This window comes from Candidatus Eisenbacteria bacterium (assembly GCA_005893275.1).
Taxonomy (GTDB): domain Bacteria; phylum Eisenbacteria; class RBG-16-71-46; order SZUA-252; family SZUA-252; genus WS-7.
Genome location: VBOW01000027.1, coordinates 1 through 57671, shown reverse-complemented (window position 1 = coordinate 57671; position 57671 = coordinate 1). Strand labels below are relative to the sequence as shown.

General features: G+C 66.8%; 49 protein-coding genes and 1 tRNA gene (1 of these 50 running past the window's edge). 2 read left to right on the top strand and 48 right to left on the bottom strand.

What is annotated here, in order from left to right; translation table 11 throughout:
* From gatB to E6K76_06285, 30 genes are all read right to left on the bottom strand, one after another.
* Positions 1-356 carry the start of an Asp-tRNA(Asn)/Glu-tRNA(Gln) amidotransferase subunit GatB gene (gatB, locus tag E6K76_06430; protein TMQ58983.1) on the bottom strand. The gene continues 1141 nt to the left of window position 1, outside the view, so only the first 356 of its 1497 coding nucleotides appear in the window; it begins with the start codon at positions 354-356; its stop codon lies beyond the left edge, outside the window.
* A 31-nt stretch (positions 357-387) separates the two neighbouring features.
* Positions 388-1869, bottom strand: coding sequence for an Asp-tRNA(Asn)/Glu-tRNA(Gln) amidotransferase subunit GatA (gene gatA / locus E6K76_06425; protein ID TMQ58982.1), 1482 nt, complete (start codon positions 1867-1869; stop codon positions 388-390).
* The gene (gene gatC, locus E6K76_06420) at positions 1866-2153 is read right to left on the bottom strand and encodes an Asp-tRNA(Asn)/Glu-tRNA(Gln) amidotransferase subunit GatC (GenBank protein ID TMQ58981.1); all 288 of its coding nucleotides are present in this window, start codon (positions 2151-2153) and stop codon (positions 1866-1868) included. The genes gatA and gatC overlap by 4 nt, the downstream gene beginning before the upstream one ends.
* Positions 2143-4293, bottom strand: coding sequence for an ATP-dependent DNA helicase PcrA (locus tag E6K76_06415; GenBank protein TMQ58980.1), 2151 nt, complete (start codon positions 4291-4293; stop codon positions 2143-2145). The genes gatC and E6K76_06415 overlap by 11 nt, the downstream gene beginning before the upstream one ends.
* Before the next feature lie 7 nt (positions 4294-4300).
* A complete protein-coding gene (locus E6K76_06410) occupies positions 4301-8041 on the bottom strand; it encodes a hypothetical protein (GenBank protein TMQ58979.1) in 3741 nt (1246 codons plus the stop codon).
* A gap of 242 nt (positions 8042-8283) precedes the next feature.
* Positions 8284-10266, bottom strand: a complete 1983-nt coding sequence (locus E6K76_06405; GenBank protein ID TMQ58978.1) for a hypothetical protein — start codon at positions 10264-10266, stop codon at positions 8284-8286.
* A gap of 31 nt (positions 10267-10297) precedes the next feature.
* A complete protein-coding gene (gene rseP, locus E6K76_06400) occupies positions 10298-11677 on the bottom strand; it encodes an RIP metalloprotease RseP (GenBank protein ID TMQ58977.1) in 1380 nt (459 codons plus the stop codon).
* 68 nt (positions 11678-11745) lie between these two features.
* The gene (locus E6K76_06395; protein TMQ58976.1) at positions 11746-12855 is read right to left on the bottom strand and encodes a glycosyltransferase; all 1110 of its coding nucleotides are present in this window, start codon (positions 12853-12855) and stop codon (positions 11746-11748) included.
* A complete protein-coding gene (locus tag E6K76_06390) occupies positions 12852-14498 on the bottom strand; it encodes a glycosyltransferase family 4 protein (GenBank protein TMQ58975.1) in 1647 nt (548 codons plus the stop codon). The genes E6K76_06395 and E6K76_06390 overlap by 4 nt, the downstream gene beginning before the upstream one ends.
* Positions 13961-14743: a glycosyltransferase family 2 protein gene (locus E6K76_06385; protein TMQ58974.1), complete on the bottom strand. Its 783-nt coding sequence runs from the start codon at positions 14741-14743 to the stop codon at positions 13961-13963. Before E6K76_06385 ends, E6K76_06390 begins: the two co-directional genes overlap by 538 nt.
* Positions 14740-15969, bottom strand: a complete 1230-nt coding sequence (locus E6K76_06380) for a glycosyltransferase family 9 protein (protein ID TMQ58973.1) — start codon at positions 15967-15969, stop codon at positions 14740-14742. The genes E6K76_06385 and E6K76_06380 overlap by 4 nt, the downstream gene beginning before the upstream one ends.
* Positions 15812-16882, bottom strand: a complete 1071-nt coding sequence (locus E6K76_06375; GenBank protein TMQ58972.1) for a glycosyltransferase family 9 protein — start codon at positions 16880-16882, stop codon at positions 15812-15814. Before E6K76_06375 ends, E6K76_06380 begins: the two co-directional genes overlap by 158 nt.
* A complete protein-coding gene (locus E6K76_06370) occupies positions 16875-17390 on the bottom strand; it encodes a D-glycero-beta-D-manno-heptose 1-phosphate adenylyltransferase (GenBank protein ID TMQ58971.1) in 516 nt (171 codons plus the stop codon). The genes E6K76_06375 and E6K76_06370 overlap by 8 nt, the downstream gene beginning before the upstream one ends.
* On the bottom strand, positions 17387-18457 hold the full coding sequence (locus E6K76_06365) for a hypothetical protein (GenBank protein ID TMQ58970.1): 1071 nt from the start codon (positions 18455-18457) through the stop codon (positions 17387-17389). The genes E6K76_06370 and E6K76_06365 overlap by 4 nt, the downstream gene beginning before the upstream one ends.
* The gene (locus E6K76_06360) at positions 18454-19611 is read right to left on the bottom strand and encodes a 1-deoxy-D-xylulose-5-phosphate reductoisomerase (protein ID TMQ58969.1); all 1158 of its coding nucleotides are present in this window, start codon (positions 19609-19611) and stop codon (positions 18454-18456) included. Before E6K76_06360 ends, E6K76_06365 begins: the two co-directional genes overlap by 4 nt.
* Entirely contained in the window at positions 19608-20537 is a 930-nt protein-coding gene (locus E6K76_06355) for a phosphatidate cytidylyltransferase (GenBank protein ID TMQ58968.1), read from the bottom strand. Before E6K76_06355 ends, E6K76_06360 begins: the two co-directional genes overlap by 4 nt.
* Complete coding sequence (locus tag E6K76_06350; protein ID TMQ58967.1) at positions 20494-21240, bottom strand: isoprenyl transferase; 747 nt, start codon at positions 21238-21240, stop codon at positions 20494-20496. The genes E6K76_06355 and E6K76_06350 overlap by 44 nt, the downstream gene beginning before the upstream one ends.
* Positions 21241-21365: 125 nt before the next feature.
* Positions 21366-21923, bottom strand: a complete 558-nt coding sequence (locus E6K76_06345; protein TMQ58966.1) for a ribosome recycling factor — start codon at positions 21921-21923, stop codon at positions 21366-21368.
* Between the two features lies 1 nt (position 21924).
* Entirely contained in the window at positions 21925-22644 is a 720-nt protein-coding gene (locus E6K76_06340; GenBank protein ID TMQ58965.1) for a UMP kinase, read from the bottom strand.
* Between the two features lie 4 nt (positions 22645-22648).
* Complete coding sequence (gene tsf, locus E6K76_06335; protein TMQ58964.1) at positions 22649-23245, bottom strand: translation elongation factor Ts; 597 nt, start codon at positions 23243-23245, stop codon at positions 22649-22651.
* 54 nt (positions 23246-23299) lie between these two features.
* Complete coding sequence (rpsB, locus tag E6K76_06330) at positions 23300-24061, bottom strand: 30S ribosomal protein S2 (GenBank protein TMQ58963.1); 762 nt, start codon at positions 24059-24061, stop codon at positions 23300-23302.
* 135 nt (positions 24062-24196) lie between these two features.
* Complete coding sequence (gene rpsI / locus E6K76_06325) at positions 24197-24583, bottom strand: 30S ribosomal protein S9 (protein TMQ58962.1); 387 nt, start codon at positions 24581-24583, stop codon at positions 24197-24199.
* Positions 24576-25046: a 50S ribosomal protein L13 gene (gene rplM / locus E6K76_06320; protein ID TMQ58961.1), complete on the bottom strand. Its 471-nt coding sequence runs from the start codon at positions 25044-25046 to the stop codon at positions 24576-24578. The genes rpsI and rplM overlap by 8 nt, the downstream gene beginning before the upstream one ends.
* Before the next feature lie 42 nt (positions 25047-25088).
* The gene (gene mtnA, locus E6K76_06315; protein TMQ58960.1) at positions 25089-26207 is read right to left on the bottom strand and encodes an S-methyl-5-thioribose-1-phosphate isomerase; all 1119 of its coding nucleotides are present in this window, start codon (positions 26205-26207) and stop codon (positions 25089-25091) included.
* Positions 26207-26839 (bottom strand): septum formation protein Maf, encoded by a 633-nt coding sequence (maf, locus tag E6K76_06310; GenBank protein ID TMQ58959.1) that lies wholly within the window; start codon positions 26837-26839, stop codon positions 26207-26209. Before maf ends, mtnA begins: the two co-directional genes overlap by 1 nt.
* Positions 26839-27291, bottom strand: coding sequence for a D-tyrosyl-tRNA(Tyr) deacylase (locus E6K76_06305; GenBank protein TMQ58958.1), 453 nt, complete (start codon positions 27289-27291; stop codon positions 26839-26841). The genes maf and E6K76_06305 overlap by 1 nt, the downstream gene beginning before the upstream one ends.
* Positions 27288-29495, bottom strand: coding sequence for a bifunctional (p)ppGpp synthetase/guanosine-3',5'-bis(diphosphate) 3'-pyrophosphohydrolase (locus tag E6K76_06300; protein TMQ58957.1), 2208 nt, complete (start codon positions 29493-29495; stop codon positions 27288-27290). The genes E6K76_06305 and E6K76_06300 overlap by 4 nt, the downstream gene beginning before the upstream one ends.
* A gap of 2 nt (positions 29496-29497) precedes the next feature.
* A complete protein-coding gene (recJ, locus tag E6K76_06295; GenBank protein ID TMQ58956.1) occupies positions 29498-31228 on the bottom strand; it encodes a single-stranded-DNA-specific exonuclease RecJ in 1731 nt (576 codons plus the stop codon).
* A 115-nt stretch (positions 31229-31343) separates the two neighbouring features.
* The gene (locus tag E6K76_06290) at positions 31344-31832 is read right to left on the bottom strand and encodes an adenosine monophosphate-protein transferase (protein TMQ58955.1); all 489 of its coding nucleotides are present in this window, start codon (positions 31830-31832) and stop codon (positions 31344-31346) included.
* 15 nt (positions 31833-31847) lie between these two features.
* Positions 31848-33119 (bottom strand): SDR family oxidoreductase, encoded by a 1272-nt coding sequence (locus E6K76_06285; GenBank protein ID TMQ58989.1) that lies wholly within the window; start codon positions 33117-33119, stop codon positions 31848-31850.
* Between E6K76_06285 and glpX the strand changes: the two genes are divergently transcribed.
* Both glpX and bshB1 read left to right on the top strand, forming a co-directional pair.
* Positions 33018-33974, top strand: coding sequence for a class II fructose-bisphosphatase (glpX, locus tag E6K76_06280; GenBank protein TMQ58954.1), 957 nt, complete (start codon positions 33018-33020; stop codon positions 33972-33974). The two genes, E6K76_06285 and glpX, sit on opposite strands and share 102 nt — an antisense overlap.
* On the top strand, positions 33955-34749 hold the full coding sequence (bshB1, locus tag E6K76_06275; GenBank protein ID TMQ58953.1) for a bacillithiol biosynthesis deacetylase BshB1: 795 nt from the start codon (positions 33955-33957) through the stop codon (positions 34747-34749). The genes glpX and bshB1 overlap by 20 nt, the downstream gene beginning before the upstream one ends.
* Here the strand turns inward: bshB1 and E6K76_06270 are convergent.
* From E6K76_06270 to E6K76_06185, 18 genes are all read right to left on the bottom strand, one after another.
* Positions 34746-35990, bottom strand: a complete 1245-nt coding sequence (locus tag E6K76_06270) for a DUF1028 domain-containing protein (GenBank protein ID TMQ58952.1) — start codon at positions 35988-35990, stop codon at positions 34746-34748. The two genes, bshB1 and E6K76_06270, sit on opposite strands and share 4 nt — an antisense overlap.
* On the bottom strand, positions 35990-36928 hold the full coding sequence (locus E6K76_06265; GenBank protein ID TMQ58988.1) for a transketolase family protein: 939 nt from the start codon (positions 36926-36928) through the stop codon (positions 35990-35992). Before E6K76_06265 ends, E6K76_06270 begins: the two co-directional genes overlap by 1 nt.
* A 62-nt stretch (positions 36929-36990) precedes the next feature.
* On the bottom strand, positions 36991-37878 hold the full coding sequence (locus E6K76_06260; GenBank protein ID TMQ58987.1) for a transketolase: 888 nt from the start codon (positions 37876-37878) through the stop codon (positions 36991-36993).
* Positions 37879-37975: 97 nt separating this feature from the next.
* On the bottom strand, positions 37976-39100 hold the full coding sequence (locus E6K76_06255; GenBank protein ID TMQ58951.1) for an SDR family oxidoreductase: 1125 nt from the start codon (positions 39098-39100) through the stop codon (positions 37976-37978).
* A gap of 276 nt (positions 39101-39376) precedes the next feature.
* Positions 39377-39459 (bottom strand) — tRNA-Leu (locus tag E6K76_06250).
* A 9-nt stretch (positions 39460-39468) separates the two neighbouring features.
* Positions 39469-39957, bottom strand: a complete 489-nt coding sequence (gene secG / locus E6K76_06245) for a preprotein translocase subunit SecG (GenBank protein TMQ58950.1) — start codon at positions 39955-39957, stop codon at positions 39469-39471.
* Positions 39958-40026: 69 nt separating this feature from the next.
* Positions 40027-40803, bottom strand: a complete 777-nt coding sequence (locus E6K76_06240) for a triose-phosphate isomerase (GenBank protein TMQ58949.1) — start codon at positions 40801-40803, stop codon at positions 40027-40029.
* Complete coding sequence (locus E6K76_06235) at positions 40800-42008, bottom strand: phosphoglycerate kinase (GenBank protein ID TMQ58948.1); 1209 nt, start codon at positions 42006-42008, stop codon at positions 40800-40802. Before E6K76_06235 ends, E6K76_06240 begins: the two co-directional genes overlap by 4 nt.
* 5 nt (positions 42009-42013) lie before the next feature.
* On the bottom strand, positions 42014-43015 hold the full coding sequence (gene gap / locus E6K76_06230) for a type I glyceraldehyde-3-phosphate dehydrogenase (GenBank protein ID TMQ58947.1): 1002 nt from the start codon (positions 43013-43015) through the stop codon (positions 42014-42016).
* Positions 43016-43028: 13 nt separating this feature from the next.
* A complete protein-coding gene (locus E6K76_06225; GenBank protein TMQ58946.1) occupies positions 43029-44066 on the bottom strand; it encodes a 6-phosphofructokinase in 1038 nt (345 codons plus the stop codon).
* Between the two features lie 126 nt (positions 44067-44192).
* Complete coding sequence (locus tag E6K76_06220; protein TMQ58945.1) at positions 44193-45689, bottom strand: GWxTD domain-containing protein; 1497 nt, start codon at positions 45687-45689, stop codon at positions 44193-44195.
* 11 nt (positions 45690-45700) lie between these two features.
* The gene (locus E6K76_06215; GenBank protein TMQ58944.1) at positions 45701-46639 is read right to left on the bottom strand and encodes a PorV/PorQ family protein; all 939 of its coding nucleotides are present in this window, start codon (positions 46637-46639) and stop codon (positions 45701-45703) included.
* A 46-nt stretch (positions 46640-46685) separates the two neighbouring features.
* Complete coding sequence (locus E6K76_06210) at positions 46686-49400, bottom strand: hypothetical protein (protein TMQ58943.1); 2715 nt, start codon at positions 49398-49400, stop codon at positions 46686-46688.
* Between the two features lie 73 nt (positions 49401-49473).
* On the bottom strand, positions 49474-52248 hold the full coding sequence (locus tag E6K76_06205) for a TonB-dependent receptor (protein TMQ58942.1): 2775 nt from the start codon (positions 52246-52248) through the stop codon (positions 49474-49476).
* A 258-nt stretch (positions 52249-52506) separates the two neighbouring features.
* Complete coding sequence (locus E6K76_06200; GenBank protein TMQ58941.1) at positions 52507-53853, bottom strand: TldD/PmbA family protein; 1347 nt, start codon at positions 53851-53853, stop codon at positions 52507-52509.
* Positions 53846-55294, bottom strand: coding sequence for a TldD/PmbA family protein (locus E6K76_06195; protein TMQ58940.1), 1449 nt, complete (start codon positions 55292-55294; stop codon positions 53846-53848). Before E6K76_06195 ends, E6K76_06200 begins: the two co-directional genes overlap by 8 nt.
* Before the next feature lie 22 nt (positions 55295-55316).
* On the bottom strand, positions 55317-56951 hold the full coding sequence (locus E6K76_06190; protein TMQ58939.1) for a hypothetical protein: 1635 nt from the start codon (positions 56949-56951) through the stop codon (positions 55317-55319).
* Between the two features lie 7 nt (positions 56952-56958).
* Positions 56959-57671 (bottom strand): hypothetical protein (locus E6K76_06185; GenBank protein ID TMQ58938.1); only part of this gene is annotated, 713 nt, incomplete at its 5' end.

Here is a 57671-nt window from a genome sequence, read left to right as displayed (position 1 = left end):
ATGCAGAGCGGCCGATCGTACTGGGAGATCTGGTAGCCCTTGGGGAGATCCGGATAGAAGTAGTTCTTTCTGGCGAAGACGCTCCGTTCCGCGATCGTGGCGCCGACCGCGAGACCGGTCATGACCGCGAAACGGACCGCCCGCTCGTTCAACACGGGAAGCACCCCCGGAAGTCCGAGGCACACCGGACAGACCTGGGTATTGGGTCGTGCTCCGAACGTAGTGCTGCACCCGCAGAATATCTTCGACCGCGTCTTGAGTTGCGCGTGGACTTCGAGGCCCACGACCGTCTCGTAGTCGTCGTGGGGGGCTTTCGCCACCGCGCTCGACTCCGTCTCCGGCCTCGTTGCGCTCATCGCTCCGCCTGCGTCGCGGGAACGAGCGCGTTCATCGCCCGCGCCCGCCCAGGAACGGGGGCACCCGGGCCGCGTCCACGTTCTCGGACTCCCACGCACGCGCGATGCGGAGCAGCGTCGCCTCCTCGAAGGGGCGCCCCACGAGCTGAAGACCGATCGGCAGCTTGGCCCGCGTGGAACCCGCCGGAAAGGACACTGCGGGCACGCCGGCCAGAGACGCGGGAATCGAGAAGATATCGTTCAGATACATCGCGAGGGGGTCGTCCACCTTCTCGCCGATCTTGAACGGAGGGGTCGGCGTCGTGGGGAGCAGAATCGCGTCCGCGCGAGTGAACGCCTCGTCGAAATCCCTCCGAATCAGGGTCCGCACCTTCATCGCGCGGAGATAATAGGCGTCGTAGTATCCAGCCGAGAGCGCGTACGTGCCGAGGAGGATCCGGCGCCTCACCTCGCGGCCGAAACCACGCCCTCGAGTGGCGGCGTACATCGACCGGAGGTCGGCGCTCTTGGCGCGGAAGCCGTACCGCACCCCGTCGTAGCGGGCGAGGTTGCTCGAAGCTTCGGCCGGGGCGATGAGGTAATAGGTCGCGATCGAATAGCGCGCGTGTGGCAAGCGGACGTCGAGAACCTCGGCCCCTTTCCCGGCGAGCGTCTTCGCTACCCGATCGAGGGAGCCGAGGATCTCGGGATCCACCCCTTCCCCGATCAGATCGCGGGGGATCCCGAGCCTGAGCCCGGAGACCCCGCGCTCGAGCTCCTCGAGCGGAACCGGCGCGGCCTCCGCGCGGCTCGTCATGTCCCGCTCATCGCGCCCGCAGATCGCGTTGTAGAGGAGCGCTGTGTCGCGCGCGGTTCTCGCGATCGGTCCGATCTGATCGAGCGAGGAAGCGAAGGCGACGAGCCCGTATCGCGAGACCGCCCCATAGGTCGGCTTCAACCCGAACACCCCGCAGAATGCGGCGGGTTGGCGCACCGATCCTCCGGTGTCGGAACCGAGCGCGAGGGCCGCCTCCCCCGCGGCAACGGCGGCGGCGGAGCCGCCGCTCGAGCCGCCGGGCACCCGCTCCAGGTCCCAGGGGTTTCGGGTCGGGAAAAAGGCGGAATTCTCGGTGGAAGACCCCATCGCAAATTCGTCGCAATTGGTTTTACCCGTGAAGACAGCCCCCGCTTCCCGCAGCCGCTCCACGACGTGGGCGTCGTAGGGGGGAAGATATCCCTCGAGAATCTTCGAGCCGCAGGTCGTCGGAACCCCGCGAGTGCAGAGGTTATCTTTCAATGCAACCGGGACGCCCGCGAGCGGCGTAAGCCTCTCTCCCGACGCGATCCGTGAGTCGACCGCGCGCGCCATGGCGAGCGTGCGCTCCCGATCCCTGTGAAGGTACGTGTGCAGCCGGTCCGCGGTCCCGTCCATTCGATCGAGGAACGTGCGCGCCACTTCCGCCGCGCTTCGGTCTCCGCTCAAGACGGCGCGGCCGATCGCTTCGGCGGATTCGAGAACCTCGGCCTTGCTCATACGACTTGTGGAACGCGGAAATAGTCGCCGTCCCGGTCGGGCGCCTGGGCGAGCGCCTCGTCACGAACGTCGCACGGCGTCACGCGATCTTCGCGGAGCCGGCTCTTCGACCCGGCCCCGACCTGACTGGTCGGCTCGATGCCGTCCACGTCCAGCGCCTGGAGCTGCTCCACGTAGGAGAGAATCGAGGCCAGCTCCTGGACCAGCCGGGCTTCCTCCGAGGGGTCGAGTTCGAGCCTCGACAGGGCCGCCACGTCGTGGACGACTTTCGCATCAATCGGCATGGCTCAGCTCCGCGAACGCGGCGAGGATCTTCTTCGTTCCCGCCCGCCGGAATTCCACCGTGAGCTTCGCGCGCTCGCCGCGTCCTTCGCACCCCACGACGATGCCCTCTCCGAACTGGGGATGGGTCACGCGGACTCCGATCGGACTGCTTCGGCCGTCCTCCGTCCCCTCGGAGCGCCCGGCGCTCTTCCGAAACTTCCGCGGCGCGGCGCTCGCGGCCAGCCGGCGCTCGACGTCCACCCACTCGAGACAGTCTTGCGGAATCTCGTGAAGGAACCGCGACCCGCCTCCCCCGGCCGCGTTCCACGCCCGCCTGTAGGAGGCGTGGAGCAGATCGACTCGGAGCCGCGCACGCGTGAGCGCCACGTAGAAGAGCCGCCTCTCCTCCTCGAGCTGCGCGGGGTCGTCGATCGACGAGGCATGCGGGAGAAGCCCCTCCTCGAGCCCCACCACGAAGACGACCGGGAACTCGAGCCCCTTCGCGGAGTGGATGGTCATGAGATTCACCGTGTCCTCCTCGTCGTTCCAGAGATCCACGTCCGTCAGGAGCGCCACCTCGGCGAGGAAGCCATCGATGGTCGGGTCCTCCGCGCGCCTCAGGTAGGTCTCCGCGCCTGCGATCAGCTCATCGACGTTCTCGATCCGTTCGCGGGCCTCCACCGGGTTTTCCTCGAGGAGGTATTCTCGGTATCGGATCTCCGCGATCAGCCCCGCGAGGCACGCCGGAGGGGAGAGCGTCCGCATCGGCCTGAGCGCCGCGAAGAGCCGGGCCACCTCGGCCAGCCTCCGGGCGGCCGGGGACCCGACCGCTTGACCGAGATCCGGGTGCCCGAGCGCGTCGGGGATCGCGAGGCCGCGCTCTTCGGCGAAGCTCCGAAGGCGGTCCAGCGTGGTTCGCCCGATCCCCCGAGGCGGCACGTTCAGGATCCGGAACCACGAGACCGAGTCGCGCGGCTGCACGAGCGCGCGCACGTAGGCGATGATGTCCTTGACCTCGCGCCGCTCGTAGAAGGAGATCCCGCCCGTGAGCTGATAGGGAATTCCCGACCGGCGGAGCGCGTTCTCCACGGCGCGCGACTGGGCGTTCGTGCGGTAGAGCACGACGAAGTCGCTGTTCTTGAGCGAGAGCTCGCCGCGCGCCTCCAGGAGGAGGGACACGACTCGCTCCCCTTCCGAATCCTCGTCCTCGGCGGCGTGCACGCGGAGGCGCTCCCCCGGAGCGTTCTCGGTCCAGAGCTCCTTCTCCTTGCGGGCGGAGTTGTGCCGGACCACGCCGTTCGCGGCGCGAAGGATCGTCTGGGTGGACCGATAGTTCTGGGTGAGTCGGAGCACCGTCGCCTCCGGGAACGACTTCTCGAAGGACAGGATGTTCCCCACGTCCGCGCCGCGCCAGCCGTAGATGGACTGGTCGTCGTCCCCCACCACGCTCAGGTTCCGATGACTCCGGGACAAACTCTCGATCAGCCGGAATTGGATCGCGTTCGTGTCCTGATACTCGTCCACCAGCACATGGAGGAAGCGCGTCGCGTAGGCGCGGTGGATCTCCTCGTCGAGCTCGAACAGCCGCACCGTATGCCCGATCAGGTCGTCGAAGTCCATCGCTCCGCGGTCCCGGAGCGCCTTTTGATACCCGCCGTATAGGAGCGCGAGCCTTCGGTCGACCGTCGTGAACGCGGTCTTCTGGAACTCCTCCGGCCCCAGACCCTCGTTCTTGAGCCGGGAGATCCGCGAGCCCGCGGCCGCGGGGCTCAGGGTCCGGTCCTCCGGACCCGGCCCATGAAGCAGCTCCCGCAATAGGGCGCGCTGGTCGTCCGTGTCGTAGATCACGAAATTCTTGGGGTACCCGAGCAGCTCGGCGTGACGGCGCAAGATGCGCACGCAGGTCCCGTGAAACGTGCCGAGCCAGACGCCCAGATCCTCGCGCCCCAGGAGCGACTGGGCACGCGCCTTCATCTCGCGCGCGGCCTTGTTGGTGAACGTGAACGCGAGGATCGAGCCCTGCGGAATTCCCCGATCGCGCACGAGATGGGCGATGCGCCCGGTCAAGACGCGGGTCTTTCCGCTTCCGGCGCCCGCGAGGATCAAGAGGGGGCCGCCGGGATGCTCTACCGCTTGACGCTGCACGGAATTGAGGTCCACGACTCTCCTAGTACTCTAATCTTACCTTGAGGTCGAGATTGTACTGCTGCGGGGGGGCGACGGTCTGGCCCGTCCCGCCCGCCGCCGGGCTGAGCGGCTTTCCGCGGATCTGCTCCCCTCGAAGGAGAAGGTGCCGCGTCACGCGGTACTCGGCGCTCAGACTTTGGATCTGCTCGGCGGTGCTGGAGAAGTTGCGAGAATACTTAACATAGAGCTCCGGGGTCACGTACTTTCCGACACCGAGCAGGCCGATGGGGTTGCCGGAGGTATTGGGACCCGTCGCCGTTCCCGACTTGAGGTCGATCGTGTCGATGAAACCCACCTCTGCCAGCCATCGTTCGGCGTTGCGGAAGAGGTAATTCCGGACCGGAAGCGTGGCGTCCGGGCCCGCGACCGGCGCAACCCCTTCGGCGGTGCTCACCTCCGTTCCGGCCGAGGAGAACTGCCCGATCGTGAGGACCTTCCAGAGGTAGCTCTCGCTGTGCCGCGGGTCGTCGTCGTGCAGATGCACCTTGAGCTGGCTCGCCCGACCCGACAGGGTCTGGTAAATCACCCGGGATTCGGAGCCCGGGCCCGCCACGGTCGTCTGCGCCTCGATGGATATGTCCGGATCGATCCGATCCAAAGTGGTGAAGCTGATTCTGCCGCTCACGATGCGAAACTCGTTCGAGTAGATGTAATACTTCCCCTTGACCTCGAGCGTTCCAAGGACCAGGTCGCGAACTCCTTCGTTCCGGAGCGTGAGCTGCCCGTTCATGAGCTCCACTTCCGTGTCCAGGTTTCGGTACCAAAGATTGCGCGGAACGTCGATCACGATGTCATAAAGGAGTGGCGTTGGCGTGTTCGGCTCCTCGCGGGGCCGGCTCAGATCCAGGGTCAACTCGCCCCGGGACAAGGTCGCCGGGGCCACGCTCGTGATGCGCGGGACCTCCATGCCCTCCGGATTGGTCGCATCCTGGGCGCGAAAGTCGCCGCTGAAGCGAAACAGGTAGGTCTCCCGGTCCGTAACGGTGAACTCGGTCGCGTGGAGACGAAACTCGTAATTCCCCCAATGCCGCCCTTCCGCCGTCTGCCAGAAGCCGGAGCCGCTCAAGCGGCCCCGCCGTCCCTCGCGCGCGTTGATCCGGGTCACGTTGACCCGGTGCTCATCGAAGGTCGCCTCCACCTCGAGCCCCTCCAGCACCTCGTCGCGTCCGGCGATCCGTAACACTCCTTCCACGAGCTTGAGCGATCCCGTGACGACGGGCCGGGAGGGCGTCCCCCGGATATCGGCCGTCACGTTGAGCTTTCCGGCGCTCGCCGCGAGCTCCGGGACGAAAAGCGTGGCGACGCCGAAGTCGGCGTTCGCCATGCGAAGCTTGAGGGCCATCGGCTCATCGCGGAGCCACCGGCGCCCTCCGTAGAGTGCCAGATCGATCGGGATGGAGCCCTCGAGGTGGGATGTGGCGCCAGCGCGCATGAAATCGAGGCGCGAGAGGGTAAGCCTGCGACCGGCATAGCTTCCGGAGAACTCTGCCGAGTCCGCCTCCACTCCGTGGAGCGCGAGCGCCGAGCCGCGGGCCTCAAGCTGGAGAATCGGCTCGGCGGCGGTTCCCGACACGCGTGCCTTCGCCGACGCGATGCCTCGAAGCGAGCTCCAGCTCGTATCGATGGGAGCAAAGGCGGCGAGATCGAGCGATTCCGTCGTTCCTGCGAGGGCAAGCTCCACCCGGGAGGTCCACGTGTGGTCTCCACGGCTCAGGGCGCCCATCCAATCCTGAAACTTGAGCCGCGGCCTCACGGTGCCGGCAAGAGACGCCAGCCCACGGCCAGCGACCCACCGCATCTCCGACACGGAAACGGCGCCCGGCGCGTAGGTCAAGCTCATCGAGAGAGAATCCCCGCTCACTCCCCCGAAGCGGGGTCTGGTGACGCGGAGGTTCGCCTGGATATCGGGATCGTCAAGGGGTCCCGCCAGGAGGAGGTCTCCATCGGCGATTCCCCGCGGGGCGTTCGGCGACTCTCCCGAACCGATGACGCGGCTCAGGTCGATGCCTTGAAGGGTGGCCCGAGCGCCGACGCGCCTCGCCTCAAACCAGACCGACCCCGCGACGTCGAGCCTGCCGGGGTCCGTGGCGAGCGTGAGGTGCGAAATCTTGAGCTCTTCCCCCTCCAGGGAGGCGTCCACGGTCCCGACGCTCTTCCACTCGCGGGCTCCCGCCGCAAGGGTGAGGGAGTCGAGGGTCACGATCGCGGCCCTTCCCTTGAAGCGCACGTCCCCGTGCAGCGCCAGCGTCGTGTCCCCTGATTTCTGACGGAAGCGCTCGATGACGATCTTGTCGGTGATCGTGAGCGTGGAAACCACATCGCCAAGCGGCCGGTCGCCGGCCCGGAGCCGCGCGACCTCCAGCTCCGCGACCCCCGAGGGAGCCGGGCCCAAATGCCCTCGAGAGGTGAGCCGCAGCGAATCGAATGCCATTCCGTTCTTGAGACGGCCGGAGGCGATGACCCCCTGCAGCTGGTAGTCCGGGGCGCTGGGGGTTCCCCGAATCGATCCGGTCACCCGCGCCTGCCCCGCTTCCATCCCGACGGGTCTCAGGAGAGAGTCCATCGCGCCAAGATCCCGAGCCACCGCCTCGAAGGAGAAGGAGAGGGTCGTGTCCGGGGCGATCCTGCCCGATCCCAGGAGGCGCGCCCCCGGCGTGTCGACCCACGCTGAGTCGATGGCCACGTCCCCATGTTGCCCCAGTCGCGCGGTGACCGCGCCGCGCTCGATGCCGAGCCGACCGAGCTTTCCCTGGTGGAGATCGAGAGTGACGGTCGCGATGGGATAGGGCTTCGCCTGAATCGCCCGGATCCGGCCGTCGCCGTTCAAGAGGCCGTGCGGCGTGCTGGCGGGCAGCCTCCACCACGGAAGGAGCCCGGGATCCACGTTCTTGAGGCGCACATCCGCCGTGAGCGCACCGTGCGTCTCGATCACCGCGCTTCCCGACACCTCCGCCTTCCTCACGCGGGCGAGAGCGTCGTCGATCCGAACCGCGCCGGGAACGAGCTGCGCCTGAGCGGTCAGCTCGTCGACCGGCTCTCCCGCGATGGTCCCCGACAGGCGGACCGCCGCATTCCCGGAGGTGGGATCGCCCGTGAACGAGACTTCCCCCACGAGCGAGCCCCGCGTGACCGGGGCCAGGTCGAGGAGCCGCATCACCTCCGCCAGATCCAGCGGGTTGAGCCCGGTTCGCGACGAGACCACGCGGGCGTGCGCGAGGTCCCAGTCGATGGCCGACCGGATCCGCGAGCGGTCCAACACGACGTACAGCGGATCGAACCGCATCCGCCCGCGGGATACGACCGCCACGCCCTCCGCCCGGATCGACCCAGGACGCCCCCGCATCTGGCTCACTCCCGAAAGCCGGGCCACCCGGAAGGTCGTGTGGGCCGGCTCGAGGAGCGCCACGGCATTCCCGGCGATATTGCCGAAACGCACCCCTCCACGATCGAGCGAGATCGCTCCGTCGCGGATCCGGATGTCGATTCGCGTCGCGGTTTGGTCCCGGGGGCTGCGCTTGGATCGTCCAAACCGAGGCACGACGAGATTGCCGCGGCGGTCGTGCACCAGCGGGAGAACCGGCGAGTCGATCGTGACTCGCAGGGTCCGGCGGCGTGAGAAGAGCAACTCGAACGTATCGTATTCCGCCGTGAGCCGTGTTGCGATAAGCCATGGAACCGGTCCGTCCGGGGTGACGACGACGAGCCGGGGGTACTCGAGCACGGCACCGCCGAAAATCGCCGACCGAGCTGCTGATAAAGGTGACGATCCGGCGCGACAGGGTGGGGTCCCCCTTCGCGAAGAGAAAGGCGAGAAGCGTGGCCCCCAGGGAGACGAAAAGGAGGATTGCCGCCAGAGCCGTCAGGACCCAGAGGAGCCATCCCGGAACCCTGCCCGGGGCTCGAGCGGGCGGCTCTACCCCGTTCTCCTCACGACGCTTCCTGAACCGCATCATCCCGAACATTTCAGAATGCCTGCCCCAGGCTGAAGTGGAACGTACCCCGGGTGGAGCTCAGATCGTGCTCCTCGGGTTTCGCGTGCCTCAGCTTCCAGCCGTAATCGAATCGCACCGGACCGACCGGCGTCCCGATCCGGATCCCCGCCCCCACGGAGTAGCGCATGTCGGAATACCCCGCCCCACGGCCCAAGACGGTGAAAACCCGCCTCAGGGTGACATCTCGCGGACGCTCCCAGACGTTTCCCGCATCCAGGAACACGGCCCCGCCCACGATCCAGAATAGCGGGAATCGTGCCTCCGCGGAGCCCAGCAGAAGGACCTCTCCGCCTTCGAGTCGGGAGGAGTCGGCCGACACGATCCGGTACCCGAGCTCGTTCTCGAAATACCCGCGCACCGAGGAGGCTCCGCCGGCCTGGAAGCGGTCCTCCAGCGGAATGCGGTCGAGATCGCGCAGCGTGTCGCCCGGAGCCGGAATGTGGCCGAAGGGGCTCGCGTAACCCGCCTGGATCCGAAAGGCCAAGGTCAATCCGCGGCCGGCGGGAAGATACGTGCTCGCGGCCGCGCTGAATTTCGTGAAGCGGGCGTTCCCTTTCAGTACCCCTCCCGCGACGACCGCATTCCCAAGGAGATCATGACCCCCTTTGGGATCGAAGGGGTTGTTGCGCGTATCGCGTTCCAGAGAGAGACCGACTCGGCGCGTCGAGTAGCTCTTTTGCTCGACCCCGGGCGCGGGCTTAAAGCTGGTGCTGTCCGTGATGACGTGTCGATGGCCCAGCGAGAGCGCGCCGTGAGTGAAACGCGAGAGATCCCTGCCGAACGTAAGCGAGACGCCATAGGCGCGCAGTGGGATCGCGAGCGGGATCTGGACGCCCGTTTGGGTCTGCACGATCTGCTCGGCGTATCCGCCGACGGCCGCCTGCGTCCGGGTCCCGAAGGTCCATGGTTGGGAGAGGGCGGCATCGGCGCGTCGGTTTCCAAGCCTCGACTTGGTCTGCGCGGGGTCGGGAGCCGTGACGCGAAAGCCCATCCTCCCGGAAACGACGAAGCGGATTCCCTCGTGGCCGATGTTCCGGTGTCCCCATTCGCTCGTGAGTCGCACCTGGTCCAGGGTTCCGTAGCCCAGCCCGACGTCGACCCACGCCATCTTGCGCTCGCGCACCGTGAGGTGAAGGTCCGCCAAATGGGTCGCCGAATCGATATCCCCGCGCTCGAAGATCACGTCGCTGTAGAGCCCCGTGTCGTAGATGCGCTGCTGGCTCTCCGCGAGCTTCTTGCGGGAGAGGATATCGCCGGTGTGAACCGTCAGCTCTCGGGTGACGACCCGGCGGCGGGTATCCTTGATGCCCTCGACGCCCACCTGTCCCAAACGCGCGATCGGGCCGGGCTCAATCCGGTAGACCACGACGGCATGCACGCTGTCCGCCGCCACCGAGTCCCGCACTTGCACCGCGGCGTATCCCAGGTCCGCGTAGCGATCCTCGACGGCCTGGCGGTCCGTCTCGACCAACGTGATGTCGAGCGGGCTCAACGGCTTCTGCTTCAGGACCCGCCGCACCTCGGCTTCGGAGAGCGGAGCCGTTCCTTCCAACTCCACCCCGCTCAGCCGGGTGAGCGGGCCCTCCATGAGGAAGAAGTGGACGTCCACCGTGGACGCGCTCCCCGGAACGGGTACGGGAAACGCGCTGTCGACGCGGGCGAACATGAAGCCATGGCGACGGTAGTAGGACTGCAACGTCGCCCGGTCGAAGCGAAGAAAATCGGATCGGTAGCGCGGACGCCGCCACGGCCGGAACCAGGAGGAACCCCGGGTCCTCAAGAACCCACGGAGGTTCCGCTCCGAGAATGCCTTGCTCCCGTGGATCTCGACGTGCCGAACCCGGAGCGTCGTCTCGAACTCCGAGGCTCGCTGTGCGGAAGACGGCTTGCCCGGAAACGAGGAGGCGAGCAGCAGCGCGGCGAGCCCGAGTCTCGCGTAGGTCCCGCCGCGCATCGTGGGATCGCGCCGCGTCAATCCGGCGGAATCAGCGTCCGTCCGAGGAAGGAACCGTGTCGGCGGGCGCGTTGTGGTTCAGCCGGCGGTTGATTTCTGCTTCGGCGCGCCTTCGCTGCGAGACCCTGGTGAGGTCGTTGGCGAAGGAAAAGATGACGAGACCTCCCAGCACCGCGAGGCCGATGCGCTGGAACGCGGCCTGAGTCTTGACCGAAAGAGGTTTCCGGCGCACGCCCTCGAGCAGCGCGAAAAGCACGTGGCCGCCATCCAGGATCGGAATGGGGAGCAGGTTCATGGCCATCAGCGCAACGCTGATGAAGGATGCGAAGGAGAGAAGCTGATCCCAGCCGCTTCTCGCCTGATCCCGCGCCACCTGCGCGATCGCGATCGGTCCCGCGACGCTCGAGCTCAAGCGAATCGGATTGGTCAGGAAGCTCCAGAGCCCGTTATAAATCTGCCCCATCGCGTAGAGCGTCTGTCTCACGCCGAGCCACGCGGCCTGCGGCAGCGCGAAACGCTCCACGATCGTGATCGTCTCCGGCAGCGAGATCCCGATCACGCTGTCGGGGGTCGTCTTCACCGTGACCAGGAACATCTTCGAGCCCCGGCGGACCTCAAGCTCGAGGGGCGTGTCCGGGCTGCGCCGGATCCGCGAGCTGAGCTCCGACCAGTTCCCGACGCGTTGGCCGTTCACGCTCACGATCTCGTCTCCCTCGCGGAGCCCCGCCTGGTACGCCGGCAGGCCCACGAATACCCTTCCGATCACGGTCCCCGTGTTCCAGTCCAGCTCCTCCGCCAGGCGCGCCGCATCGCGACGCGGCACCCGAAGGGCCACTTCCTTCCCGTGGCGCAAGACCGTCAAGGGAATGGACCCCGGCCCTTTGGCTCGGGCGGCACGATCCACCGCCGCGGCGAGCTGCCGCATGGTCCGCGCGGGTCGGCCGTCCAGCGTGGCGATGCGGTCCCACTCGCGGACGCCGATGCTCTCGACGATCGAATGGGGACTCACGCGTCCGACGACCGAAGGGAAGTCGGGGGTCTTCACGCCGATGCAATAGACCGCGACGTTGATGAGAAATGCGAAGATGAGGTTCGCGATGGGTCCTGCGGCGGTGATCAGCGCCCGCACCCACCAGGGCTTCTCGAGGAACTCGTAGGGCTGTCCCTGGCGGTCCTGGGAGTCGGGGCTGTCGCCGGCCATCCGCACGAATCCGCCCAGCGGCAGCACCGAGATACGGTAGTCGGTTCCTCCTCTCCGGAAACCGAAAAGGCGGGGTCCCATCCCGATCGAGAAGGAAAGCACCTGGACGCCCAGCCACTTGGCCACGAGAAAATGCCCGAGCTCGTGCACGAACACGAGCACGCCGAGAACCAGGGCTCCGTACAGAGCGATCGTCCAAAAATCATGCATGGTCGGGAATGCCTTCCGGTGGATCGAACCCCTTTGGAGGTTGAACTTGTGACTGTAACAGGTTGAATTTACACGGTCAATCGACGCCGGGCGGCGAGCGCCGAGCGATAGACCTGGTAGGTCATGTCGGCGGTTTGATCGACGCTGAATCGCTCCGCCCGCTCCCGGCCCAAAGCCCCCATCGAGGCCCTCAGCGCGGGACGGGAGGCCAGATCGACCATGGCTTCGGCGAGTGCCGCCGGATCCGAAGGGGGAACGAGAATCCCGGTCCGCCCTTCCTCGACGATTTCCGGAACGCCGCCTGTGCGGGTCGCGACCACCGGGAGGCCGGCGGCCATGGCCTCGAGGATCGACGTGCCGAGCCCTTCCGACAGCGATGGGAGGCAGAAGAAATCCGCAGCGCGGAGCAGCTCGAGCACGTCGGTCCGGAAGCCGAGGAACGCCACCGATCCTTCGAGACCCAGGGCCCGTTGTTCGTTCCGGAGCCTCCTCTCCAGCGGACCTTCCCCCACAATCCAAATCTTGAGGGACGGTACGCGCCGAACCGAGCGTGCCGCCGCCTGGAGAAGATCGCTCTGGCCCTTCCCCACCGCCAGGGCGGACGCATTGACGGCGACGACGTCCTGGTCCGCGGCGCCGAGGCGCCGGCGAACCAGGTCGCGATCGGAAGATCCGGAGAAGGCCGCCAGGTCGATTCCGCTCGGAACGACTCGGATCAGCCCGGCGTCGACGCCGCTTCGGACCAGCGAATCGCGCACGGCCAGCGAGATCGCCGCGATGCGCTCCACGGGAAGCGCGTAGAGAAGCCTGCTGCCGAAGGAGCGACGCACGGGGAATTGAACCCGGCGCGAAAGAACCCGTGCCGGCCCGGGGGCGACCAGGGCCGCCATGGCGCCGACCGCATGGGCCCGCGCCGCGTGCCAATGCACGACGTCCGGCCGGGTGTCCCGCATCAGCTTCGCGAGAGCAAACACCGTGGGGAGATCCCACGCACCGCGCATGCCCAAGCGGTGCACCGCGAACCCCTCGTTCGAGGCGCGCTCGGCGAGCGCGCTTCCACGGGGTGCAACGAGACGAGGATCGTCGCCGCGCGCGCGCTGCCGCCCCATGAGGAGGAGCACCTGCTGCTGCCCTCCCCTCCAGGGCCGTTCCGAGTCTACATGGAGAATCCGGATCACCGGCGCGCGCCCGGCGCGGTGGCTTCGCGCGAGCGTTGGATCGCCTCGACGAGGATATCGCCGATCCGATTCGGCGAGGCCTGCGCGCGGGCGGCGGCGCGGCCCGCCGCCCCCATGGTCTCACGGCGCGCCGGATCCCCGGCGAGCGACTCGATCGCGTCCGCCAGCGCCGCGCCGTCCCCGGCAGGCACGAGCCACAGGTGCTCCCCATCGCGGAAAAACTCGGCGATCGCCGCGGAGCGACGCGTGATCGTGGGCAGGCCGAGCGCCATCGACTGGAACACCTTGTGCGGCACGACGCGAGCCGCCTTGGCGCTCGTGCCGAAGATGCCGAGGCCGACGTCGGCTCGCGCGAGTCGCGTCAGCGCCTCGTCGTACGGCATCCGCGGGAGAAGCCGCACGCTCCGGAGGCCGCGCGCCGCGATGTCGCGCTCGATCCGAGGCATCAGCATGCCGCCGCCGATCAGGGTGAAGCTCGCGAACCCGGTCCCGTGGCGCGCCTCCAGCTCGGTGGCCGCGTCGATGACCGCCGGGAGCCCGTGGAGCGGCAGATATCCTCCCAGATACACGACGTCGAGCGGACCGCTTCTCGGGCCGGCGGCGCGCCTTTCTCCCAGCTCGAAGGCGAAGCGATCGGCTCCGACCGGAACCCGGCAGAGCTTGCTCCGCGTGACCCCGAACTCGCTGGCATAGAAATCCCCGTGCTCCCACGTGTCGCACAGCACCATGTCCGCGAGGGAGAGCGACACGCGATCGCTCGCACGGACCCGATGCGCGCTCACGGTTCCCTCCTTGAGCCTGCCCAGGTCGCCGACCTGCGTGTCCCAGCGCGAAACGAGAGGGTCGAAGAGGACGGGGGAGTCCACGACACGGCCCAGGAGCCGCGCGAGAAGAACGTCTCGATGCCCGAAGGATGGAACAAGGATCGCGTCGAGCTCGCGCGCCCCGCGAAGCCAGGAAACCACGAGGCGTATCTCCCGAATGCCGCCCGGCGAATCCCTGGGCGCGTGGACCGAAAGAACTTCGGCGCCGCGGCTCTCAAGCCCTTCGCGGAGGACGCGGGTGCGCGCGTAGGAGGGGTCGTAGGCGCCGAAGAAGGCGACCCTCATCGCCCCTCGTCCCGGATCTCGTGTTCCCAGCGCCGCGCGTACTTCGCGAAAACGGAAAACGCGGCCAGCCAGCAGAGCACGACGCCGCGCCGTCCCTCCCGGAATCCCCCCTCCAGCGCGTACATGCGCAGGAATCGCAGCCACGGGCGAAGGAGGAGACGGCCCCCCGAGGCCGGGATCCCACGGCGGCGCAGGTCCTCGGCGGACCACCGCGAGTAGCGATCCCATTTCTCGAAGTAGTGGTCGAGATCGCGGTAGGGCTCGTGGAGGAGCCTTTCGTGAAGCACGCCCTCCCTTCCGCGAAGCTGGATCTCCTCGTGGACCGGGACCGGTCGGTAGGCTCCCTTCGTTCGATCGAACAGGCGAAGCACTTTGTCGCGCTGCCACCCGGCGGACCGGATCGGCCTCCGGTAGAAGTAATTCTCGCGGTAGATCCAGTAGCCTTCCTTGCGCGCGGCGTCGGCGAGGACCGACTCGATCTCCCGTCGGAGCGGCGGCGGCACGCGCTCGTCGGCGTCCAGAATCAACGTCCATCGGTGGGTGAGCTGCGGCAGGGCCCAATTCTTCTGCGCGGCCGGGCTCTCGTAGGCATGATCCAGCACGCGGTCCGCGATCGAGTGCGCGATCGGCAGCGTCCCGTCGGTGCTCCCCGAATCCACAACCACGACTTCCTCGGCCCAGCGAACCGACTCGAGACACGCTCGGATCGCGCGCTCTTCGTTCCTGGTCGTCACGAGCACGCTCAACGGCTCGCGGGCGCCCCCGCCGCCACCGCTCATGCGACGCTCCCGACCCGGTCTCGGAGCCTCGCGCGGCACGCCTCGATCACCATCGCGGCCGTCACGTCCTTCATGCAACGCATGTACCTGTCTCCCGGCAAGGGGCAGACGGTCTGGTTGCAGTGGAGGCACTCGAGGGCCGCGGCCTCGATCGCGGCGTGCGGTCCCGCCGGGGGTTGCCACGCCCCGGGATGCGTCGGCCCGAAGACGGTCACCGTCGGGACGCCGAGCGCAACCGCGAGATGCTTGGGGCCGGAGTCATTGCTGACGAGGAGGGCGCAACGCGCGATCAGCGCGGCCAGCTCCTGCCATCCGGTCGCGGGCGCGACCGTGGACGGGTTTCGCATTCGCCCGCGGCACTCCCGCGCCAAGGGCTCCTCCCCGGGGCCCCACATCCAGAGGATGTCGGCGTCGCCGTGGAGCCGGTCCATGACCTCCGCGAACCGCTCCGGAAGCCAGGTCTTCGTCGGCCACGTGCCGGAAGGAAGGCAGGCGACGAGAGCCCGCGCACCCAACCCCGAGCGGCGCAGCCACTCGTCGATGGTCCGGTGGGCCTCCGTCGGCACGGCGAGCGTGAGCTCGAGCCCGCGCGGGGCGATCCCGATCGCGCGAACGAGATCGAGCGAGGCTTCCGGCGCGTAGCGGACCTGCGGACCCCCGGGGCCGAGCGGCTCCCGCGGAATTCGAATCGTATAGGCGTAACGCCGGCCGGCGAGATCGTAGCCCACCCGAACCGGCGCGCGCGTGAGCGCGGTCATGAAGGCGCTCCTCGGGTTGGAGACCATGTCGAGGACGAGATCGTACCGGCCGCGAATCAGGTCCACGTAGCGGGAAGCCTGGGAGGCGAGGGAGCGTCGATCGATTTCGAGCACGCGGTCCACATCCGGGCTCCCCCGCAAGAGCGCCCCCGTTTCCCGAGCGGTGAGCACGTCGATGGAAGCGGAGGGCAGGCCGGCGCGCAGCGCGCGAAGGGCGGGCGTGGTCAGGAGGAGATCACCGGCCGCCCGATGGCGCACCACGAGGACGCGGCGCACGCGCGCAAGATCGACGACGGCCCTCGCCCGCTCCTCACGCGGTCGCACGCGCGCCTCCTCCATGCGCCAGCGCGCGCGCCACAGCCTGGAGCGCGTCGCCGACGCCGATCCAGTCGAGGCAGTCCATGCGCGCGCATTCGTGGCGGTGGCAGGGGCGGCACCAGATCTCACGTGAGAGCAATTGGTGGCCATCGCTTGCCCGGTAGGGAAACCATATCTCGGGCTCGGTCGGACCGAGGATGCCTACGGTGGGGGTTCTGAGCGCGGGCCCCGCGTGGATCGGACTTCCATCGACCGTGACGAGCGCATCCAGCGCGGCGATGACACCCCAGTGGGCGCGGAGCGGGAGGCCGCCGATCACGGGAGCGTCCCGCGCGCCCCCCGTCCCCGCCGCGATTCTGCGCGCGAGGGCTTCTTCCCCGGGCCCCGCCAGCACGACCGCCCGCACCCCGAGGCGGGGAAGCCCGCGCACGAGCGCGGCGAATCGCTCCTCGGGCCATCGCTTCGCCGGCCATCGATTGCCGGGATGGATTCCGACGCGCGGCCCGCCGCCCGGGAGCGCCGACTCGAGCCGGAGGCGTCCCTGCTCGCGCTCGACCTGGGTGAGGGCGATCCGCGGCGGGTGGACCGCCGGGCGGATCCCGAGCGCCTCGAGCGAGCGGAGATGATGCGCGATCGCGGAAACCGGTCCCGCCGTGGGCGGAACGGGGTGTGTGTAGAACCGCCGGCGCGCGCTGCGGGCGGGCCCCACACGGACCGGCGCGCCGGTCCAAGCAGCGAGGAGCGCGCTTCTCGGGTTCCCGTAGAGATCGATGACCCAGTCGTAGCGGCGACCGCGAAGATTCCAGAGAAGCCGGGGCGGGGCGGGGAGGAGGAATCCCAGCGTGCGGTCCAGCACGAGCACGCGGTCGATCGCCGGATGATGGGCGGCGGCCTGTGCCGGCCCCGCCTCGGCGAGAAAATCGATCGAACACGCTGGAAATGCTTCGCGGAGCGCCTCGATCACCGGGAGGACCAGGATCGCATCCCCGATCCTGCGCAACCGGGTGACGAGCACGCGCCGGGGCGGAGGAACCGCGAGGCGCCTGTCGCCGCGCTCATCCACCCCGGGCGCCCTCCGAACCCGCCGCCCTCAAGAGGCCGATCCGATGGATGAGATCGCTCGTCGCGTGTCCTTTGGGATCCCCCACGATGACCGTCCGGATGCCGAGCGACTGCGCGATGGCCCGTTCCGGGACGCTTTCAACCGTGTAGTCGGTCCCTTTGGCGTGGATCGTGGGACGGAGCCGGCGGAGCACGTTCTCCACCGAGTCTTCCTCGAAGGAGGTAACCCAATCCACACACCCGAGCGCCGCCACCAGCTCCATGCGCTCCTCGAGCGGCATGAGTGGACGGCCGGATCCCTTGAGCCTTCGGGCGGAGGCGTCGGAGTTCAGGGCGACCAGAAGCGCGGAACCCGATTCCCTCGCGCCCGCGAGATAGCGCACGTGGCCCACGTGGAACAGATCGAAGATTCCATTCGCGAGGACCAGCCCCTCGCGCTCCGAGGGTGAGCTCTGCAGGCGTCGTTCCATCGACGCGAGCGCCACGACCTTGGCCGGCCGGGCGCTCATCCGGTCACCTTCGGCGCGGCGTGAGCGCGAATCGCGTCCACGAGCTCCAGCCGACCCACCGTGGCGGTTCCGCGCTTCATCACGACCACCGAAGCCGCGTAGGTCGCGAGCAACGCCGCCTCGAGCTGCGAGGCCCCCGCCGCGAGCGCGAGGGCGGCCGTGGCCGAGACCGCGTCCCCCGCTCCGGTCACATCCGCGACATCCGACGATCCCACGATCGAAATCCCGATCGGGCGGCTGCCGCGCTCGAAGAGGAGCATCCCGTCGCTTCCCCGCGTGATCCAGACGGCCCTCGCGCCGCCGTTTCGCATCAGCGCTTCACCGGCTCGCTTCAAGACCGGAGCACGGAGGGACGGCAGGCGCATCGCTTCCTGGACCTCGTGCTCGTTGGGAGTGAGCAACGTGGCCCCCCGGTAGGAACGGAGATCGTAGCGGGAATCGACGACGACGGGAATCTTCGCCCGCTTCGCCTCGCCGATCGCCGCCCGTCTCAGTCCCGGACTGAGAACCCCGTAGCCGTAGTCGGAAAGGAGGACCGCGTCCGCGCGACGGACCGCCTCCCGCGCCGCCCGGATGAGCCGCCGTTCGGCCTCGCGCGATAGAGGCTCGGTGTGCCCCCGATCGAGCCGCACGATTTGCTGGCGCGCGGCGTGGCTCGAGCCGGCGAGAATCCGCGTCTTGACGATCGTGCCCCCGCCCGGGTCGCGGTGAAACCAGCGGGTCTCAAGCCCGCTCGCGCGGAGGGCCCGTGCGAGCGCCGTGCCGGCCGTGTCTCCGCCGAGCCTCCCCACCACCAGCGGCGCGCCGCCGAGCGCCCGCACGTTCATGGCCGCGTTCGCGGCGCCCCCCGGCACCCGCCGCTCTTCCTCGTGTTCGAGGATCAGCACCGGCGCTTCACGGGAGATTCGCGACGAGCGTCCAACCCAGTACTCATCCAGCACGAGATCCCCGATCACCGCCACCTTCCGGCGGCGGAGACGGTCCACGATGACGAGGAGCGCGTCCCGGCTGGGAAGCGCGGCCGGCGACCGTCCGTCGCGCGCGCGCGGGCGAGGCGCGGACGTCATCCGCGCGTCATAGGCGCGGCCGCCTCGTGAAGCCGCCCACGCGCCCAGGCATCCGCTTCGAGGATCGACTCGAGGGTGAGCGGCCCTTCCGGAGCATGAGCGCTCAGCACCTCCTCGACGAGAGGCATCAGATCGCCGAAGCGGATCTTCCGGTCGAGGAAAAGCCGGACGGCCTCCTCGTCGGCCGCGTTGAGGACCGCCGGAGCGGTCCCGCCCGCCCTCAAAGCGCGCCCCGCGAGCGTGAGCCCCGGACAACGGACCGGATCGGGCGTTTCGAAGGTGAGCGTCGCCAAATCCGCGACACCGAGGCGCGGAAGGTCCGAGGTCCATCGCTCGGGATAGCTCAACGCGTAGAGGAGCGGAACGCGCATGTCCGGAACCGAGAGCTGGGCCACGATCGATCCGTCGACAAACTCCACCAGGGCGTGCACGATCGATTGGGGATGGATGACGACGTCCAATCGCTCCGGCGGGATTCCGAAGAGCCAGCGCGCCTCGATCACCTCGAACCCCTTGTTGATCAAGGTGGCGCAGTCGACGGTGATTCGTTCGCCCATCGACCAGGTCGGGTGCCGGAGCACCTCCTCCGGCGTCGAAGCCGAGATCGTGCGCGGATCTCGCCGCAGAAAGGGGCCGCCGGAAGCCGTGAGCGTGACGCGCCGCACGTCCGACACCGGACGCCCCGCCAGACACTGGAAGACGCCGCTGTGCTCGGAATCGACGGGCAGCATCATCCCGCCTGATCGCTGCGCGACGGCGGTCAAGAGCTCCCCCGCGAGGACCACCGACTCCTTGTTGGCGAGCGCCACGCGCTTGCCGCGCGAGAGCGCGGAGACGGTGGGCTTGAGCCCGATGCTCCCGACGACGGCGTTGATGACGACGTCGGCGTCCTCGTCCTCGGCGAGCGCCGAGAGCGCAGACTCCCCCTCGAGCACCTCCCCGCCCTTCCACCTGTCGCGCGCGCGGCGCGCGGCGGCGGTATCCACGAGAGCGATCCGGCGAACCCCGAACGCGTCCGCGGCGCGGAGGAGCGCCGCGTCGTTCGAGCGCGCCGCCAGAGAGACGAGCCGGATCCGATCCCGGTACGCTCCGGCGAGATCGAGCGCCGCGGATCCGATCGAGCCCGTGGCCCCCAAGAGGGCGACCCGGATCATCGTCCGAGAACCTCCCACACGAGGAAATAGTAAACGAGCGGCGCCGCAAAGAGCAGGCTATCGAAGCGATCGAGCACACCGCCGTGCCCCGGAATCAAGCTCGAAGACTCCTTCGCCTCCGCGTCCCGTTTCAGGAGCGACTCCACCAGATCGCCGAGCTGCGCGAAAATGCCGACGAGCCCACCCAGCGCGAGCGCCGATGGCCATGAAAGGTACGGCGCGAACCACAGGCGGGCGACGGCCCCCGCCGCGATCGCCGCGAGGAGGCCGCCCACCGCCCCTTCCACCGACTTTCCCGGACTCACCCCGGGAGCGAGCCTGTGCCGCCCCCATACGCGCCCCACCGCGTACGCCGCGCTGTCGCAGGTCCACGCCAGGAAAAAAGGCAGAAGCGCAAAGGACATCCCGAGCGAATAGGGCAGGCCGAGGGACCAGGACAACTCCCGCAATGCGCACACGTGGGATCCGAGCCAGCCGATGTAGAGGACGCCGAGGACCGTCGAGGAGGCGTTCACGAGGGTCTGCTTGCTCGCGCCGCGGCGGAGCTCCGCGAGGAGCATCGCGACGAGCAGCACCGTGAAGAGCCCGGCCAGGTGCCACTCCTCGGTCCGGTGGGAGCGAAGCCGCGCGTAGATTCCGATCGGGAACAGAAAGGAGGCCGCGAATCCCGACTTCCAATGAGGCGCGAGCCCCTTGGACGCCATCATCTGGTAAAACTCGCGCAGGGCGAGGCCGATCATGAGCAGCGTAAACCCGAGATAGACGAACCCTCCGATGCGGGCCATCAAGACAAGGAGCGGCAGAAAGACGATCGCGCTCGCCACCCGAAGGAGCAACGAAGGATCCTTCGCCGGCGTTACGCTCGGCGCGTCCTCGCGAGGCTCAGCGCGTTCGGCCAAAGCGACGGCTTCTTCGTTGGAAGTCATATACCGCCTGGTAGAGATGCTTCCGGCGGAAGTCGGGCCACAGGACGTCCGTGACCCAGAATTCCGCGTATGCGAGCTGCCAGAGCAGAAAGTTGGAGACGCGCAGCTCGCCGCTCGTTCGGATGAGGAGGTCCGGATCGGGCAGCCCGTCCGTGTCGAGCTTCCGCGCGAAGAAATCCTCGTCGATCTCCTCGGCCGCGATCCGCTGCTCCCGGTCTTGTTGGAGGATGCGTCGCACCGCGTCGACGATTTCCGCACGCCCCCCGTAGGAAATCGCCAGCACGAGGACGAGGCCGTCATTGCCGGCGAGGTAGCTCCGCGTGGACTCCAGGATCTTGCGGCTCCGTTCCGGGAGGAGATCCACACGGCCGATCGTGCGGAGCTGGACGTTATTCCGCTTGAGCTCCTCGCGCTCCTCCCGAAGCACCTGCTCCAAGATGCGCATGAGCCCACTCACCTCCCGCGCGCCTCGGTCCCAGTTTTCGAGCGAGAAGGTGTAGAGCGTGAGCACCTTGATCCCCAGCTCGACGGAGCCTTCGACCACCTCCCGCACGGCGCGCCGGCCCGCGCGGTGCCCCATCAAGCGAGGCAACCCGCGGCGCTCCGCCCAGCGCCCGTTTCCGTCCATGATGATGGCGATGTGCGCGGGCGTGGGACGCTTCAGCACCTGCTCGAGCGTCGGTGCTGCTTTCGAAGGATTCATCGCTGCCAGGTACACGGCAAAGAAAATGGGCCCGCGGACGTCCGGCCCTTGAGCCCGATCTCGATGGAACAGCTTCCCGCGGCGTCCGGTAACCGGTCGAGCCCGGCGCGGCGAGGATCCAGGGTTTAGACCTCCATGACTTCGGCCTGCTTCTTCCCGAACAGCTCATCCAGCGACGAGATATAGCGATCCGTCAGCTTCTGGACCTCGGCCTGAGCCTTCTTGGAATCATCTTCCGAAATTTTATGCTCCCTTTCCAGCTTTTTCAGTTCCTCATTCGACTCGCGCCGGATGGTCCGGACGCGGACCCGGCCGTCCTCGATGATTTTCCCCAAGACCTTCACCAGATCCTTCCGACGCTCTTCCGTGAGCGGCGGAAGCACGAGGCGCACCACCGAACCGTCGTCCGCGGGGTTCAAACCCAGGTCGGAGCGCTGGATCGCCTTCACGATCTCCGGCAGCACCGTCCGCTCCCAGGGCTGGATCACGATCATGCGCGGCTCCGGCACGCTCACGCTCGCCACCTGCTGCAGCGGAACCGGGCTGCCGTAGTACTCGACCTTGATCCCGTCGAGGAGCGCGGTCGTGGCCTTGTTCGTCCGGATCGTGGCGACTTCGTGCCGGATCGTCTCGACGGCTTTCTTCATGCGCTCTTCGGAGTTCCTGATGAGCTTCTGGTCCATCCTAGACCTCCACGAGTACCCGGGTCCCCACCGGCTCGCCGCGAAGCGCGCGCACCAGATTTCCCGGCACCGTGACGTTGAACACGACGATCGGAAGCCGGTTGTCCATGCCCATGGTGAAGGCGGTCATGTCCATCACTTTGAGCCTCCGGTCGATCACCTCGGGGTAGCTCAGCGAATCATATCGGACCGCGGCGGGGTTGTGCATCGGGTCCTCGGAAAACACCCCGTCCACTTTCGTCCCCTTGAGGAGAACGTCGGCGCCGATCTCCACGGCGCGAAGGACGGCCGCGGTGTCGGTGGTGAAATAGGGATGTCCCGTGCCTGCGGCGAGAAGAACGACTCGTCCCTTCTCGAGATGACGGACCGCGCGGCGGCGAATGTAGGGTTCGGCCAGGGTCCGCATCTCGATGGCGCTCAGCACGCGCGTGACGAGCCCCTGGCGCTCGAGGGAATCTTGGAGTGCGAGGGCGTTGATCACCGTCGCGAGCATGCCCATCGAATCAGCGGCCGCCCGGTCGACGCCGTCCGATGCGGCCGCGGTCCCCCGGATGATGTTTCCGCCGCCGATCACCAGTCCGAGCTCGACGCCGCCGGCGACGCCCTCGCGGATCTCCCCCGCCAGGCGCCCGAGCACCGCCGCATCGATCCCATGACCGGCGTCGCCGGCGAGAACCTCACCGCTCAACTTGAGAAGCACGCGGCGGCGGGAGGGCGCCACGGCGTCAGTTTTCTCCGATGCGGAACTTGGCGAAGCGGCGCACGACGATGTTTTCCCCGAGCTTCGAGATCGCCTGACCCACGAGATCCTTCACCTTGCTGTCCGGATCGCGGATATACGGCTGTTCCAAGAGGCAGATCTCTTCGTAATACTTCTCGATCTTCCCCTCGACGATCTTGGCCAGGATCGCCTGCGGCTTTCCGGTTGTCCGGGCTTGCTCGAGCAGGATGGCGCGCTCCCGCTCGATCAGCGAGGGGTCGACACTCTCCCGGTCCACGGCGCGTGCTCCGGTTGCCGCGACCTGCATCGCGAGATTCTTCGCCAGCTCGCGGAAGTCGTCCGTACGCGCCACGAAGTCCGTTTCGCAATCGAGTTCGAGGAGCACACCGAGCTGGTCCCCGGGGTGGATGTAGGCATAGACGAGTCCCTGCTTGGCGGCTCGGCCCGACTTCTCGGAGGCCCGCGAAAGACCCTGTTTGCGCAGGACGTCGATCGCCTTCTCGATGTCTCCGTTGGTTTCGGCGAGAGCCTTCTTGCATTCCATCATGCCCGCGCCCGTCCGCTCGCGCAGATCCTTCACGAGCGAGGCCGTGATCGTCATCGAGGACTCCTTCCTAGCGTTCGATCGGGTTTTGGTCCGGCAGGCCGAGTGGGATCAAGCGCTCGCGACGACGTCGGGTTGTGTCGGCGTGTCCGCCTCGTGCTCCGGCGTCACGACGTCGGCTCCCTCGCGAGCCTCCTGGCGGGCGCTCAGGATCGTATCGCTCACGAAACGGGCGAAGAGCCGTATCGAGCGAATGGCGTCGTCGTTCCCGGGCAGCGGATAATCCACGACATCCGGGTCGCAGTTCGTGTCGACGACCCCGATCACGGGAATGCCCAGGCGGTTTGTTTCCGCGACGGCGATCCGCTCCTTCTTGGTATCGATCACGAAGGTCGCGGCGGGCAGCTGGGACATTTCCTTGATGCCGGTGAAGATCTTGGCGAGACGGGTACGCTCTTTCTCGATCTGAGACTGTTCCTTCTTGGAGAGCTTCTCGAGAGTGCCGTCGGCGGCCATCTTCTCGATATCTTTGAAGCGGCGGATGTTCGACTTGATCGTCTTGAAGTTCGTCAGCATTCCGCCGAGCCAGCGCTCGTTCACGTAGGGCATGCCGCAGCGCTGGGCTTCGTCCTGGATCGCGTCTTTGGCCTGCTTCTTCGTGCCGACGAAGAGCACCGCACCGCCGCGACGCGATATCCCCTCCAACATGTCGCGAGCGTCGGTGAGCGCCTTGAGCGTTTTTTGGAGGTCGATGATGTAGATGCCATTGCGCTCGATGAAGATGAATTTCTTCATCTTGGGGTTCCATCGCCGGGTCTGATGCCCGAAATGGACACCCGCCTCGAGAAGCTCCTTCATTCCGATTTCAGCCAAGTGAAACCTCCGGTCTTGATCCGCCGCTCCTTCCACCCGCGAGGCCACCCCATGGGGAGACCGGCCCCTCGGTCCGGAGCGTGAGTAATGGCGGCCGCGCCGAAGCGCGGCTCGCCGGAACCTGACCTGCCGTCGTTACCGCTTCGAGAACTGGAACCGCTTGCGGGCCGCGGCCTGCCCGTATTTCTTCCGCTCTTTCATGCGAGCGTCGCGGGTGAGGAGTCCTTCTTTGCCCAGCAGTCCCCGAAGGGATGGATCGATTCGGAGCAACGCCCGCGCCGCGCCGAGGCAGATCGCTCCGGCTTGCCCGGACAGACCGCCGCCCCGGACGCTGGCGATGAGATCGAACTTGTCGGCGGCGTTGCTCGCGACGAGCGGTTGCAACGCGATCCGACTCAGCGCGAGGCGTGAGAAGTACTGATCGAGATCCCGTCCATTCACGATGCGCTTTCCCGTACCCTGGGTCAGCCGGATCCTGGCGATCGATGTCTTTCTGCGTCCCGTTCCCCTGAATTCACTCATCAGCGTTACCTGAACCTCCCTGGGCCTTGGAACCGGTGCCGGGGAGCGGCCGCGGCGCCTGCGCCGCATGGGGATGCTCCGGTCCCGCATAGATCTTGAGCTTCTTGATCATGGCGCGCCCCAGCTTGTTCTTCGGGAGCATCCCTTTCACCGCGAGCCGGATGATCTCCTCCGGCTTGTCGCCTTGCACGTCGCGGAAACGGGTCAGCTTGTGGCCGCCCGGATAGAGCGAGTGCCTGAAATAAATCTTCTCGTCCCGCTTGCGCCCGGTCACGCGCACCTTCTCCGCGTTGACCACGACCACGTGATCCCCGACGTCCAGGTGCGTGGAGTAGGTAGGCTTGCGCTTCCCCTTGAGCACGCTCGCGATCTCGCTCGCCAGCCTGCCCAGGATTTGCCCCTCGGCGTCGGCGACAAACCAGTCCTGCGCGATCTCCGAAGCACGTACCGAATGCGTGCCCATGAATCCAACCTCCTCGTATACGGATGACGCAAACGGTGAAGATTACCGGTACTTGGAACCCTTGTCAACGCCGGCCAGCAGGAAACGCGGGGCCCGGTGGACTCCCCGCTCCGTGACGATGGCGGTCACCAGGCGCGCGGGGGTCACGTCAAAGGCCGGATTGGATGCTCCAACACCCGAAGGGGCGGTCGGAATGCCCTGGTACGCAAGGACTTCAGAGGGGTCCCGCTCTTCGATGGGGATCCCCGCGCCGGAACGGCACTCTGGATCGCACGTGGAGCTTGGGGCGACCACGACGAACGGAATGCGCGCTTCGCGCGCCGCGAGGGCGAGCGGGTACGTGCCGACTTTGTTGGCCACGTCCCCGTTTCGCGCAATCCGGTCGGCGCCGACAACGACCGCCTCGATCGAGGCCCGGGCGAGCAGCGAGGCCGCCGCTCCATCCGCGACGACCGTGACCGCGACGCCTTCCCGCTGGAGCTCCCACGCCGTGAGCCGGGCGCCTTGCAGGACCGGGCGCGTCTCGGTCGCCCAGACCGAGATGAGGCGGCCGCTGCGGTGGAGCTCGAGCAGAACACCGAGCGCCGTCCCGCCGCCCCCGGTCGCGAGCCCTCCCGTATGGCAGTGTGTCAGAAAGCGCGTCTCGCTTCGGAAAAGGGAGGCGCCCCAGCGGGCCATCGCGCGCGAGGCGGCGCGATCCTCCTCCCAGATCGCGAGGGCTTCGGCGAGGATCGCCCGGGTCCACGTTTCCGCATCCACGATCTCCGCCGACACCCCGGCATCGGAGCGCGGGGAGGCCGCCTCTTCGGCGACGCGGAGCACGCGATCCACCGCCCAGCCAAGGTTCGCCGCGGTGGGACGGGCGACGCGGATCGACCGCGCGGCGGAGCGAAGCGTCTCGATCCCCGTCCGCGCGAGCAAGCCGACCGAACCCGGTCCCGCCTGTGCGCGGCCGCCCTCATCGCGCACGATCCGGCGGGCTTCGAGCCAAAGTCCCAAAGCGCCCGCAATGCCGATGGCGGGCGCCCCGCGCACGCGAAGGCGGGTGATCGCATCCACCATCCCGCGAGCGTCCGCGATCTCGATCCAACGCTCCTCCCGCGGGAGCAGGGTCTGGTCCAGGATCCACAACCGTTCGCCGTCGAGCCGGAAGGGCTCCATCAGGCGCGTTCCCGCTCCGGGGCCAGGAAGAGAAGCTTGAGCGCGTGCTTCAGGTGCGAGAGCGGAAGCCCGACCACGTTCGAGTAGGAACCCTCGATCGCTTCGACATAGAGCGCGCCGCGCCCCTGCACGGCGTAGGCGCCCGCCTTGTCGAGCGGCTCCCCGGTTGCGATGTAGCGCTCGATCTCGGCGTCGTCCAGATGCGAAAACTTGACGATGCTGCGCACCGCCTGCGTCACGGCTCGCCCGTCCACAGGGTGGACGAGCGAGAGCCCCGTCCAGACCTCGTGCACGCGCCCCGAGAGCCGGGCGAGCATGCGCGCCGCCTCATCGGATGCCCTGGGCTTCCCCAAGATGTCGCGATCGATCGTCACGACCGTATCGGCGCCGAGGAGGACCGTGGACGCGGGGTCGAGCCGTCCGGCCCCCGCTTCGAGCGCCGCCCGGGCCTTTGCCTCGGCGAGTCTCAGCACGTGGGCCTCGGCGCGCTCCTTCGGGAGCGGCGACTCGTCGACCGCCACGGGGAAGCAGTCGAACTGGGCGCCGACCATCGTGAGAAGCTCGCGCCGCCGCGCGGAACGCGACGCGAGGACGATCCTCGGACCGAAGGGATTGAGCAGATTGGTTCGCATTACGTTTCGGAGGGCGCGATCTCGAGCAGAAACGTCGCCGGGCCCTGATTGACAAGCTCCACTTCCATCGACGCGCCGAACCGGCCGCGCTCTGTCGGAATCTCGCGCGCCGCGAGCGCGAGGCAAAAGGATGAGAACGCGCGTTCCGCGGATTCCGGAGGGGCCGCGGCGTCGAAGCTCGGGCGCCGCCCGCGGGAGGTATCCGCGTAGAGGGTGAACTGCGGCACCACGAGGGCCGCCCCTCCGATTTCGCGGACCGACCGATTCATCTTGCCTTGGCTGTCCTCGAAAATGCGAAGCTCGGCGCAGCGCGCCGCAAGCTTCCCTTCGCTCCCCGGAATGTCCCGCGCGGAAACGCCGAGGAGGATCAGAAGCCCCCGGCCGATGCGCGCGATTTCGATTCCCTCGACGCGCACCGCCGCGCGGGTCACGCGTTGAAGCAGCGCCCTCACGAGGCGGCGTCCGCCTCGCCCCCCCGCGGAGGCTTCCCGAAGATTTCCTCGCGCTCCACGCCCTCCACCCCTTCGACGCGTTCCACCGCCCGCATGACGCTGCGGAGATGGCTCAGATCGCGTACCTCGACGACGAACGCCCCCTGGGCATTCCGATCGCGGGCTTTGATCCCCGCGGTACGGATGTTCGTGTTCGTCGTCGAGATCGCCTTCGCGATGTCCGCCAGGAGACTCTTCCGGTCGACTCCGAAGATCGAAAGCTTCACCACGAAGGAATCTTCCGGGGCGGCGTCCCACTCGACCAGAAGCCTCCGCTCCGGCACGACACGGTCGTCGAAGGTGTTGGGGCAATCGGTACGGTGGACCGTCACGCCGCGGCCCCGCGTCACGATGCCGACGACCGGATCCCCGGGCACCGGCTGGCAGCATTTGGCGTAATTGATCATGAGGTTGTCGACGCCTTGGATCCGAACGCCTCGACCCGGCCGCCGCGTGATCGCGCGAATCGTGTCCAGGGAGGCTTCCTTGATCCGCTGCACCGGGCCCACTCCCTGCGGGAACCAGCGCTGAATGACCTGGGAGATCGAGACGCTGCCGCGCCCAAGAGCCCCCATGAGCTGGTCCACGTCGGGGTAGCCGAGCGTCTGGGCGAGCCGCTCGAGCGGCGTCTCCGCGGGAGGGCTCAGCCTGCGCCGGCGCAGCTCACGCTCGAGCATCTCCTTGCCCAGCGCGACCGAATCCGCCTGTTCCGATGTCTTGAGCCAGTGGCGGATCTTGCTCCGCGCGTTCGGGCTCTTGACGAGCTTGAGCCAATCGCGATTCGGCTTGCCGAGCGGGGACGTGATGATCTGCACCGTGTCTCCGCTCCGAAGCTCGTAGCGCAGCGGGACGATGCGTCCGTTCACTTTGGAGCCGACGCAGCGATGCCCCACCTCGGTGTGAACCAGGTACGCGAAATCGAGCGGCGTCGCTCCCCGTGGCAGCCTCCTCAGGTCCCCGCGAGGCGTGAAGACAAAGACCTCGTCCTGGTAGAGCGAAGTCTTGAGGAAATCCATGAACTCCTCGGGATCGTTCGTCGTGGAATGCCACTCCACATTGCGCAGCACCGGTTGGAGCTTGGCCAGAAGCTCGTGGTCCGGCCCGCCCCCGCCTTCCTTGTACCGGTAGTGCGCGGCAACCCCCAGCTCGGCGGTCTGGTGCATCTCGGAGGTCCGGATCTGAAACTCGACCATGCTCCCGCCCGGCACCACCACCGTGGTGTGAAGCGATTGGTACATGTTGCTCTTCGGCGTGGCGATGTAGTCCTTGAAGCGCTCGTGGACCGGCGTGTAGAGATCGTGGATCAGGCCGAGCACGCGGTAGCAATCGACCTTATCGGGAGTGATCACTCGGATTCCGAGCAGATCGAAGATCTCCTCGAACTTCCGATTCTGCGCCTCCATCTTCCGATAGATCGAATCGAGGTGCTTCGGCCGGCCGATCACTTCGGCTTTGATTCCGAGCTCGGGCAGCCGCTCCACCAAGGGGCCCATGACCTCCTCGATCATCCGTTCCCGCTCCTCGCGTTTCAGCTGCACCCTCTGGCGCAGATCGTTGTAGGCGTCGGGATCCAGATACTTGAGGCAGAGATCCTCCATCTCCCACTTGATCCGCGCGATTCCGAGCCGGTGCGCCAGCGGGGCGTAGATCTCGCGGGTCTCCCGCGCGATCCGCGTGGCGCGGACGGGGTCCAGGGAATGGAGGGTGCGCATGTTGTGGAGTCGATCGGCGAGCTTGATCAGGATCACCCGGAGATCCTTCGCCATCGAGAGAAGCATTTTCCGGAAATTCTCGGCCTGCTCCCATTCGGGGCGGTCGAAGTGGAGCCCGCCGATCTTCGTGACGCCGTCGACGAGCAACGCGACCTCGGGGCCGAACGCCGCCTCGACTCTGGCGAGATCGACGTCGGTGTCCTCCACGACGTCGTGGAGGAGCGCGGAGACGAGGATCGTCTCGTCGGCGCGCGGTCCCAGGAGATCGGCGAGGACCAGCGCGACCGCCACGCAGTGGGTCACGTACGGCTCGCCGGTCAGGCGGAGCTGAGAGCCGTGCGCCTCCGCGGCGAAGTCGTACGCTCGCCGCAGTCGGTCGCGCCCGACCTGGATCTTCGACCGCTCGAGGGTTTGAAGGAGCGGTCCCAGTATGTCGGTGGGGACCGTGTCCATGGTCAGCGGATCTGAACGTCGCGCAGCTTGAGCTGAAACCGGGCGCGGTTCTGCCAGACGTTGATGGTGGGAACGAATGCGATGCAGATCCTTCCAGGCTCGGTCTGGATCGGGCCCGCGAGATGACCCATCCCGAATCCGATGCACTCGAGCTCGCGGCCGTTCTGGCGGACGCTGAGCTTGAGATGATTCCGGCTCACGACCGTGGGAGAGCCCGCGACCTGGATGTTCTCGGCGATGAAGAGCGGTTCGGTGTTTCCGATCCCGAACGGCGAGAGGCGGTCGAGAAAGCGCACCAGGTCCTCATTGCACTCCTCGAGCAGAAGGGGACCATCGATCGAAAGTTTCGGGACGTAGTCGTCCGCCGTGAGCCGGCCCGACGCGACGCTGCATAGGTGTTCGCGGAAGGAGTGGAGCTGGTCGGCGCGGATCGTGAGGCCCGCCGCGTAGCTATGCCCTCCGAAGCCGATCAGATGCTCGCGGCACTCCTGGAGCGCCTGGCACACGTCGAACCCGGGAATGCTTCTCCCCGAACCCTTTCCCTCGTCGTCGTCGGCCGCGATGAGGATGGTCGGCCGGTGATAGCGTTCCATGAGCCTCGAGGCCACGATCCCCAGCACGCCCGGATGCCATCGATCGGACCAGAGCACGATGGCCGGTGGAAGATCCGGCCCCAGCGCTTGGAGCTGATCGAGGGCCTCTTCGAGCGTGGACTCGTCGATTTTCTTCCGCATCGTGTTGTCTTCTTCCAGACTCTCGGCGATCGTCATCGCCTCGCCCGGCTCCGTGGAAAGTAGAAGTCGCACGCCGCTCTCCGCGTTTCCGAGCCGGCCCGCCGCGTTGATCCGCGGTGCAAGAATGTACGCGACGTGGCCGCTCTCGACCCGCTTCGAGCGCAGCCCCGCGACCTCCTTGAGCGCGATGATCCCGGGCTTGGTCGAATCACAGATGCGCTCGAGCCCGAGCTTCGCGAAAATCCGGTTCTCACCGCGGAGCGGCACGACGTCCGCGATCGTCCCGAGCGCGACCAGATCCAGGTGCTCGTATACGAAATCGTCCGCCAGCGAACCCGGCCGATACTGGGCCAGCCCCTGCACGAGCTTCAAGACCACCCCCACGCCCGCCAGCTCCTTGAACCGATACGGGCAATCGCGCCGCTTCGGGTTCAAGACGGCGTCGGCTTCGGGCAAGATCCCGAGCGGCTCGTGGTGATCCGTGACGATCACGTCGATCCCATGCTGCTTGGCGAGCTTCACCTCGGCCGTCGCCGTGATGCCGCAATCGGCGGTGATCACGAGCCGGATCCGGCGCTTCTTCGCCACCTCGACGCCCCGGAGCGAGAAGCCATAGCCGTCGCGAATCCGGTCCGGGATGAAGTACGACACCTTGCCCCCGAGTCTCGTCAGGGCCGACGTGAGCAGGCCGGTCGCGGTGATGCCGTCGACGTCGTAGTCCCCGTAGACGAGGATCGACTCCCGCTCGTCGATCGCCTTCCAGATCCGGGCGGCGGCCAGGTCCATGTCCCGCATCGTGAAGGCGTCCAGGAGCCTATCGATGCTCGGTTCAAGGAAATCCTGAACCTCGAGCGACGAAGAGAAACCTCGATTGGCAAGCAGGGTGGCGAAGGTGTGTGAAATTCCCAGTTGGACGGCAAGCTCCTGGGCTCGCTCCGGGGCGGCCGGACTCCGGAGCACCCAGGCCTTGGGCGTGGATGCGCGCAATGCGTGCCTCAGCTTCGGTCAGGGGACAACCTACGATTGCGTACCAGCCTAACATCTTGAAAAACCGCGGTCAACGTGGTTGCGCTGGGGGCGGATTCGGTCCCGGACGGGACGCCCCCAGGCGCCGTCAGGCGAGCTTGTAGCCGATCTTCCGCACGAAATCCCGCCGCGCGCGGGCCTCCTCGGGGCCTTCGATCGCCACGGGGCCGAGGCCGTCCATAACCCCTAGGATCGCGCCTGCCTCCCCCTCGCGCAGGACGGCGACTTTCACGGGGTTCGCGGTCGCGCAGTGGATCGCGCAGACTTCGACACAGGCGCGGATGTCCCTCAGGAGATTGATGGGGTACGCGCCTGCGAGGAAAATCAAGAAGGCGTGGCCGCATCCGAGGTTCATGAGCTCCCGCTCGGCGGCCCGCGTCAGCGCCTCGTCGTTCCCTTCCCTTCGTATGAGCCTCGGGCCCGACGCTTCCGAGAAAGCGATCCCGAATTTCGCGCCGGGGACCGAGTTGACGATCGCCTCGTAGAGGTCTTCGGCCGTCTTGATGAAGTGCGCGTGACCGAGGATCAGGTTCGCATCGGCGGGCGTGCGGATGGGTACCAGGGTCACTTCAGGCATGGCCAGACTCCTCCCTCAAAGCAGGAGCCCTCCCGAGAGGGTGAGGGCGGAACCGGTGATGTACCCGGAGTCCTCGGCGAGAAGGAAGAGCGCGGCGCGCGCGACCTCCTGAGGCGTGCCCAATCGGCGCGCGGGTATGCGCCGCGCAAGCACGGCCGAGCTTCGGGTAACGGTTCCCGTCCGGATCACCCCGGGCAGAATCGTGTTCACGGTGATCCCGTTCGCCGCTTCCTCGTGCGCCACGCTTCGCGCCAGCGTGAGGAGCGCGATTTTCGCGGCGCGGTAGCCGTGGGCGCGCGGCGCGGCTCGAGGGGCGTCTCCCCCGGCAACGCCGAAAAGCAGGATCCGCCCGTAGCGCCGCTTCCGCATCCCGGGGAGCGCTTCCTGGATCGCGTAGAGGGCGCTCGTCACGTTGGAGCGGACGAGCGCCTCCCAGCGCTCGCCGGTCAGCCGCGCGATCGGACCCTCCCAGAGATCGCCCACCGCATGAACCAGGAGATCAGGCCCGCCGATGCTCGAGGCGGCACGCCGAAACGCCGCGTGGACCCTTTCTTTCTTCTCGGCGTCCGATTGGAGCGTCAGGACCTGGAGCCCGCGGGCTCGGGCCACCGCGCGAAGCTCCGCGAGCGTCTCGCGGTTCCGCCCGGTGGCCAGGACCCGCGCTCCCTCCCGCGCGAGGGCAAGCGCGACGGCGCGGCCCAAACCGCCCGACCCTCCGAGGACGAGCGCGGACCGGCCGCTGAAGGATCCCGATGCGCCGGAGACGGTTGTGCGATTCACAGGGTGTGCTACTATAGTCCGCTCCGAACGTAAGTCAACCAAGCCGATGGGAGATTCATGAACGACCAGCGCTGGGAGGAAGTCCTGCGGCGCCTCGACAAACAATTCGGCGGCCTCGAGTTCGACGAGGTCGAGGACGAGGAAACGCACGCGGTTGTCGAATCGGTGATCTGGCAGAGCCCCATGGGCCGCATGAAGCTCGCGCGGACGACGCGCCCTCTCGTGGTGGACAAGAAACTCCACTACTCGAACCGAGCCGGAGGCGGATCGTACGTCGAATACGTCTATTCCGACACGGAAACAACGAGCCGGATCCGCCTCTACCGCTGGTCCGACATGATCAACGACTGGGAAGAAATCGACGCGAGCGCCTTCGGCGAAGCTCCGAGCCGCTGACGAAACACGATGGACCGAAATCTCGGCCTGGATTTGGTCCGCGTCACCGAGGCGGCCGCGCTCGCCTGCGCCCGCTGGATGGGCCGCGGAGATAAGAACGCGGCCGATCAGGCGGCGGTCACCGCGATGCGCCGGGTCTTCGACATCGTGGACATTCAGGGCACGGTCGTCATCGGCGAGGGGGAGCGGGACGAAGCGCCGATGCTCTACATCGGCGAGTCGGTCGGCTCGGGAAAAGGTCCCGAGGTCGACATTGCGCTCGATCCCTTGGAATGCACCAACTCGGTCGCGTACGGCCGGCCGAACGCCCTCTCGGTGATCGCCCTCGCCCAGCGCGGCCATCTCCTCCACGCCCCGGACACGTACATGGAGAAGATCGCCGTCGGCCCGAGGGCCGCCGCCGCGATCGACCTCAACCGGACGGTCGAAGAGAATCTGGAGGGCATCGCCGCCGCGAAGGGCTACGACCTCGAGGACCTGACCGTGGTTGTGCTCGATCGGCCGCGCCACGATGAGCTGATCCGGCGCATCCGGCGCACCGGCGCCCGCATCCACCTGATCCCGGACGGCGACGTCTCCGCCGCAATCGCGACCGCGATCGACTCCACCGGCGTGGACGTGCTGCTCGGGGTGGGCGGAGCGCCGGAAGGAGTGCTCGCCGCCGCCGCCCTGCGCTGCCTGGGCGGGGCGATCCAGGGCCGGCTCCATTTTCGAAACGCGGAGGAGCGCGCGCGCGCCAAAACGATGGGGATCGAGGATCCGGACCGCGTGTACACCGAAAGCGACCTCGCGCGAGGGAACCGGATCGTCTTCGCGACGACCGGCGTCACCGACGGCGACCTTCTGCCGGGCGTGCGTTTCCGGGCGGGGGGGGCCGAAACCCACTCCATGGTGATGCGGGTTCAGACCGGCACGATCCGCACGATCCGCACCCAACACGTCTTCGATCACGAGCCGAACGGCTAGCCCGCCGATTCCCTCCGTGACCCAGCCCGGGACCCCACCCCTCCAAATCCTGGCCATCGGGGCCCACCCCGACGACGTGGAAATCAGCTGCGGCGGCACCCTCGCGATCGCGGCCGGACAGGGTTACGCCGTCGGAATTCTCGATCTCACCCGGGGCGAGCTGTCCACGAACGGCACGGTCGAAGAGCGCGCGGCGGAGGCGGCCGAAGCGGCGCGCGTGCTCGGCGTGGCCGAACGGAAAAACGCCGAGCTTCCGGACGGAGGAATCGACTCGCGTGACCCCGAGCAAACGCGACGTGTGGCACGGATCCTCCGCGCCCTGCGTCCTTCCGTCCTGCTCACGCACGCGCCCCTCGATCATCACCCCGATCACGTCGAAGCGTCCCGACTCGTGGACCGCGCGTGGTACATGGCCGGGCTACGCAAGTTCGATGACAGGGGAGAGCCCCACCGCGCCGAGGCGCGCTATTACTTCGCGTCGCGCGTTGGCTTTGTCCCGACCTTCATCGTGGACATCTCCGCGGGATGGCACGGGAAGCGGCGCGCCATCCTGGCGCACCGGACCCAGGTCGAGATGGCGGATGCCGGAACGAGGCCGACGGCTTTGAACGAACCCGATTTCATCGGGCGGATCGAGGCGCGGGCCCGCCACTTCGGGGGGCAGATCGGCGTGCGTTACGGGGAGCCGTTTCGTTCGACCGAGCCGATCGGCTTCCGCACCCTCGATTCCCTGTTCCGGAGCCCCCGTCCGGCGCCGGGCTCCTTCACCGGCTAGCGCGCGCGCCCGCCGCCGGAATCGGGAGGGGACTTTCCCTCGAGCGCCGACCGCTCCCGCTCCCACCGCCTCAGCCGGTCCGTGTACCGCATGGCGCCTCCCGAGCGCTTGACCGCCCGCGTCATCGCTTCGATCGCCCGGTTCAAAGAACCCGATCGGTACTCCGTCTCTGCGAGAGTGTCGTACAGGTTGGGGTCATCGGGCCGGACGAGGACCGCCGCCTTCGCGAAACGCAGGGCATCCTCGAGGCCTCGGTCATGGGTCGCGAGGAACCACGCCAGCTCGTTCAGCGCGTCGGGGTTCTTGGGCGACCGGGCGACCGCGGCGCGGAAGCCCGCCTCGGCGCGGGAATACTCGCGCTCCGCCGAGATCGAATCCCCACGGCGCTTGGCCTCGTCGCCGAACCGCGCGTACGCGGCGGGCAGGAACGTGGCGGCGTGCGCGGCGTAAATCCGCTTGAGCTCCTGGACCGCATCCGGGGCGTCATCCACGCGGAGGTCGACCATGCGGTCCGACCATCCATTCGGGCCGCCTCCCTCGCGCACGATCAGCACCGCAGCCGATTCTCCGTCCTCGCGGAGAGGCGCGATCGATTCCGCCGCCTCGACGGCCGCGAGGAGCCGCTCGCCGAGCGTCCCGCCCGCGGTTTCGAAAGCGCGTCCCATGGTCATGAGCGCGCCGCCGTCGCGCAGTCCCACCCCCTGGCACACGTAGCCGCGGCCCGTCCGCTCCCCCGCCCAGGCGGGGCAGAGATCTCCGGTGAACGCGGCCGCGCCTCCGGAGCGATCCAGGAGCGCGGCCTGGCGCTCTCCCCGCCTGGCGTCGCCGGCCAGGAGGCTATCGAGGGCCGCCCGCGCCGTGAGACCGCCCGCCATCCGCTCGAGTGCGAGCGCCGCGCGGCGCGGATCGGGAAGCTCGAGCCCCACCCACACGCCCGCGCCGGCGCGCGCGCTGAGGGACCGCGCGCCGACCGAGATCCAGCGCGACACCACGGCGGCTCCCCATTCCTGTCTCAACGAGTCCAAGGCGAGGATCGCGAATGCGGCGGGGGCGGACACCGAGGAGCGTTCGCCCGCGTATCCAGGGGAGGACCCCGCGGGGACCGGACCGGCAGCCGAGAGCGGACCGGCGACCGCGAACGGACCGGCCGCCGCGGCTGGAAACGCGACCGCGACGGAAACGAGGAAGCAGCCCGCGCGGGCGATGAGCGGCCCCGGACAGAGCCGCCGCTCCCCGAGCATTACCGCGCGCGCTTGCGGGCGAGCGCCCGTTCGGCGGCGCGCACCACGTCCGGCGCCTTGATGCCGAACGCGGCCATCAGCTCTTCCTGCTTTCCCGATCGACCGAAGCGATCGTGGACGGCAACGAGCTCCATCGGGACCGGGTGCGATTGCACGACCGCCTCCGCAACGGCACCGCCCAGGCCTCCATGCACCTGGTGCTCCTCCGCGGTCACGATCGCGCCACATTCCCGCGCGGCACGGACGACCGCTTCGGCGTCGATTGGCTTGATGGTGTGCATGTTCAGCACGCGGGCGCGCACGCCGCGCGCTTCGAGCTCCTGGGCGGCCACGAGCGCCTCGTAGACCATGACCCCGCAGGCGATGATCGCGAGATCGCCGCCATCGCGCACCAAATTCGCTTTTCCGATCACGAACGGCGTTTCGGGCCCGGTCACGACCGGAACGGGCTCGCGGCCAAATCGGATGTAGTTGGGGTGCGGATCGTCCGCGGCGGCCACGGTCGCTTTGCGCGTCTCCCAGTAATCACACGGCACGATCATCTTCATGTTGGGAATCGAGCGGACGATCGCGATCTCCTCCATGGCCTGGTGCGTCGCCCCATCCGGCCCGACGCTGATGCCCCCGTGCGCGCCGCCGATTTTTACCGGAAGATCCGTATAGGCGACCGTCACGCGCATCTGGTCCGCGCTCCGGCAGGAGGCGAAGGCGCCGTACGTGGCGAGGAACGGAATCTTTCCCGCCGCGGCGAGCCCCGCCGCGACGCACATCATGTTCTGCTCCGCGACCCCGACTTGAATGAAGCGGTCTGGGAATTTCTCCGCGAAAAACGAGACATTCGTCGAGCCGGACAGATCGCCGACGAGCACGACCACGTCCTGACGTCTCTGCCCCAAGTCGAGGAGGCCGTGGCCGAACCCCTCCCGGGTCCGCTTCATCTCGGGCTTGCCGAGCGATGGAACGGAGGCGGGCGCCTGTGGAGCGGCCGGGGTCACGCCGGTCATACGCCCGGCCCCGGTCCTGGAGCCACTTCGGGCTTCGTGCAGCGTTCCAGCCGCGCCGTCCATGCATCAAGGCTCGTCCCCATCTCTCGCAGGGCCTGGTCCGCCTGCTCGCGATTCGGCGGAACGCCGTGCCACTTGTAGTCATCCTCCATGAACGACACGCCCTTTCCCATCACGGTGTGGGCGAGGATGAGGGAGGGCTTCCCTTTGGTCGCGCGGGCGATCTCGAACCCCTGAACGAGCGCCGCCACGTCATGGCCGTCCACTTCGATGACGTTCCAGTTGAATCCGCGCCATTTGTCCGCGAGCGGCGCGATTCCCATCACATCCTGAACGTCGCCGTCGATCTGCTTCCGGTTGTAGTCGATAATGCCGCAGATGTTGTCGAGCTTGTAGTGGGCCGCGAACATCGCGGCTTCCCAGATCTGCCCCTCCTGTTGTTCCCCGTCCCCCATCACGCAATAGACGCGCCGATCGATCCCATCCATTCGGGAGCCCAGCGCCATGCCGCTCGCCACGGACAGTCCCTGCCCCAGCGAGCCCGAGGAGACCTCGATCCCCGGTGTGTCGTGTTTGCTGGGATGACCCTGAAGGTGTCCTTTGAACTGGCGGAATTGGAGAAGGTCGACGAGCGGGAAATATCCGCGCTCCCCCATGAGCGAGTAGATCACCGGCGTGATATGCCCGATCGAGAAATGCCACATGTCCCGCGATGGATCATCGAGCCGGCCCGGATTCACGTTCATTTCGTGGAAGAATAGAACGGTTCCGAAATCGGCGGACGAGAGCGGCCCGCCGCTGTGTCCGGATTGGGAGCGAGCCAGGAGCGCGATGATGTCGCGCCGCACGAAGAGGGCGCGCTCCTTGAGCTCTTGCAACGTCATTTCCAGCCGCGGCATGAGACTCTCCGTAGGGTTACGGTGAGAGCGAGGCGCTTCCACGCTACCGGATCGATCCTCCGGCACGCAACCAGATTCCCGGTCACGCGTTGTAGTATCGGCGCTCTCTCGGATCGGCGATCACGCCCGAGCGTACCGCGCGCGCGACCTCCTCGATCCCGTCGCCGACGCGCCGACGCGCCCGGAATCCCCACTCCCGCTCGATCCTGTCGAATCGTACCCGGTAGGTACACCGGTCTTCCTTCTCGGGCTGGATCGTCACCCGCACCCCCGGCACGTGTGCCTCGAGCTCCTCCTTCAGGTCGCGGAGCTGGTAGTTCTCGAGATTGTCTCCGAGATTCAGGATCGGCGGCCCGTCCGGGGGCAGCGGTTCCTCGATCGCCATGATGATCCCGCGAGCGATATCCGCCACATGCGCGAAGGGTCGCCACTGGGAGCCGCCGAAGATTTGGACCTCCCCTTCGCGCACGGCTTGCTGAGCGAGGAAGTTCACCGCGAGATCGAACCGCATGCGTGGGGACAGTCCGTAGACCGTGCTGAAGCGGAGGATGACGGGCTCGAACTCCGAATCGTCCGTCAGCTCGAGAATCCCCTGCTCCGCGTGCCACCGCGTCTCCGCGTAGAGGGACCGCGGCTTTGCGGGGGATTCCTCGGTGAGCATCTCGTCGCGACCTTCGCCGTAGACGCAGCACGTCGAAGCGAAGACAAAGCGATGGACGCCGAGGGCCCGCGCCCGCCTGGCGAATGCGACGGTGGCGCTCCAATTGGTCTGCACGGCGAGGTCCTCGTCCAAGGCGCAGGCTTTGCCACCCTCGATCGCCGCGAGGTGCACCACGGTCTTCACCTCCTCCAACCCCTGCTCGTGAACCCGAGGGTCGCGAAGGTCGCGGACCAGCACGGTGAGGTTGGGATCGTGGGCGAGGTCCTCGAGACCGTGGCCGCCGTGCAGCATGCGGTCGAGGACGCGCACCGGCCGGCCCGCCTGGAGAAGCATCCGCACGAGCACCGAGCCGATGTACCCGGCTCCTCCGGTCACGAGGATCGGACGCGCGCTCAACGGCGGACCCGGAGGTGGAGATGCTCGGCCGTCGCCTCGGCGCGGGGACCGAGCGAGCCCTGGACGGCCGCGCGCGCCCTCTTTACAATGGCGCCCAGCAGACTCGAAGCGCGGAAGGGCTCCGCGCGAAGCGCGCACGGGGAGGTGAATCGAACATGCCCGAGATGGAGGTCAGCAATCCGGCGGTCGAATGCCTTCGCTGCGCGAAGCTCTTCGGACCCGTCCAGATTTTTCATTTGAGGGAAGACCCTCGGCGTTCGTACGTGCGGTGCCAGCACTGCGGCGCGAAAAACGAGGTTCGCGCCGAGGATCGCTACTGCATTCGGCTCGTCGGACTCATTCCAGAGCCGACACCCGACCGGCCCGGCGGGGAGTACCGCTGAAAAACTTCGGGTCCCCCCCCGAGCGGGAAGGGGACCCACGATGTGCCCGGGGCGAGATTTGAACTCGCACGGGGTTACCCATACGCCCCTCAAACGTACGTGTCTACCAAGTTCCACCACCCGGGCTGAATCGGATCACGGACCGCCGGCAGCCGGCGCTCCTCCCCCGGCAGGAGCCCCTGGGGTTGGAGCAGGCGGCGCCTCGGGGGTCGGCGAGGGATTCGAGGCGCCCGTGCCGGTGACCGGAGCCCCTGTCGCCGGAGCCGCGGGGCCGCCGGGCGTGGGAGCGCCCGCTGTGGGAGCGCCCGCCCCCTCCGTCGCAGCGCGTTGCTGGCCCCGTCTCCGTGCTTCCTCTTGGATCAGGCTCCGTCCCCCGCCCGCGGACCGGGATGCTTGAATGCCCAGCGTCAATGATGTGAGAAAGAAAATCACCGCCAGGGTGGTCGTGGCCCGGCTCAAGAATGTGGCCGCGCCGCGACCCCCGAAGAGCGTCTGGCTGGACCCCGCGCCAAAGGCACCGGCAAGCCCGCCTCCCTTGCCCGATTGGAGCAGAATGGAAGCCATCAGGGCCAAGCAGACCACGATGTGAATCGTGGCTATGAATCCAACGACAAACCCGGACATCCGGAACGCCTCCGTTCTTCGACCTTTGTGCCAGCAGACGCTCAGCGTAGCATGCGCCTCGCGCGGCGGTCAATCCACCGCGGATGGGCGGCGTTCCGCCTTGAGCAGCGCCTCACCGATACCGAGAAACGATTCGGCCCGGAGCGATGCCCCGCCGACCAGGAACCCGTCCACCTCGGGGATTGCGGCCAGCGCGGCGGCGTTCTTCGGATCGACGCTGCCGCCGTAGAGCACGGGGGGATGTCCCGCGGCGCTCCCCCTCCCCATCCGGCCCAACTCCTCGAGCACCCACGCGTGCGCCTCCGCCACCTCGTCCTCGGTCGCGACCACCCCGGTTCCGATCGCCCAGACCGGCTCGTACGCAACCCACAGCGGCGCCCTCGCCGGCGCGCCGTCGAGGGCCCGCGTGAGCTGGCGCTTCAAGACGTCGCGCGTCTCCCTCCGCTCGCGCTCCGCGAGCGTTTCACCGACACAAAGCACAGGCTTCAGCCCGGCGCGCCAGACGGCCTTCAGCTTGGCCTGTACGATCTGGTCATTCTCGCAGAACAACCGCCTCCGTTCGGAGTGGCCGACGAGCGCGAACTCGGCGCCCGAGTCCTTCGCCATCTCGGGCGAGATCTCGCCGGTGAACGCCCCCTTGGGTTCCGTATGGCAGTTCTGGATGCCGAGCTTGGGATCGGTGGGACGCCGCTCCCCCGCGAGCGTGGCGAGCGCCGTCGGGGGAGGAAAGACGACCACGGTGAGCGAGGGCACCGCGGCGGCGCGATCTCCGATCGCGCGCAGGAGGGAGCGGGCTTCCGCGAGGGTGAGGTTCATCTTCCAGTTGCCGGCAAGGATCCTGCTCATGGTGCAGCCTCTGAGGTCGCCTCGAGCGCGGCGACGCCGGGAAGCACGCGCCCTTCGAGGAACTCGAGCGAAGCCCCCCCGCCGGTCGAGCAGTGGCTGATCTGATGTTCCACTCCGGCCTGGTGGATCGCCGCGAGGGAGTCGCCCCCCCCGACCACCGTGAAGGCGCCGCGTCCCGTCGCCTCGGCCACCCCTTTCGCGACGCGGAGCGTTCCCCGCGCGTACGCCGGAACCTCGAAAACTCCCATGGGACCGTTCCAGAACACCGTCCGCGCCGCCGAGAGCGCTTCCACGATTTCCTCGATCGATCCCGGTCCGATGTCCACCCCTGCGAGTCCGGGAGGAATTCCATCCACGCCGACCGCGTGCCCCGGATCCCGGCCGCTCGCGTCCGCGGCGACGATGCAATCGCGAGGGAGAATGAGCTTTTGCTCCGCTTCCGGCCGGGCGAGGATTTCCTTGGCCAGGGGTACCTTGTCCTCCTCCACCAGGGAACGACCGGTCTCGAGCCCCTTCGCGCGCAGAAAGGTGAACATCATTCCGCCCCCGACAATGAGGCGGTCCACGCGAGGCAGGAGGTTCCGGAGCACATCGATCTTCCCGGAGATCTTGGCGCCACCCAGAATCGCCGTATAGGGACGACCAGGGGCCTCCAGCAGCTTCCCGAGCGCCTGGAGCTCGCGTTCCAGGAGAAATCCCGCAGCACAATCGACGAGGAACGTCGTGATGCCGGTGATCGAGGCATGCGCCCGGTGCGCCGCGCCAAAGGCGTCGTTGACGTAGGCGTCCGCCAGCCGCCCGAGCTCGCGGCTGAACCCTGGGTCGTTCGCCTCTTCGCGTGGATCGAAACGGAGATTCTCCAGCAGGAGCACATCGCCGTCGGCGAGGCGCCCCGCGAGCCGCTCCGCCTCGGGGCCGACGATCGACTCGGCGAATCCCACCGACTTTCGCAGGTAGCGCTCGAGCCGTTCCCGCACCGGGGCGAGACTCTGCTTTGGATCCCGCTTCCCTTTCGGCCGGCCGAGATGGGACGCGACGACGAGCCGGGCGCCCTTTTCGATCAGATAGCGGAGCGTCGGAAGCGACGCCACGATTCGGGTGTCGTCCCCAACCGCGCCGTCCGGGGTGAGCGGAACGTTGAAGTCCACGCGGACGAAAACGCATCTGCCCGCGACGTTGAGGGAGCGCAGCGTACGGAAAGACATCGCGCCTAGCACCCGCGTCCAAGCAGAAGAAGGGTGTCCACCATGCGATTCGAGAACCCCCACTCGTTGTCATACCACGCGAACACCTTCACCATCCTGTCGCCGGAAAGCATCGTGAGCTGAGAGTCGAACACGGCGGAGTGCGGGTTCCCCACAACATCCTGTGAGACGATCGGATCCTCCGTGTATTGGAGGATCCCGCGCAGCTTTCCTTCCGCGGCCGCCTTCATCGCCGCGTTCACCGAGGCCACGGAGGCGGCCTTCGCGGTTGCCACCGTGACGTCGATCAACGAACCGTCGGCGATCGGAACGCGGACCGAGAGCCCATCCATCTTTCCCTGGAGGGAGGGGATCACGTGGCCGATCGCCTTCGCCGCCCCCGTGCTCGTCGGAATCAGCGAAACCGCCGCGGCGCGCGCGCGCCGGAGGTCCTTGTGAGGGGAATCTTGCAGTCTCTGGTCGTTCGTGTACGCGTGCACGGTCGTCATGAGCCCGCGCTCGATGCCAAATGTCTGATCCAACACCCAGAGCACCGGCGCCAAACAGTTCGTCGTGCATGAGGCGATCGATACGACCTGATGCTTGCCCGGATCGAAGGTCTCCTCGTTCACCCCGATGACGAACGTGGCATCCGCCCCCTTTGCGGGCGCCGAGACCAAAACCCGCTTGGCTCCCGCACCGAGATGAACCGCCGCCTTGTCGCGCTCGGTGAATTTGCCGGTGCACTCCAGCACGACGTCCACCCCCAAGTCCTTCCACGGCAGCTTGGCCGGATTCGCCTCGGAAAGAACCCGGATCGTGCGACGGCCCACGCAGAGGACGCCGTCCCGGGACGTGAACCGCTCGGGCCACACGCCATGGACGGAGTCGTACGTCAGGAGGTGCGCAAGGGTCGCGGCGTCGGTGATGTCGTTCACCGCGGCAAACTCGATCGCCTCGTCCCGCTTGAGCGCCGCCCGGAGAACCAACCGTCCGATGCGCCCGAATCCATTGATGCCGACACGCACGAGCGTACCCCCCTTAGCTGAAAAAGACGGACGCCAACTCGTAGAATTCGCGGTCCACCGTCTTCAGGGAACCGACCCCTTCGGAGATCGGAACGTCCACGATTTTCATCCCGCGGATCGCGACCATGCGCCCGAATCCTTCCCGTCGTACGAGATCGACCGCCTGGACGCCGAACCTCGTGCCGAGAAAGCGATCGAAAGCGGTCGGCGAGCCGCCGCGCTGAATGTGTCCGAGCACGCTGTAGCGGCTCTCGAATCCCGTCCGCTCCTCGATGCGGTCCGCCAGAGTGGCTCCGATACCGCCGAGCCTCACGTGTCCGAACGCGTCCCGGCGCTCGCTTTGAACCTGCACCGGTCCTCCCGCCACGTCGCGGAGCCTCGCGCCCTCGGCGACGACAATGATACTGAAATTCTTGCCGCGCTCGTGCCGGCGGCGCACGACGTCACAGACCTCGTCGATGGCGACCGGGTACTCCGGAACGAGGATCATGTCGGCCCCGCCGGCGACGCCCGCCTCGAGCGCAATCCACCCCGCGTGTCGTCCCATCACCTCGACGACGATGACGCGGTCGTGCGATTCTGCCGTCGTGTGCAGTCGGTCGATCGCTTCGGTCGCGATCGAGAGCGCGGTGTCGAAACCGAAGGTATAGTCGGTGCCGTTCACGTCGTTGTCGATCGTCTTGGGAATGCCGACCAGGCGGACGCCGGCCTGGTGGAGCTTCACGGCGACCCCGAGGGTGTCCTCCCCCCCGATGACGACGAGAACGTCGATCGCCCGCGACTTGAGCTCCTCACGAATCCGCGCCTCCCCACCCGGCTCCTGGTAGGGATTCGTGCGCGAGGTGCCGAGAATCGTCCCGCCCCTGGGAAGGATTCCGGAGACCGTCTTCAGATCCAGCTCCTCGACTTCCGATTGTAAGAGTCCCCTCCAACCGTGCCGGAATCCGACGACCGACCAACCGTAGCCTTTGATCGAGCGGTGGACGACGGCGCGGATCACCGCGTTCAGGCCGGGGCAATCGCCCCCGCCGGTGAGCACGCCAAGCCGCATCGTCCGACCTCCGAATCCAGTCAAGTCCTTGTCGATGAGAAAGTTGGGGGCACGGATGGTATGTGCGTCGGTCCGCACTGTCAAGGCCGAAACACGGCCCCGTCCGCGACGAAGGGCGGAGCGGCGCTACCGCACCCCGCTCACCGAGGAGTACCGCAGCGTGTAGTCGCCGTATCCTTGTTCATCGACGAACACGAATTTCATCCCCGCGCTGATCTCGTTCATCCGGTGTCGCGGAACCATCTCGTGGCCCCGCAGATTGTACGTCCAGATTTCGAACGCGCGCGTGTCGACAACGCCCTGGTCGGGTTTCGTGAGAATATCCTTTGAGGCCTTGGGGATTTGCCCATCCACCACGTATCCGAGAGTCTTGTCCGAGACGGGGAGTCGCTCGATCTTGATATCGTCCGGCTCCCCGAATTGAATCCAGATCCGGCCGCGATCGCTGAACATTCCCTTCTCGAATACCGTGTAGTGCGCGTTGGCGTAGGCGAGGCGGCGGCGAAAATCGCTCCGGAGCTCGTTCGCCGCCGTGTCGGGGGTGGGATCGATCGCTCGCCAGAGGTCGGCGAGTCTCGCTTCCTTCTCCCCCCGGGAGAGTTGGCGGAAGCGGTAGGCCTCATCCTGGGAAAGAAGTGTTTGCGCGGTCACATCGTAGAGATCCGCCGCGTCGGAGGCCCACGAATCGGCCTCCCATAGCATGTCGAACTCCCCCTGACTCGACGCGATCGGCCGTCCCTCGCCGTGGAGGAGATCGATTCGCAGCCGGTAGTGCCCCGCGGGAAGCGATGCCACGTCCGCATGGAGTGTGTGGGGCCAGGCGGCACCCTCGGTCACGCGCAGCGAGTCCAGCGACTCGAGCAGGGTGTCCCCCGCCGAGCTGAAGATCATGGTGCTGACCCGATAGGCCCGGCCCTCCGGCGGAGGAGGGGTGTCGTAAATCTCGTAATAGGCGGAGAGCATGTCCTGATACGCGCCGTAGTAGGCGCTGGGATGGGGGAGCACCTCGAAACTACCCTTCGCGAAGGGCGTCTCCGGAGTCCGCTCTTGGATCGCCCACGCGAATTCGATCCCACTGAGCGCCGGATCCTGAAACAACCACTCCGACATGTCGATGTCGCCCTGCACCTCACCCTGCCGCTTCTTGTTCTTCATCTGGTACACGAGCCCGCGGCGGGCGACGTTCATGTCCTCGACGGTGATCTTGTAGTGGTACTTCGCCCGAGGCGCGACGATACCGACGGTGTAGATCTCCCCCAGAAGCGAATCCACGGTCGCCGCCGCGTCTGTCGATTGGAGGCGCGCCTCGCGTTGCTGGTATCCCGCCCGCCGACCCTTCTTTCCGAGAAGCTCGACGGTGACCCGGAGCCGGGCCTCGAAATGTTCGCCTGAGGGCAGGAATCGGATTTCGCTGTAGGGCACGCGGATCGAGAACTCGACCCGGGCGTTGCCGGCGTCGTGACGGTACGCCACGGCGCTCGCGTGATAGTGGAGGTCCCCGGAGGAAGTCCCTGGCTCTCCAGGAGTTGAAACCCTGCCGATTGCGCCGGCCGGCGCTCCCGGGAGGGCGCAGGCGACCAGGACCCAGAGCCAATGAGGCGCGCGATTTTGGTGGCGCCTCACGGCGCGGGCTCCTAGAAGCTCACGTTCACCGAAACACGGTGTGCGGCGGTGAGAAGTTTGAGGTCCTGATACGCATAATCCAGGCGGGCCACAGACGCCTTGCTCAGCGTCAGCGGGAACTTCACGCCCAAACCAGCCGTCATGCCCTCCGTGTCGTAATTGAACTTGTACCCACCTCTCAGAAAGAGATAGTCGTGGAAGGCGTACTCCGCGCCCCAATTCACCTTCTCCGAGTTGTCGGACGGGTGGGTGAATTCCGCCGACGTGATGAATCGGCTGTCGCCGCTCTGGAGCAGGCTCATCGAGCCTCCTACCCGGAAGAACGTCGGCATCTTCACCTTCTCGTTGAGGAAGGTCATGTCGCTCCCGATGTTCTGAATCGACATGCCGATCTTCGCCCCGAGGACTCCGATGTCGTAGAGCGTGCCGAAGTCGAATGTGCTCGACTTCCCCTTCACGTCGGCGAGGCCGGTCTGGACGTAGTTCACGGAGAAACCGGCCGAGAATTTATCCGTGAGCGACCGCGCGTAGGAAAGACCATACGCCCATTCCCCCGCGTCGAACGTATCACCGGTTCCCTCGGGCTGATACGTCGTTCGTACGATATCGCGGCTCATGGTCAACGCGCGAACGTTGACCCCGAGCATCCCGGGAATCCACTTGATCGAGAAGACGTAGGCCGCCTGGTCGAACAGAATGTCCGCGGGCCAGGCGGTGTGATTCAGGGTCACCGATTGACCCGAAAGCCTGGCGATGCCGGCCGGGTTCCAGTAGACGGCGGTCGCGTCGTCGGCGATGGCGACGTACGCGTCCCCCATCGCGGCCGCCCGAGCGCCCACGCCGATCTTGAGGGATTGCCCGCCCAGGGTCCCGACCTTTTCGAATATCTGCGCGCCTTCCGCCGTGAGCGGAAGCAGCAGGCAGATGGCTAGTACCACCGCACGCTTCACGGAATGCCTCCTCGGTTCTCCCAGGGACGGCTGGGACGCTCCGGCGTCATCGGACAATGACGAACCTGCCGACTTGCTTGCCCAATTCGCTGTCGACAGAATAGATGTAGATACCGCTCACGATCTTCTGACCGTTTCTCGAGATCAAATTCCACGGGACCGAACCCTCGCCGCCGGTCACGGGATCCTTGCCGTACTGGAGATCGCCCGGCGGTTTTCCGTCGAAGGCGATGTCTTTCACGAGATCCCCCGCGAGCGTGTAAATGTGGATCGTGCCCTTGGTGCGCGGCAGGTTCATGAAGGTGACCTTGGTGCCGGAAGGATCCTCCTCGCGCGGCACGAGATCCCACTCCGCGCCCCCCTTGTACGGATTCGGGACGACGAAGACCTTCTTCTGGTCATTGCGTGAGTCCCCTCGAGGGTAGACCACCTGGGCGTTGGACGCGCTCGGGTTTCCCTGCAGAATCACGTCGGAGCCGGCCGAGTCGCCCGGCACCACGGAGATGGGAACAATGGAATAGAAGTAGGGGAAGCCGTTCAGGACGTGGGGATCCACGAAGCTGTACCGGCCGACCGCGAACAGCGTGTCGACCTCCGTGTAGCTCGAATCGTTTCGCACCCGCCTCCGACTGGGATCCCAGCGCACCAGAACGGGGCTGATATTCACGATCGGGATCGAGGGATCCACGAGGTCGGACAGAGGGTGTGCGGGAGTCCCCTTCGGATCCTCGCGCCATTCCCCGAGCAGGGACCACAGGTCCCGTGCGGGGGCGTTCGTTCCGAGGGGTCGGTGCCATCCGGCGGCGCGGTAGATTCGGTAGCCCAAGAATTCCTTCAGATTCCCCCTCTGGGCGTCCCGAACCTGCTCGGCGAAGTTGTTCCACTTGAGCGTGATCTTATGGTCGCCGGGGAAAAACCACGCCGAGACCCGGACCGAATCCGCCCGCGTATCATAGTCACGAATGAAATCGCCCACTTCCCCCCGCCCGTCCTGGCCCGCGTAGAAGGGCGCCGGCAGCGGAGCTGCGGCGACCCAGTTGACCAGGTGCTCCCGGCCCCCCTGACCGGTGTTCGCGTCGCAGTCGAAATCCACGTACTTGCAGTCCGGGGTGACGATTTGGATATTGAGCGTGTCCTCGCTGGCGCAGTGCGCATTGCCGTTTTGAATCGTTCCGCCCAGCGCGTCCTGGCAGACGTATTTCCCGTCCTGCTGCAGGTTGCAGGGAGTGTTGTTGTCCCATGGCGTCACATCGAAGAACTGCGGGATCGTGTTGACGTCGGCATGAAAGCGAAGGCGGCAGAAGGACGACTCGGGGATCGAGTAGGTGAACCCGCGCCCCCCGACCTCGGTATTCCGGAGACAGGTTTCCTTCCCGCACGTCCCGGTGAGCGCGTTCCCGTCCAGATCCGTGTAGAGCCCGTCGAACACCTGCTGCGCCTGAATGGCGTTGTCGATCATCGTGCCGCCCGCCGCCGAAGGCCCCCGCCCCAACCCCATCACCCAGGCGACCGAAACCGTGAGCGATGAATCGGGCAGGATCGAACGGAACGGTCCGGTCGCCATGATGAACCGGTAATCCAGCGGCCGGGACGAGACAATCTGTCCGACATTGTCGGGATTGAGCTGCGGGTCCGACATGAGCAGGTACCGCTGCGCGTCGTTTTCCGGGTCCCCTCCCGCCGCGAAGGCCGCCGATCCCGCGAAGAACTTGTACGATGTGATCCCGACCCGCCGGGGCGCCGTCGCGCCGCTGGCGTCGGTCGTGTGGTTCAGGAACATGCACCCGAAATAGCCGGGCACATCGCCTCCCTTGGCGTCCTGCGGCCGCGCAGGATCGTCGGGGTTGTCCCACATGTATCCCATCTGGATCCGTCTCTTGACGAAATCACCGGTCGGGCCCACGTACTGCACGGTCGTATCGACCAGCCCCGCCTCGTCGTCGGTGAAATAGGTCGGAATCGCCCGGTTCCCGATGTCCATGTCCGCAAAGATGCCGACGAATACATTGCGAAGGGCGCGACCGCTGCGGTTGATGATCTTGTAATCCATCCCGACGAAATCATTCTGTCCCGGAGTCGCCCAGGCGTAGGAGGTCTGCTGGACCTTGACGCCCAGCGGCACGTGCTCGGGAAAGAGCTGCCGGGTGTTGGGCTGATCATCCGCGTACTCGGAGGCGAACATCTGCTGCCCGATGGCGGCGTAGTCCTCGTCGCAAAGGCCGTCCCCGTCATCGTCCAGCCCGTTCAAGAAGTCCTCGTCGACGCGGCCGTCCCCGTCATCGTCGGGGTTCACGCTGGAGGAAATGACCCGGTTGCCGTTCGGAATCCCCTCATAGGTTTCGCGCACGTCGGCCACCTGCTCGATGGGAAGGTTGACGCAGACGTTCTGCGGAAACAGCTCGGGGGAGAACTCGCGCTGATAGGTCGCGGTCGTGACGTGGGGAATTCCACTCGCATCGAGCGCACCGATCCAGAGACCCGCGGCGTAGAGGTAATCGTTCCCGGATCCCGGCGGCCATTCGGCGGAAGGCACCGTCGTTTGGCTCGGATTGCTTTGGTTCCCGGTCTCGCCGAAATTCGTGATCTGGAGCTGAAGCCGGCCCACGTTGTGGACGAACTTCCCGTTCAGCCGAAAGAGCTTGTGAATGGCCCTGCTGTTCGTCGGTTCGATCTGATCCTGGGGAAGCTGGTGGAACGCGCACACGCAGGCCCAAAGGACGAATAGTCCGGTGGTGTGCGCCGTCCGGCGGCCCATGCTCATCCGATCCTCCCCCTTGCGCGAATGTCAGCCCTGGCTGCTTCTATGGTGATCGGTCCGCGTTCCGCCCGCCGCACTAGAATTGCACGCCGAGCCCGACCCGGATCGTGCGTCCCTGCTGGAACACCCGCGGATCGTGGACCGGGTACCAATCCTCTCGGCCGTCTCCGTCTTGGTCCTGGGTCAGGAACGCGCCCCCCGCGCGACCTGTCTCCGTGTAGTAGACATTGTAGGATTTCGGGTTGATGGCGCCCGGCGGCCAGAGATCCGGTTCCAGGTTGCTGATATTCTCCGCGTCGAGCAGGTTCGTGCCCTGCACGTACAACGTGAGGTCCTGGCCCCACGCCCTGAAGAACCGCTCCCCCTGCATCGAGAGCGTCGATACGGAGGGGAGACGCCGCGAGTTGATGAGATCGGGATTCTGCCGCCGCTCCTCCCGCAGGTGCGGCGTGAACGGGAAGCCCGACCCGAATTGGTAGACAAAGGACGCGCGCCAATCCTTCTCGTTCCCCAGACTCAACGTCGCTGAAATGTTGTGCCTCTGGTCCCAGTCGAGCGGCTGCTCGGCTATGGGTTTGAACTGGTCCCGCAGATTCCCCTGGTTCGGCAAGGCGCGGTTGGGGTCCGACGCCGTGCCGGTGGCGTTCCCATAGGTATAGTTGAGCTCGCCGGCGAACCCGCGGCTGAAGCGTTTGATCAGCGTGAACTCCACCCCTCGGGAGGACGCGTAATCGGCGTTCACGTACGTTGGGATGGTGATCGCGAAGCCCGGGATCGCCTGGTCCACCGTGGTGAGGAGCCCGAAGATGTCCTTGAAGTAGACGCCGAACTGGCCGTAGATGTCCTTGCTGAAGAGGTGCTGGACTCCGAGCTGGTAGCTGATCGTCGTTTGGGGCTCCAGATTCGGATTGCCGCGCGAGGTCGCCGAGATGAGGCGCCCCTGATAGATGTACTGCCGATCCGGCACCTGGAAGAGGCGGCCGTAGTGGAAGCTCATCACGTCCCGATCCGAGATCGGGTAGGCGATGCCGATCCGGGGGCTGATCTGCGTCTTGACCCGGTCGCGCACTTCGGCCGACGAGATCTGGTTTCCCACGGAGAAGTTGTCATACCGGATTCCCGCGTTCAGCACCATCCCCTCGTATTCCCAGCGATCCTGGACGAAGAACGAGCCCTCGGGATTGAAGAAACGGAACTCGTCCCGGTCGGCGCCGTAGAGACCCTGCCCGGTGAGGATATTCGGGAAATTCGTCCTCAGGAATCCCAGGTCGTTGTAGTTGATGTCCCCGCCGGTCATGAGATTGTGGGGGTGCCCGCCCTGGTCCGCCGGTTTTCCAAGCCGTTTCGAGAAATCCCCGTTCAAGGTATACGTGACCGTGCGCTTTCGCTCGAAGTGGGGATAGTCACCGTTGGTCACGTAGTAGGGCCCTTCCAACCGGTTCTGCGGGTCGTAGTAGTTGTTCGGCAGCTGCTGGTACTCCCAGGGCATCCGGTCGAGCACGTCGCTCGTCGTTTCCCATTGCTGCCGTCCCGCGCGCAGGTTGTAAATCGTGCCGACGCCGAGCGTGTGCTTCCAGGTCACCGCCGTTTGGAGGTAGTCCTCCTCGGTAACCGGAAGATGCTCCGCGGTATTGATCGGGATGTAGCTTGAATCCACCTGGAAATAGGACCAGGCGCCGTATCGGGTCGTGACGGTGCCGTCCGTCGGCGCCGTGGAATCCTGGATGACGTGGACGAACCCCTGCCGATTCCAGCGGTTGTTGAACTCTCCGTCCAGGCTCCGGTTCTTGATGACCTCGAAGTTGAGCTTCTCGTTCGGGGTCAGCTTGAACGTCAGCTTGCTCGAGAGCTTCGCGCTGTTCGACTGCCGGTTCCCGAGCCGGATGAAATCCAGGAACCGATGCTCCCGGTGGGTCGCGACGTTCCGGAGATAGGTGTCCGTGTACGTGCCCTCGAATGAGATGAAATAATTCGTCTTCGGGAAGAGGAACGGCCCCCCGAAGCCGGTGCTGAGCCGTTCGAAATTGTTGAAGGATTTGTCGGCCTCGCCGTAACGGTCCGTGAAGTACCGGACCTCGCCCCCGAACTTGTCGCCCCCTTCGCGTGTCGTGAGGTTGATCACGCCCGAAAGGGCGTTCCCGTACTGAGCGTCCAGACCTCCGAGCACCTGCTCGCTGGAGGACACCGCGAGGAGCCCGAGATCCACCCCCTCGGCGCGCATGGGATTGCGGCTCGCGATCCCGTTCACGATCGTGAGGACCTCGTCCCCCCGTCCGCCGCGGAAGTGAAGCTCGCCTCCCTGGCTGATCACGCCCGCCTTGAGCCCGATCGCCTCCTTGTAGTTGTCCACCGGGAGCGAGCGGAGATCTTCGCTCGTGACGATCTGCTTCGTGGAGCTGTCCTTCTTGCGGATCGCGATCTTGACGTCTCCTTTGACGTCGACACCCTTGAGCTTGACCGCCTGCTCCGATATCTGGAAGTTGACCGTCGCGGTCTGGTTGGCATTCACCTGGACGGGTTTCTCGACCGTGGCGTGGCCGACGCTTTTCACGGAGAGGGTGTACGCGCCGACGGGCACCTTGGTGATGGTGAATTTCCCTTCCGCGTTGGCCATCCCCCCCAATTGGGTTCCCTTGATGAAGACGTTCGCGTACGGCACCCCGACTCCACTGTCATCCGTGATCTTTCCCGTGATCGCGCCGGTCTGTGCCTGAGCGGACGAAACCGCAGGTCCCACGAAGGTGAGGCCGAGGAGGAGCGCGACGACGCAGGCGAGGACCGTCCGATGCTTGCGACGGCCAAGCTGGCTCGGCATATGCGTAACCGCTCCTTTCCTGGACGGGGGTGTCATCGGAAACCGGCTATCTTTATGGCGATTCTGCGGGCCCGAGTCAAGCCAATTCGTTGCAATACACCCGCTTGTCCGACTTGGGGACGCCGTTTCCGTGGGGTTCAATTCTGTCAAGGTCTTCTCACAGCCGGCGAACTGGTGCGGAAAAGTAGGGACCTGCGCGGGGGGAGGGACAGCGCACCACGACGCGCGGCGTGGCCCCCGCCGCTCGGGCCCGCATTATACCGAAGACCCGCCCCGGCCGGCAAACAAATTTTATTAGAATTCCGTCCCGCTCGACATGTGGAAGCCGTGGACGAGAAGGCCGGGGCAAACAACCCCCCCCGAGCGCTCCGGCCGCGACATCCCCTCCACGTCGCGGAGCATCTCAATCACGCTCTGATTGAATCGAAAATTCCGAACCGCGTGGGTGACCTTTCCCTTCTCGATCGCGAAGAGCCCGTCGCGCGTCATTCCCGTGAGGGTCACGGTCTTGGGATCCACGACGTTCGTGTACCACACGCGGGTGACGAGAAGCCCCTTGTCCACGCGGCGGACCAGATCCTCCACGCTCGCCTCGCCTCCCTCCAGAACGAGATGGCGCGCCATGGGCCCATACGTGTTCGGGACCGGGAGCCCGTGGCCGGTGCTCTCACGCCCCTCTTTGGCCGCGGTTTGCCGGTCGTACACCGCGCTCCGGGCGACCCCGCGTTCGATGATGGTGGTCGGACGGGTCGGCATCCCCTCGGCGTCGAACGGGCTCCCCCGGTGGAGCGGATGGTAGGGGTCGTCGCGCAGCGTGATGTTCTCCCCCATGACCTTCTGCCCCATCTTCCCCGACAGGAAACTCCGTCCCTCCTGGACCAGTAGCGCGCCGAAGGAGATCCACGACATGTCCTGGATGAAATCCGCGACGGCGGCCGGCTCGAGCACCACGGTGTATCGGCCCGGATCCCAGGATTTCGGTTCGCGCGATCGGATCGCCTTCTCCACCGCCCGAGCCGAAAGCGCGCCGCCGTCGATGTCGCGCGCGCGATGGGACTCGCGCCCGGCCCAGCCCGAGGCGGTCCCGTCGAGGGCCGACACCCGAAAGGTCGCCGACGTGCCGGCGTGGTAGGCGAACAGCCCGCGCGAGTTCGCGATCGCGAGCGGGCCGATCTCGCCGTAGTCCCCGATCGTGCCCGCGCGGACCTCGTAGATGCCGGCTCCTTCGAGCCCCGCCGCGCGGGAGCGCTCGACCGCGCGCCCCACCTCGCGCGCCCGGACGTCGGCGTCGAGCGATTCCGTTTCGGGATCGAGCGCGTCGACCGGCTGATACTGCTGCGGTCCCGGCAACGGGAGGAGATCCGCGATCTCCGGCTGGAGTCGCGCCGCCGCGGAGGCCCGCTCGATGAGCCGCTCGATGCCCGCGCGGCTCAGATCGTTCCCGGTGGCCCGGCCGGTGCGCTTTCCCTGCACGACGCGGGCCGACAGGAGATAGCGGCGCTCGGCGACGTTCTGGGTGATCTCGTTGTTCGCGAAGCGGGTCAGGGCCTCGGTCCCGCCCCCCAGGAAAAGCTCGATCTCCTCCCCGCGCGCCGCGGCAAGGGCCTGATCGAGGAGCGACTTCGCGTCGTCCCTATTCATCGTATCCCGCGCCGACGCGGACGTTCCGGAACCGCGCGGGAGCGGCGCCGTGGGTGATCTCGGCGACCTGTCCGGGCTGCCCCTTGCCGCAATTCACCACGCCCCAAGGCTTCCATTCCTCGGGACCGCAGATGAAATCGCACGAGTTCCAAAACTGCGTGGTGATGCCCTGATAGGTCGGGTTCTTGAGGAGCCGGACTCTCTTTCCCTTGCGGATCTCCCAGGCGAGCTCCGTCTTGAACTGGAAGTTGTATCGGAGCTGATCGATGCTCCAGCTCCGATTCGTCTCCATGAGAATCGCGTGATCGGTGTCGGCGAGCAGGTTCTCGAGCGTTCCCGTTCCCGGCTGGAGGCTCAGGTTCACCATCCGGATCATCGGGATGTGGTGCCAGCCGTCCGACCGGACGCACCCCCGGCTCCGGGATTCTCCGGCGCGGTGCGCCAGCTCCCGCGAGGTGAGATACCCTACGAAGAGCCCGTCGCGAACGATGTGCCAGCGCTGTCCTTCGACGCCGTCGTCGTCGAAGCCGAACGTGGCGAGCCCGTTCGGGAGGGTCGCGTCCGCGACCAGGTTCACGATCTTCGAGCCGAACGCGAGCTTGTTCCGCTTCTCGAGGGTGAGAAAACTGGTGCCGGCGTAGTTCGCCTCCATGCCCAGCACCCGGTCCAGCTCGGTCGGGTGGCCGACGGACTCGTGGATCTGAAGGGCGAGCTGCGAGCCTTCCAGGATGATGTCGTGCTCTCCCGACGGGCACTGCGCCGCGCTCAGAAGCGCGACCGACTCCTCGGCAATCCGGCGCGCGTTTTCGACGTACGGGGTCGCCTCGATGAGCTCGTATCCGAGCATCTGGTAGAGACCCTCGGCCTGCGGGTAGCTTCGCCGCTGCACGTCGTCGGCAGAAACCGCGGTGGAGGTGCAGCCGCCCCCCGAGCGCGTGAGCGTCTGCTCGATGTCCGAGCCCTCGGTGCTGAGAAAGAGCTGACGCTTCCGCTGAAACGAGAGGAAGGACTCCGCGTTCTTCACGCCCTTGACGGAGCGGATCTCGGCGTCGATGCGAAAGAGAAGATCGAGCTTTCGCTCGAGCGACACGTCGAAGGGATCGATCGCGCACTCGGACGCCCAGACCGCGCGATGCGCGGGCTCCGGTGCCAGCCGGACGTTCTCGTGCTTCAGGCTCGCGCTCGCGCGGCCGATCGAGACCGCCTGGGCCGCGCAGCGCTCGGCGCCCTGCTTCGTCAGCTCGTCCGTGGCCGCGAACCCCCAGGCGCCCCCCACGAGGACGCGGACGCCGAGGCCGGCGGACTCGCTCAGGTCGAGCCCGCCGACTTCGCCGTTTTTCACTTGGAGGTCTTCGCGGGCGAGCTCAATGGCGCGGACATCGCCGTACTCCGCGCCCAGCGCCGCCGCGGTATCGAGCGCGAGACGAGCGAGGTCCCTCAAGCGGCTGGGTTCCGAGGGAGGTTCAGAAGAGGTGGCGAAACACGATCGACGCCCGGTCGCTGCGAGAGATCTCCTCGCTCGGGTCCCCGGGGGTGAAGGTCACGTGCTCGTGCGCGAATGCGACGTCGACTTGGGAGTCGAGGAAGCCCCAGAAATATCCCAGGCCGGCGGTCAGGCGAACCCCCTTGACGGGAGGAAAGCCGTCCCTGCGATCCGGGTCACGGCGGATCAAGACGAAGCCGCCACGAAGCGGAAGCCAGGAGCGCGCGCGATATTCTGCGCCGAAATGGTAGGTAAGCTCCGCGCTTGCGATATCGGGAAGCGCGCCGGTGTAATCGATCCGCCCCTCACGGGCGAATTGCACCTCGGTGCCCAGAAGCCCCCGTCCGCCGGGCAGGTCGACCGAAACACCCCCGTCCGCTTGGTAGCCGAGCCGTCGCACATTGAGCTCCCGCGCGGAAGCGAGCACCGTGTCGTTCGGCCGGATTACCTCGAGCTCGCGGTAGTAGCGGTAGCGAACGCCCAGGTGCGCCGGGGTTCCGGGGAGGTCGAACATCCAGCGCGATGCCACCTCGTTTCGCCTCAGGCCGCTCAGGAGCGCGGACCACTTCTTCTTGAAGACGCTCTCCGAGGGATTGGTATTGTTGATCGGGAGCGGATTCAGGAAGTACTGGGCGGCCCAATTGACCTCGGCGATCTCCTCGCCGTCATGCGAGCGGTGGCGGCCGTCGATGATCCCCCGTACCCAGTCCTTGTACCGGATTCCGAGCTGCGCGTTGTAGCTGACCTCCGGCCGATTCCAATCGTAATGGTCCTCGTTGAACGGGCCCGCGCTCAATCCGCGGACGTGATGCCCCATCCATTCCCCCGACGCGGCGAGTGTGAGCGCGAGCGGTCCGAGCCGGGGATCCAGGAGGGCGCCGCCGGAAAATCCAAGCTGGGACGACGTAAGATTCAATTGGTACGGATTCGGTACGTTGCGCGACTCGGTCTCGTGCCGGTATCGGAGGCGTCCGGCAAGCGTGACCTTCTTGAAGAACTTGCGGCCGTAGGTGACGCCCAGCCTCGGCACGATGACGCTCGCCCCGATATGATGGTCCCCGAGGGAGGGATTGAAGTTGGCGGGGTAGAGGACGTCGAAGTCTCGGATGAAGCGGCCGTTGTCGGGGGATGGGAAGAGATCGTGGCGGCTCGCGTTCACGCCGCCGTAGATCCCTTCGAGACCCAGCACCCATCCCTGGCTGTTACGGAGCGCGGCGTCGAGTCCGCTCCGCCGCTGCACGACGCTGTGCGGAAGGCCGAAATAGGTGTCCCTGAAATTATCGTAGTGCGAGGACTCTTCGATGCTCGAGGAGTCCTGATCCGCGAGTAGGCCCGCAGGATTGTCCGAAAAGGCGTAGGGATTGACGCCATTCTGCGGATCCTCGACCGACGCCTCGAGCCCGCCCATGGCGTCGAAGCGCGCCGAAATAGTCCGCGCGTCGACGTCGACGGTCGACGCCCTCGTCCAAGCCTCCGAGATTTGAGCCTGGGCGACGGCCGGGCCCGCCCAACCGGCGACGAGCAAGACGAGGGCGCCCGCCGCCGCGCGACGCGGGGTCGGTGGGGGCACGCGTCCCTTCCATCGGGCCGGTCGAACCAGGATGTTGGGACTCATGCCCGGCCTACCTCGGCCTTAGATGCAGGGGAAGGAGCACGGAGCGGCTGCCCCGCGTCGAGGACGCGTCCCGAACCGTGATCCGCATCGCGTAACGCCGTCCCGGCACGAGCTGGACGTCGTCGGACCATCCGGTGTCGAGCCTTCGCCTGATTTCCAGATTCCACTTGCCGGCCGCCCAACCTCCCCGCGCGAGCACATCCATCTGGCTCCCGGTCGGGGGGATAAGCCAATAGCTCGGGACGTAGTCGCCGGGATTCCAGGTCTTATCGCGGAGGCTGCTGTCGTCGACGCGGATCGGGTTCAAGCTGTCGCAGGCCGTGAGCGCTTGGCGAACGAACCACCAGATCGTATAGGCCACCGGGTGGCCGCGATTGAGCCTCGTGTCGCGGGACCCCTTCCCGGCGATATAATTCGGGACGATCCCGTTGGGATACAGCGTGAAGTTCTCGCCGTAGCACAACCGTCCCTCGTCGGGAACGGGACCTCCCCCCACGTCGTACCGGTCTTCCATGAATCCCGCAGCCGGATGCGTGAACTGGCCGAGGCTGTCGCCGTCCGAGGCGGCGTTCAGGAATTCCACGGTGGAAGACGGGAATACCGGATCCGTGGTGCCCGCACCCCAGCGCCAGTTGTCGGCCGGAAAGGAACCGAGCGAGTCGGAGAAAATCTCCACCACGACCTGATCCTCTTCGATGCTCGAGCGGTGCCAGGACGTGG

Excerpts from the sequence above, each read along its gene's own strand:
- gatA (TMQ58982.1), bottom strand. The coding sequence starts at position 1,869 with ATGAGCAAGGCCGAGGTTCTCGAATCCGCCGAAGCGATCGGCCGCGCC.
- gatC (TMQ58981.1), bottom strand. The coding sequence starts at position 2,153 with ATGCCGATTGATGCGAAAGTCGTCCACGACGTGGCGGCCCTGTCGAGG.
- E6K76_06405 (TMQ58978.1), bottom strand. The coding sequence starts at position 10,266 with ATGCGCGGCGGGACCTACGCGAGACTCGGGCTCGCCGCGCTGCTGCTC.
- rseP (TMQ58977.1), bottom strand. The coding sequence starts at position 11,677 with ATGCATGATTTTTGGACGATCGCTCTGTACGGAGCCCTGGTTCTCGGC.
- E6K76_06390 (TMQ58975.1), bottom strand. The coding sequence starts at position 14,498 with ATGGACGTTGATTCTGGACGCCGACGAGCGCGTGCCGCCGCCGCTCCG.
- E6K76_06385 (TMQ58974.1), bottom strand. The coding sequence starts at position 14,743 with ATGAGCGGTGGCGGCGGGGGCGCCCGCGAGCCGTTGAGCGTGCTCGTG.
- E6K76_06380 (TMQ58973.1), bottom strand. The coding sequence starts at position 15,969 with ATGGCCACCAATTGCTCTCACGTGAGATCTGGTGCCGCCCCTGCCACC.
- E6K76_06370 (TMQ58971.1), bottom strand. The coding sequence starts at position 17,390 with ATGAGCGCCCGGCCGGCCAAGGTCGTGGCGCTCGCGTCGATGGAACGA.
- E6K76_06365 (TMQ58970.1), bottom strand. The coding sequence starts at position 18,457 with ATGACGTCCGCGCCTCGCCCGCGCGCGCGCGACGGACGGTCGCCGGCC.
- E6K76_06360 (TMQ58969.1), bottom strand. The coding sequence starts at position 19,611 with ATGATCCGGGTCGCCCTCTTGGGGGCCACGGGCTCGATCGGATCCGCG.
- E6K76_06355 (TMQ58968.1), bottom strand. The coding sequence starts at position 20,537 with ATGACTTCCAACGAAGAAGCCGTCGCTTTGGCCGAACGCGCTGAGCCT.
- E6K76_06350 (TMQ58967.1), bottom strand. The coding sequence starts at position 21,240 with ATGAATCCTTCGAAAGCAGCACCGACGCTCGAGCAGGTGCTGAAGCGT.
- E6K76_06345 (TMQ58966.1), bottom strand. The coding sequence starts at position 21,923 with ATGGACCAGAAGCTCATCAGGAACTCCGAAGAGCGCATGAAGAAAGCC.
- tsf (TMQ58964.1), bottom strand. The coding sequence starts at position 23,245 with ATGACGATCACGGCCTCGCTCGTGAAGGATCTGCGCGAGCGGACGGGC.
- rpsI (TMQ58962.1), bottom strand. The coding sequence starts at position 24,583 with ATGAGTGAATTCAGGGGAACGGGACGCAGAAAGACATCGATCGCCAGG.
- rplM (TMQ58961.1), bottom strand. The coding sequence starts at position 25,046 with ATGGGCACGCATTCGGTACGTGCTTCGGAGATCGCGCAGGACTGGTTT.
- mtnA (TMQ58960.1), bottom strand. The coding sequence starts at position 26,207 with ATGGAGCCCTTCCGGCTCGACGGCGAACGGTTGTGGATCCTGGACCAG.
- maf (TMQ58959.1), bottom strand. The coding sequence starts at position 26,839 with ATGCGAACCAATCTGCTCAATCCCTTCGGTCCGAGGATCGTCCTCGCG.
- E6K76_06300 (TMQ58957.1), bottom strand. The coding sequence starts at position 29,495 with ATGGACACGGTCCCCACCGACATACTGGGACCGCTCCTTCAAACCCTC.
- E6K76_06290 (TMQ58955.1), bottom strand. The coding sequence starts at position 31,832 with ATGCCTGAAGTGACCCTGGTACCCATCCGCACGCCCGCCGATGCGAAC.
- glpX (TMQ58954.1), top strand. The coding sequence starts at position 33,018 with ATGGACCGAAATCTCGGCCTGGATTTGGTCCGCGTCACCGAGGCGGCC.
- E6K76_06270 (TMQ58952.1), bottom strand. The coding sequence starts at position 35,990 with ATGCTCGGGGAGCGGCGGCTCTGTCCGGGGCCGCTCATCGCCCGCGCG.
- E6K76_06265 (TMQ58988.1), bottom strand. The coding sequence starts at position 36,928 with ATGAAGCGGACCCGGGAGGGGTTCGGCCACGGCCTCCTCGACTTGGGG.
- E6K76_06260 (TMQ58987.1), bottom strand. The coding sequence starts at position 37,878 with ATGACGTTGCAAGAGCTCAAGGAGCGCGCCCTCTTCGTGCGGCGCGAC.
- secG (TMQ58950.1), bottom strand. The coding sequence starts at position 39,957 with ATGTCCGGGTTTGTCGTTGGATTCATAGCCACGATTCACATCGTGGTC.
- E6K76_06240 (TMQ58949.1), bottom strand. The coding sequence starts at position 40,803 with ATGAGCAGGATCCTTGCCGGCAACTGGAAGATGAACCTCACCCTCGCG.
- E6K76_06235 (TMQ58948.1), bottom strand. The coding sequence starts at position 42,008 with ATGTCTTTCCGTACGCTGCGCTCCCTCAACGTCGCGGGCAGATGCGTT.
- E6K76_06225 (TMQ58946.1), bottom strand. The coding sequence starts at position 44,066 with ATGCGGCTTGGCGTGCTCACCGGCGGGGGCGATTGCCCCGGCCTGAAC.
- E6K76_06210 (TMQ58943.1), bottom strand. The coding sequence starts at position 49,400 with ATGAGCATGGGCCGCCGGACGGCGCACACCACCGGACTATTCGTCCTT.
- E6K76_06205 (TMQ58942.1), bottom strand. The coding sequence starts at position 52,248 with ATGACACCCCCGTCCAGGAAAGGAGCGGTTACGCATATGCCGAGCCAG.
- E6K76_06200 (TMQ58941.1), bottom strand. The coding sequence starts at position 53,853 with ATGAATAGGGACGACGCGAAGTCGCTCCTCGATCAGGCCCTTGCCGCG.
- E6K76_06190 (TMQ58939.1), bottom strand. The coding sequence starts at position 56,951 with ATGAGTCCCAACATCCTGGTTCGACCGGCCCGATGGAAGGGACGCGTG.